Raw genomic sequence first — 57,671 nt, 5'->3', positions numbered from 1 at the left:
GAGGTAGCGCTCATTTGTCAGCAGCTAGTGTCTTGGCTCAGTGATCTTGAGGTAGCGGCACAAGCAGGGCAAGCTGGCGCGCGAATGACGAGACAACAGCAAGCCGTATTGACCCGCCAATTTACCATGATTAAAGAGGTTGTCGAGCAGCATGCTATTCAACGACCAAGCCAAGAGCTGCTATGAATTGTTTATTATTACCCATTGAAAACTTCTCTTCGGATGCGGCATATATTGATGAATTATCACAAATAAATCACGTCAATAAAGTACTAACAGCAAAAGTTGGTGATACGCTGAAAATCGGTCAAATGGGCGGTCATTTGGGCACTGCTGTGATTGAGAGCATCCGCTCTGATGCTATTCAGTTGCGTGATATTCAGCTCACCACTGCGCCGCCACTAAAGCTAGATTTGACCGTTGTGTTGGCACTACCGCGTCCTAAAGTGCTACGCCGCTTAATCATGGATATGACCGCGCTTGGGGTACGCGATATCATCTTAATCAACAGCTATCGCACGCAAAAAAGCTATTGGCAAAGTCCGATGCTTGAGCGCCTTGATGAGTTTGTATTAGAAGGGCTGCAACAAGGGGTTGACACCATAGCGCCTCGTATCACTTTACAAAAACGCTTTAAGCCATTCGTGGAAGATGAGCTGGCAGGTTTGGTAACCAATCGAGCCATCGTGGCGCACCCGTATAGTGAGCTATCCTTTACAAAGTATCTACAACAGCCGCCATCGTTAGGATTGCCAAGTCTGGTTTGTATCGGTAGCGAGGGCGGCTGGATTGATTATGAAATAGCACTGCTCGCCACTCAAGGCTGCGCGGCAGTCACTATAGGCTCGCGTATCCTGCGTACAGAAGCCGCCGTCAATGTGATTTTAGGTCAATGGTTGCTGTCGTGAATCAGTAGATCGTTGAAAGATAATTAAGACATGCCATCACTTAGAAAAGCTATAGATTGATTCATGAAGATCTATAAATTTATCCTTAAAAAGAGACAGTTGAGCCAAATTATCCTTGCATTTCTGAGTTAAACAAATGTATTGATAATTAATCTCATTTCTATTAGTATGTTGTTTCAGAGATTATCGCGTGATTGAACCTTATTATTATAGGTCTTTAGCGCCGTCTTATCTTATTGTCATCTCGTCTATTTATCTCACCTTTTCGTAGCATCATTATGGGGAAAACCATGTCATTGAATGCCATTAGCGCTAACCTAACTTCTACTAAGCTTATCTTGCCTGTTGCCGTATTTGGCATGATGTTGGGACTGGCTGGTTGTAGCAATTCATCTACAACAGAAGCGAGCGTGGAGGCGGAGACATCAGCGGCGGCTACTGAGCAACCAGCTGCTAATGATGGTGCTACGAGTGAAGGTGGTCAAACGATTACCATTTATTCTTCGCGAAATGAGCAGCTGATTAAGCCATTGCTAGACCGTTATACCGAACAGACAGGTGTGAAGATTGAGCTGGTCACAGATAGTACAGGTCCGCTCATGGCGCGTTTGCAAGCTGAAGGTCAGAACCCGCCAGCCGACATGCTGCTCACGGTTGATGCCGGCATCTTATGGCAAGCCGCTCAGCAAGGCTTGTTACAACCAGTATCCTCTACTGTGTTAGAAGAAAATGTCCCTGCCAAATATCGTGATCCAAAAGGTCAGTGGACAGGGCTATCATTGCGTGCTCGTACGATCTTTTATGACCCAAGTAAAGTCAGTGCCGACCAATTGTCTACTTATGCAGATTTAGCCGATCCAAAATGGAAAGGCAAGTTATGCCTACGTACTTCTAAAAAGGTCTATAACCAGTCGCTTGTGGCCAGTATGATGGAGCATTTGGGCGAAGAAAAAACCGAAGAAATCGTCCGTGGTTGGGTCGCTAACTTAGCGACTGACGTGTTCAGCGGTGACACCAGTATGCTAGAAGCCATCGCTGCTGGTCAGCGTGAAGTGGGCATTGCCAATAGTTACTACTACGGTCGTCTGCTCGATGAAAAACCTAACTTCCCTGTGAAGATATTTTGGGCAAACCAAGGCACGACTGGTACACACGTAAATATTTCAGGTGCTGGTGTGGTCGCAGGTTCAGACAATCCAGATGGGACGCTTAAACTGATAGAATGGTTGTCTTCTGATGAGGCGCAAGGTCTTTATGCCAGCTCAGACAAAGAATTTCCAGTAAAAGTAGGGATTGATGAGTCAGAAATGCTCAGATCATGGGGTGAGTTCAAAAAAGACGATATCAATGTGCAAAAGTTTGGTGAGCTACAAACCCAAGCCATTCAGTTGATGGACAAAGCAGGCTATAAATAAGGTATTGACAGTCATACCATTCTCAAAAATGACAATGCCTATCAAGCACGAGTATCAAGCTTGATAGGCTAAATGATAGTGTTTATGTTCAAAGCAGACAGTGTTTTTAACCGTATTTTTGAGTTTGGTATAATGTTATAAGGTCTTTATGCGTATGACACGGTAATAATGATATGATCAAAACGCCAGACGCGTCTGTACGTCAAAACGATACAGTCAATGATAGTGCTAATGTCAACAATATGGATAATCATAATATTGATGGAAAGCAGACTGTCAGCCAAGACCACGCCGTCCGTAAACGTATTATCTCAAAATCAGTCTTAGGACTGATTTCGTCGTTTATGCTTTTGCCAATTTTGATTGTGTTGCTATCTTGGACGCAGCCAATTGCCGATATCTGGACGCACATGGCGGATTATGTGCTGCCGCAAGTGCTTAAAAATACCGCGATTTTATTGCTGATGGTAACGGTCGTGTCTGGCACTATTGGCACCGCGCTTGCTTGGGTAACCAGTATGTACCGCTTCCCTGGACAGCGGTTTTTTTCGTGGGCGCTGATGTTACCACTGGCGATACCTGCTTATGTATTAGCATTTGTCACCATTGGTATTGTTGATTTTAGTGGACCATTACAGACAGGTTTGCGCGACCTAGGCTTTGATGCAGCGATTCCTTCGATCCGTAATGTCTGGGGAGCAGGTTTGGTATTGTCCCTAGCATTTTATCCCTATGTCTATTTGCTGGCACGTCAAGCGTTCTTATCGCAAGGCAGGCGAGCGATTGAAGCGGGACAAATGCTGGGCTTAAGCCGTAGCCGCGTGTTTTTTCGGTTGGCATTACCACAAGCCTTGCCGTGGATTATTGGCGGACTACTGCTTGCCAGTATGGAAACCTTGGCAGACTTTGGTGCCGTATCAGTCTTTAATGTTGATACCTTTACCACGGCTATTTACAAAGCATGGTTTGGTTTCTTTAGTTTGACCACTGCGGCACAATTGGCGGCTTTGCTCATCGGTGTAATCTTTATTGTGGTATTGTTTGAGCAGTATTGGCAAACCAAGCGCGGCAATAACGTGACTCAAGGCAGCAGTCAACGTTTTGATGCCACCACGCCTGCAAAATTGGGTATGACATTACTGTGTACCTTGGTGTTTGCTGGCGCTTTTTTAATCCCATTTTTGCAGCTTATCTACTGGACGGCATTGAATTTTCGCCAAGATTTTGATGCGCGCTATATTGATTTTGTGACCAACAGCCTCATGATTGCTAGCATGACCACGATTTTTATTGCCTTTTTGGCGATTATCATTGCGTGGATTAAGCGGCAGTATCCTGATAAATTGACCAAGCTCATGACTACTTTGGCAAATTTGGGTTATGTGGTGCCGGGTACCGTATTGGCAGTGGGCATATTTATTCCAATTGCTTGGCTAGATAATCAAATGATTGCCTTTGGGATTACCACGCAGCAAGTGCTATCAGGCAGTGTGATTGTGATGCTATTGGCATTATCGACGCGTTTTATGACGGTGAGTTTTCAGCCAGTTGATCGACAGCTACAGCGACTAACGGTTAATCAAGAAGCCGCTGCTAAATTACTGAGTGACAGTCCTTACCAGCGCTGGCGGCAAGTGATGTTGCCTGTTATTAGTCCGGGAATATTGACTGGACTGTTGATGGGGTTTGTTGAAGTCATGAAAGAGATGCCGATTACCTTAATGACGCGTCGCCAAGGCTGGGATACGCTGGCGGTGCGGGTGTTTGAGATGACCAGTGAAGGCATGTGGGGACGAGCTGCGTTGCCCAGTTTATTGATTGTGCTGGTTGGGCTGCTGCCTGTTTGGATATTATTGCGTCAAAGCGATAAGCAAGGTTAAGGTGTTTTTAGAGTGAATCTGCATTATCCGATAGCGCTCCATTTTATGATTGTTTTCACTGTTTTATCTATGGGTTTTATTTACTAATAGCTAACTGGTACCGTCTATGTACACTGATTCAATGAAAGCCTCAGCAGACTCTAAATCAATCAATGCCAAGTCAATAAAGGCCAAGGCAAGACTGGAGCATATAAAAAAATTACCAGTTGCTCAAGTTAAGACGTCGCCCGCCCAGCCTAGTAAGTCTTTAGAAAAAATCAGTGCTTCTAGCCAAGATGTTGAGACAAATACTGAGGCAGCTACGGCTACTAGTCCTTATTTTAGTGTGCAAGATTTAATCGTCGGTTATGACGATACGATTATCGTCAATGGTTTGTCATTGCAATTGAAGCAAGGCGAGATTGGTTGCTTTTTGGGTTATAGCGGCTGCGGCAAGACCACGGCACTAAGAGCGATTGCAGGGCTGGAACAAAGCCGTGATGGTACGGTTCTCTTAAACAATCAATGTCTTACTGATAAAACTGACCGTAACTCATTTGCCGTCGCACCTGCCAAACGCGGTATGGGCATGGTGTTTCAGGACTATGCGTTATTTGGACATTTGAGCGTGGCAAAAAACATCGCTTTTGGTCTGAATAAATGGTCTGCCGCTGACAAAAAATCCCGTGTCGCTGAGATGCTAGAGCTGGTTGAATTGTCTGAGCATGCTGACAAACGTCCAAATGAGCTGTCAGGTGGTCAGCAGCAGCGGGTGGCACTAGCCCGCGCATTAGCGCCAAAGCCAAAACTATTACTACTCGATGAGCCGTTTTCTAATCTAGATGTGGTGCTACGTGAATCATTGGCAATGAATGTTCGTGATATTCTTAAACGCACCAATACCACGGCAATACTGGTCACTCATGATCAAAACGAAGCTTTTGCATTGGCTGATAAAGTGGGGGTGATGCATAAAGGTAAACTGGTACAGTGGGCAACCCCAAGCGAGCTATATCATGAGCCAATCAGTCCTTTTGTCGCTGAGTTTGTCGGCGAAGGCGCGATGATAGATGGCATCATCAAAGAAGGCCATGTTGAGACGGCATTAGGCGATATCTATCGGCGTATGGAAGTGTACGATGAATCAGGGTACCCACAGTATTGCGAGTACGATTATCCTAATGGCACACCGATTAAGGTGTTGGTGCGCCCTGATGATATCATTCATGACGATGAGAGCAACCAAACCGCTTTAGTCGTTGGACGCGTATTTCGCGGTGCCAACTATTTATATCGCTTGCAGCTCGATGACGGGCAAACGGTACTGTCTTTAGTCGCCAGCCACCATAATCACGAGATTGGATCGAAGATTGGTATTTTACCTATCCTAGAGCATGTCGTGGTATTTGATGAAAAAGACATCAATGCGACGACTTGGTCAGAGTATGATAGGTCAGAGAGAGTTGATGAGACAGAATAGTCGCAGTATTTATAAGTGATTAGAGTATTAACCTCGCGACATGCACACGGTATGCTATTGACGCTTGGCTGCCTTGTATCTACTTTAAACTGCGGCGACTATATTAATTTATGTTTACGTCAAACAACAGCGGCTTGCACTTATGCTTATCGCGTCGCCAATATGTGCAAATAACGTCCCAACCGTTTATACGGCTCTAATTGCGAGTAGCGCAGCTCCATGCGTATCACGGCCTCTGGGTCATTGTGACCACCACGCTTAAGCGGGGCATAATCATGAAAGACGCGCAGACCACTGGTGCATATGGTTTGGTATTGATGCGCCGTCAACCAAGATTCAACTTCTTCTTTGGCGACAGGATGGTTGGGCGTGAGGCTTTTTTTGTTGTCCGCCTTATATTCTGTATTATCGAGTAAGTTAAAATTCCCCATGATCAGGTTGCGATAATCAAAGCTTACTGGGTTATAAAAGCATAAAGATAGCGCACCATTATCCGTTAATTGCTGATCAAAAAAGTCCATCACTGCGGCAGGCTCTGCCAACCATTCGAGCAGCGCATGACACATGATTAAATCAAACTTATCATCATCTTCTGTCGCCAACTTTTCTTTTAGCTCTTGATAGGGGCAAACGTACCAAGTGATATCCAGCGCTTCTTCAGTTTGGGCGGCACTCGCTTTGGCTTTCTCTAACATATTGGCTGAGATATCATTGATAACTACGCTATGACCTTGAGTAGCCAGCCCTATCGCAATCTGTGCCAATCCTGCGCCTACATCTAAAATACGCAGCGGTCGTCCAAGACTTTTGCTCATCTGTGCACTATATTCAAAAATATCACGGCGCAATACCGCCAGTCGAATCTCTCCTTTTAAACCACCGTAGACCTTTTTTTCAAAATGATCGGCAATGGGGTCAAAGCTACGATCGGTACGCGCATCCTCTACTGGTTTTTCTGCTGATTTATCTAATAGTTGCTCTGCTTGTTTTTTAATATTGCTTTGCATAAAAAGTCACATTGTCTTAAAAATAATGGAATGGGTAGGGTATTTATTTAAATATAATCAAAATACCTTAAAGAGCGCTACGCTACGGCTGGTGTCAGTTTTTCGTAGCCTTTGTCTGCGTAGGCACAGCAAGTAAGAAAAAATTATACCAGCCGTATGTGATACATCGATCTTGTTTTTCAGTGACTACAACGCTTCATTAACGCTTCATTTGTTTATCTACGCTGTTAAATAAAACCTCTATTAGGTTAGGATAGTCATAAGAGAAATGCTCGTTTTAAAAGGATAGAGGTCAACAGTTGCACGTTTTTCTGTAGCTTTTCATCTTTTTTTACGGTATAAGTAGTAAGGTTTAAGCAACAATCTATATTCAACCCGATACTAAGTTGAATATAGTATCGGGCACGCTTATTTTATGGTTTGTCGTACTGTCACTTGCTTTACTTGTATCCAACTTGTGTTAAACCCGCTCATCTTCAACCAACTGTATATCAAACGAAATACTAAACGAAACTTATCTATTGCCAATAACTTTCAGCACACTTCTATTTTATTACTGCTAAGGATAGCATTTATGCCTCTCTCAAAATCTGATCGCGACACCGCGATGTCAACCATCACCACTCGACACTCAATAACTATAGACAGCAATCATAAACCTTTAATGTCACGCTGCCTATTATCAGTGGCCATCGCCAGTAGTTTACTGCTTGTCGGTTGCGGCGATGACAATGACTTTGATGTCGTTGAGTCGGTCACAGCGCAAGCCACCGCTGAGTTTGTTAAAACCTTTAGTTCAAGCCAAGTCGACAGCAGTTTTGGTCTTGGCGGCACGGCAACGCCTGCTGCTAAGTGCGGCGTAACCATAGAAAAAGTCACTTACGATACCAAAGGTGCCGCAGGCGAAAAGACCAATGCCACGGCAGCGTTGATGCTACCAACTGGCGATGCTGCTGAATGTCAGGGTGATCGCCCAGTGCTATTATATGCGCATGGCACTACGACCGACAAGACTTATGACTTTGCCCAAGTGGGCAATATCAAAAATGCTGCGGTAGCCGAAGCCAATCTCATTGCAGCAAACTTCGCCGCACAAGGCTATATCGTCGTCGCACCTAACTATGCTGGTTACGATGATTCAACACTCGATTACCACCCTTACCTCGTTGCACAGCAGCAGTCGACTGATATGGTTGATGCGTTGGATAGTGCGCGCTCAATCATCGAGCAAAAGAAACGCGCAAATGATACCGTTTACGTCGATATTGATGATTCAGGCAAGTTGTTTATCGCCGGTTACTCGCAAGGCGGCTATGTCACTATGGCCACCGCTAGATTGCTTGAATCACAGAAAAAACCAATTACTGCTATTGCGTCTTCATCAGGGCCTTATGCGCTTGCTGCGTTTGGTGACGAAATATTTAGAGGCAACGTCAATATTGGTGCATCTAGATTTGCGCCGTTACTTGGCATTGGCTTGCAAGAAAAGTATGGCAATATTTATGATAAAAAGTCAGATATATTCTTGGATAAATATGCCGATGCTCAACTACCAAATAACGCGCCATTTGGTGATTTAGTCGCTGCGGGCAAACTGCCTAACAATGCGTTGTTTGAAAAAAATCCTACCGATCCAATCTTTACAGGCTTATCGCAGGGCAAACTGTTCTCCGTGCTAGGCGGTTATGATCAGAACGACTATCTCATTAAGACCGACTTTCGAGCGGCATATGTGGCTGATACCATTAAGCATCCTGATGGGTTAATGGTAGAAAATGGCAACAAAATGCCAGCGGCAGCGCCTGAGAATAATTTACGTAAGGCACTAAAAGACAATGACTTACGCGGCTATGTGCCCACCATGCCGACGCTCATTTGTGGAGGTAATCAAGATCCAACCGTATATTTCGATACCAACACAGGCTCTATGGTCGATATTTTACAAGCCGCCTCAGCCAATAATCCTGCTGCCAAGCTGAATATTACCGTATTGGATGTTGATAAGGACAATGCCGCAGAGCGTCCAAATCAATCGACCTTTACGATGATTGGACAGGCGTCAATGAATAAATGGAATGCCACTGATGTGTTGACCAACGTACAAACGAGATTCACTAACAGTGTCGAAAAAGTTAAGGCGGACGCAACTGCACAAGGTAGCGTGCCGTTACTGGCCTTTTATACCAACTATCACGGCGGCTTGGTGAGTCCAGCTTGTACGCAAGCCACACGTGAGTTCTTTGAGCAAAATTTTAACCAATCTTAAAATGGTCTAAATTGAACGGTAATCATCATTTTAACAATAAAAACTGTATCCACTGGATGCAGTTTTTTTTATTAAAAAGCGATTAAAAACTTAAAATAGAATGCACTGTAATTAAAGTCATTTTTACTCTTATTGTTAAGATAAAAAAAGCGCGCTAATCAGCTGTTTTGCTTGATTTTAATGACAGTCAAACGCCCCTAAATCAGCAAATTTGTGCTAAAATAGCTTACTTTTAGTAAACGTTACTTTTAACAAAAACCGTATCACCATTTTCCTATTGTTTTGCACGCTTAGTAGTGCTTTTTTAGGGTTTATATTTTGATAGTCGCTGCATCTTTACTTTATGCCGCGACAATTTTATATGGCTCATGAGTATTTTAAGCCCGCGTGTTAGCAGTAGAAAAAGACTGTGAGTGAAGGAGTGTATATGAGCGAATCGGTCAGTCCTATTGGCATCGTCGAAGAATTAAAGCAATCCTATCTGGATTATGCGATGAGCGTGATTGTCTCGCGTGCGCTGCCTGATGTGCGTGATGGGTTCAAACCTGTACACCGCCGTGTGATGTACGCCATGCACGTGCTATCTAACGACTATAATAAGCCATATAAGAAGTCTGCACGTGTCGTCGGCGATGTCATTGGTAAATATCACCCACATGGCGATAGTGCGGTCTATGATGCCATTGTGCGGATGGCGCAGGATTTTAGTTTGCGTTATCCGATGGTTGACGGTCAAGGTAACTTTGGTTCGATCGATGATGATCCTCCGGCAGCGATGCGTTATACCGAAGTACGTATGACCAAGCTGACGCATCAGATGCTTGCTGATTTAGACAAAGACACGGTTGATTGGGAAGACAACTACGATGGTTCTGAGCGTATGCCTAGCGTCATGCCAGCGCGTGTTCCAAACTTACTCATTAATGGTGCGACTGGTATTGCTGTTGGTATGGCGACTAATATGGCGCCGCACAACCTGACAGAAGTGATTAATGCTTGTTTGGCTTATGCCGAAAACCCGCAAGTATCAGCTGAAGAGTTGATGTCACACATCTCAGGTCCTGACTTTCCTACAGGCGGTATCATTTATGGTCGCGCTGGTATTTTAGATGCTTATCGCACGGGTAAAGGTCGTTTGCACATCCGTGGTCGCTATCATATTGAAGCCATGAGTGATACGGGTGTCAACCGCGATCGTGAGCGTATTGTCTTTACCGAAGTACCTTATCAATCTAATAAAGCCAAAATGATTGAGCGTATCGCAGAGCTGGTACGTGATAAAAAGATTGAAGGTATTAGCGAGATTCGTGACGAGTCTGACAAAGATGGTATGCGTATCGCCATTGATTTGCGCCGTGGTGAGACAGCTGAAGTTATCGTTAATAACTTGTTCTTGCAAACGCCGCTCGAATCAAGCTTTAGTATCAATATGGTTGCGCTCGATAATGGTCAGCCAAAATTATTAACTTTGCGTCAGCTGATTGCCGCCTTTGTACGTCATCGCCAAGAAGTGGTGACACGCCGTACGATTTATGAGTTAAACAAAGCGCGCGTACGTGGTCATTTACTCGAAGGTTTGACCGTTGCGTTAGCCAATATCGACGAGATTATTGCAACGATTAAAGCCTCTGCTAACCGCGGTTTGGCACGTGAAAGCCTATTAAATAATACGTGGGGTTCAGGTAGCGTGGTGGCGATGCTTACCGCTGCTGGTAGCCAATCTGTGCGTCCTGACTATATCGAAGGCGAAGATCCTAAAGCACCATTTGGCTTGATTGAGGGCGAAGAACGTTATCGCTTATCACTTGAGCAGGTCAACGCAATTTTGGATATGCAGTTGCATCGTCTAACGGGTCTTGAGCAAGACAAATTGACCGAAGAATATCAGGATTTGCTACGTGAAATCGCTCATTTAGAATCTATTCTTGGTGATTTTGATAAGCTAATGACCATTATCTCCAATGAGATGATTGAGATTCGTGATAACTTTGGTGATGAGCGCCGTACCGATATTATTGACTCACGTACTGACTTTAACCGTGAAGATTTGATTCCTGAACAGACGGTTGTCATGACGGTCTCGCGTACTGGTTATGCAAAAACTCAGCCGATTGATGATTATGTCGCACAAAAACGTGGCGGTAAAGGCAAGTCTGCAACCGCAATGAAAGAAGATGATGTGATTGATCATTTGGTTGTGACCTCAACGCATGCTACCGTATTGTGCTTCACGGATAGCGGTCGTGTCTTTAGCTTACGTGGTTTTGAAGTACCGATTGCCAGTCGCGGTGCTCGCGGTCGTCCATTAGTGAATTTAATTGGCTTAAATCCTGATGAAACCGTCACTACGATACTACCGATTCCAAAAATAGTGGAAGAGCTATCGGTAAAAGGTGACGCATTAACAGATGATCTAATAGATGGGGATGATGATTCATTAGACGTTAGCACGCAAGCAGAGCCACCTTTTGTGTTCTTTGCAACCGCCAATGGTACGGTGAAGCGGGTAGAGCTTAAGCAGTTTGCCAATATTCGCTCGAACGGCTTGATTGCGGTTGGACTAGAAGAGGGCGATAAGCTGGTCAGTGCTCGTATCACTAATGGTAGCCAAGAAGTGATGTTGTTTGCATCCAGTGGTAAAGCCATTCGTTTTGATGAAAATGATGCTCGTGTGATGGGTCGTACGGCTAAAGGTGTCCGTGGTATGCGTTTGGCGGCTAATGAGTCGATAAAATCATTGGTTGTGATCGAAGATGATGTACGCGAAATCCTTATTGCTTGTGAAAACGGCTTTGGTAAACGTACCTTTATCGATGAGTTCAATACCCAAAATCGTGGCGGCGGCGGTGTAATTGCTATCAAAACCAGTGAGCGTAACGGTGCGCTAGTAAGAGCCACTAAGGTTGACTCTACAGACGATATTATTTTAATCTCTGACAAAGGTACGTTGGTTCGTACGCCCGTTGAGCATGTCGCTAGCTCTGGTCGTAATACGCAAGGTGTGACGCTGATTCGTCTATCAAAAGACGAGAAGCTGGTCGCTATGGCGCGTGTTGAGCATGAAGAAGGTGACGATGAGCTGGTTGATGCCATGAGAGAAGACGGTACATTTGATGTGGCAGGTCAAGAGCAGATAGATATTGATGCGGCGACTGGCAACACAGCAACGAATGACGTTATGGATATTGCTACTGACAATGAATTAGATGTTGATAGTACAGACGGTGAAAACGCAGACGACGAATAAATGTCTCAGTAGTTAGCTTTTTGATCTAGTCTTATATGATTGTTCTATAAAAAGCCTCTGACGTTATCGTCGGAGGCTTTTATTTTTTTCTGTACGCCATCTATTGTTAGAGTCTGCCTTTAAGTTTCCGCTGCTCTAATTTTTTATAAATAATGCCCATAAAGTTCTATTTTTAAGGCTGTCGTTATGCTCTCGACCAATCAAACTTTTCAAGGAACCCTTGCTTCGATATCATCGAGCTTTTTATTTTCGATGATGTTTGTGTTTGGGCTATTTATGCTGCCTTTGACAGGTACACAGGTAGCCTCATGGCGCGTGCTCATGATGCTGCTAAGTTTGCTATTGTTGGTCAGTTTTACCAAGCAATGGCAACATGTTTTTGATTATTTGAAAACCTTAAAAACTCCGAAAGAGTGGCTGATATTTATTTTGCCCACACCGATTTTGGGTGGTCAAATTTGGCTATTTATGTGGGCACCGGTCAATGGCTTTGGTCTGGATGTCACCTTGGGCTATTTTTTATTACCGCTGGTGATGATTGTACTTGGTCGATTTTTTTATCACGAGCATATGAGTGCGTTGCAGTGGGTGGCCGCGCTATGTGCAGCCTTAGGTATTGGCTATGATATCTTTCAATATGGCTCAGTATCTTGGGTAACGTTGTTTGTGTGCTTGGGCTATCCACCCTATTATCTATTGCGGCGTAAACTGGCTGTGCCGCCTATCACAGGGCTGTTGTCTGACTTGGCTTTGTTAACGCCAGTGGTGCTCATTATGTTGTATTTTAGCGGCGGCTTTAATACGGCGGCACAGGACATCAAGTTTTGGTATTTATTACCACTGCTAGGAGCCTTTAGTGCACTGGCGATGTCCTTAACCATGATTGCCAGTAGCAAATTACCCGTGTCATTATTTGGGGCGTTAAGCTATGTCGAGCCTATGCTGCTGTTTGTTTTATCCATCACTGTTCTAAGTCAAAGCCTCGATGAGGGCGGTTCTTTATTCATGTATGGTATGGTAAATTTGGCATTACTGGTGATGATTGCTGATAGTATAAAAGGTTATCTTAAGCGCCGCCGTGACAATCATTTGCATGGCTATCGAGAGCCACAAGTGGGTGGGTTTCCGCCGCGTCGTCGTTTCATAGATCAGCGTATTGATGGGGTTTTAACCGCGCATCGTTTTCGTAAGATTCGGCGCTATCAAAAAAAGATGGATAGAATACAGCAAAAAATCGAGCAGTTGAGTGCAAAGTAAGATGCTGAATGAATAGGCGCACGCTTTAGTGAAGCAGGTGTATTGCTTATCTATTCTGACTTTGACATAATACTAACCATAAGATAAACACGATATATTCCAAGTATTTATCTCAATCTTATATGATAATGTTGTAGATAACAGAGTTTATAGATCAAAAAGCCTTCGACGTCCGCGTCGGAGGCTTTTGTTTTTTTTTCTAAAATTGCCAAGGACGTGCGCTCATTTTTCAAGGTTGTCGTTATGCTCACCACGAATCAAACGTCGCAGGGTACCATCGCTGCAGTGGCAGCAAATTTTTTATATTCATTGCTATTCTTATTTGGTCTATTGATGCAGCCGTTGTCAGGCACGCAAGTCGCTTCTTGGCGCGTATTGATGATGCTATTGAGTCTGGTGCTGCTGATTAGTGTGCTGAAGCAGTGGCAGCATATTTTTGATTATTTAAAAACCCTAAAGACGCTAAAAGAATGGTTTTTATTTATCATACCCACACCAATATTGGGCGCGCAAATCTGGATATTTATGTGGGCACCTGTCAATGATTTAGGGCTTGAGGTGACATTGGGTTACTTTTTATATCCAATGATTATGATTATGGTTGGTCGGTTTTTTTATAACGAAGACATGAGCTTGTTACAATGGATTGCCACCATTTGCGCAGGCGCAGGTATTGCCTATGATGTCTTTCAGTACGGCAGTATTTCTTGGGCGACTTTATTTGTTTGCTTGGGTTATCCGCCTTATTATCTACTGCGTCGTAAATTGGCAGTGCCGCCGATTACAGGGCTTATCTCTGACCTTGTGTTATTGACGCCAGTGGTGTTGATTGCTTTATATCTCAATGGCGGGTTTGCGCTGGCGATATCTACCGATAAGTTTTGGTATCTGTTGCCACTATTAGGCATTATCAGTACGGCTGCGATGTCATTGACCATGGTTGCCAGTCAAAAGCTGCCTGTCTCATTATTTGGCACCTTATGCTACCTTGAGCCGATATTTTTATTTGTATTTTCCATCACGATTTTGCATCAAAGTATCGATGAGGGCGGCTCTTTATTTATGTACGGCATGATTTTTGTCGCGTTGATGATGATGATTGTGGATAGTGCGCTTGGTTACTTGGCACGTAAGCGTGATGACCGTTTGCATGGTTATAATGAGCCACAAGTGGGTAGCTTCCCGCCACGTCGCCGTCTGAAAAACCGCCGTATTAAAGGTGTGTTAACTGCGCATCGTTTCCGTAAAATTAGAAAGTATCAGCAAAAAATCCATAAGATGACACGCAAAATTGAAGAGCTGCATTCAAAGTAGCACCTGCCAGCAAGTCGATATAGACTTGACTTAGCGGGCAGGATTTTTCGTCATTACTCTACACAGTTTCTGTGTTAAAGAGGCATTAATTACGCTATTATCGATAGCATTGCTGCCACGCTTAACAACGTTTATTAATGGAATGCGTGGCACCAACTATACATATTATGACTTATTCACACGATAACTTATTCACATTATAACTAGGATGGTTTATGTTACACCTTCATCATTTAGCAAATTCGCGCTCATTTCGTATTATTTGGCTGTTAGAAGAGCTTGGCGTCGATTATCAATTGACTTGCTATGAGCGCAATAAAGCATACCGTGCGCCTGACAGTTTAAAAAAAATACATCCGCTCGGTCATGCACCCATGTTAGAAGTAAATGACCGTGTGCTCATCGAATCAGGGTTTATAATCGAATACTTGTTGAAGCATTATGATAGCGAGAAACAGTTCAAGCCTGTGGATGATAATGAAGCGGCGTGGGAGGCTTACACGTTTTGGTTGCATTTCGCTGAAGCATCCGTGATGCCGCCATTGGTCATGCGTTTGGTATTTACCAAAGTGGTTGAGCAGTCGCCCATGCTCATCAAGCCTGTGAGCAAAAGCATCCGCAACCAAGTCGAAAAAAATATGATAAGCAAAAGTCTAGATGCTATATTGGCGATGATGGAGCAGCATTTGCAAGACAATCATTGGTTTGCAGGGGCTGAATTTAGTGCCGCTGATATCCAAATGCATCTTGCGGTTGTAGGTGCCAATGCTGGTACAGGATTAGATAGCAGTAAATACGCCAATATCTTAATTTGGCTAAAACGTTGTGAAGAGCGCGATGCCTTTAAGCGTGCAGAAGAAAAGGGTGGTCGTTTGCAGTTCTAAAAGCGGCGCATTTAATCGTTCATAAATGACTGATTTGATATTAAAATGAAGGGTTTTGTTTATTCATAGACAAAACCTTTTTTAGGATAAGAAATGACAGACTTAAATAAATCGCATAACAAGCATACTGATATCGATACTGGCATTGCTGCTAAGCCCGCGCTTGATACTACCGCTGACAATGTGAACCATCAGCAGGTATCCATTAAAGCATGGTCACAAAAATTGCTCGTAGTGATTCTATGTATTGCCAGCTTTTATGGCGGCTGGAAATCTTATGAGTCCAATATGGTCAGTGAATGTACGGCCAATGGTGGGCAGATGGTTGCAGCGAAAAAAACCATGATGTGCCAATTGTCATAGCAGATAAGTATCATGTGTAAGAGAGGTAATCTATGTTGAAGCTGACTTTTTTGGGTACCTCTGCCGGTGTGCCAACCATGCAGCGTAATGTGACCGCACTGGCGATTGAATGCTTGAATCCTTATTTGTCTGGGTCACAGCAAGGCAGTCGTCAACAGAATACCAATCAAAATAAAAAATCGCGTCCATGGCTACTGATAGATTGCGGTGAAGGCACGCAGCAGCAGCTATTGCATACCAAACTGTCTTTGCATCAGCTCCAAGCGATTTATATTACCCATGTGCATGGCGATCATTGTTATGGTCTGCCAGGACTGTTGGCGAGTGCCGCGATGTCAGGACGCCGCGAGGCGTTGACCCTGATTGCCCCAAAAGCAGTCGCGACATTGCTTGAAGCCATTACCTTAACCACGGAATTTTATTTACCCTCTGCTCTTAATTTTATAGCGATTGAAGAGGTGTTATCTGAGCAAGGTGATACAAACAAGGTGAATATCCGATTAAGCGACCAGCAGCAGCTTGATATTGATATCACGCCGCTAGCCCATCGGGTTGCTTCTCATGCATTTGGTATCACGCAAACCATCCATCATCGCACGCTTGATACGGACAAACTGCTAGCGCAAGGTATTCCTGCAAGCGCGCTATGGGGTAAATTGCAACAAGGTCACGATGTCATCACTGGAGATGGTCAGCAATTATGTGCAGGTGATTATGTCAATGATGAACTATCACGAACGCGAGTAGTGGTGGCTGGTGATAACGATACGCCAGCGTGTCTCACTGCGGCGTTGGTTGATACGGATTTATTGGTGCATGAAGCGACATATACGCATGAGGTATTGACTAAGATTCAAGCCAAAAATCCAGAGTTTGATCCAATGCATAGTAGTGCGCAACTGGTGGCGGGTTTTGTAGAAAATAGTGGCGTAAATAATCTAATTTTGACTCACTTCAGCGCTCGTTATCAAAGCTTTGATAATCCAAGCAGCAGCACGCCCAACATGGCGCATATTCGCTTAGATGCCGAAAGTGTCTATCAAGGTAATCTTTGGTTAGCCGCAGATTTTGACCAATATATGGTCGATGGTGCCGTTGATTTGGCAGGTATTAACGAAAATAACCGCGTACAATATTTGGGTTCTGCACGCGGTCGTTAAGCACTGAGCGTCATCATAAACATAACTTTTAATGAAGCTTTACGATGGATTGTCTTCAGCTGCTAATCGTGTCTGTCCTATCCAGTAGCGGCTAAACTGATACGCCACTCGTCCTGAACGTCCACCGCGCTCTGATGCCCAGCGCAACGCTGCTGCTCTGATGTTATCAGATAGCGTCTTATTTTTTTCTTCGTTATTACTTTCTTCAACGTCATTTGCATTATCTAGATGGCGGTTTGGCGAAAGTGATAAATAATGGCGCACGATGTGTAAATAGGTATTTTGATCCATTGGATGAAAGGACAACCAAAGCCCAAAGCGATCAGACAGCGATACCGTCTCATCAATGGTTTCATAAGGATTGACCTCATCGGTTTGACCATTATAAATATTGACATTGTCTTTCATTAGCTGAGGCAATAGATGACGGCGATTACTGGTCGCATAAACCAATAACTTGTCTTGCTCTGAGTCTAGCGAGCCGTCCAATACGCTTTTTAACGTCCGATAACTTTCATCTTGACCGTTAAACGCCAAGTCATCACAGTACACCACATAGTGACAACCACACTCGGTCGGCAGTGCATTAATGGCGGCGCGTATCTTATCAAGCACGCGCAGGTCATCACGGGCAATTTCAATAATGCGCAGTCCCTCACTATGATAGGCTTGTAGCAATGCCCGAATCAGCGATGATTTGCCAGCACCACGTGTCCCTGTCATCAAGACATGATTGGCAGGATAGCCCTTTAGAAATTGCCGTGTGTTTTGTACCAGTTTTGCCTTTTGGGTATCGATACCGTGCAAGTCGTCTAAACTCAAAAATAAGTTCACTGCCAATGGCTCCAAATGTCCATTATGACCACCGACCCAGCGATAGGCGAGCTGTGCAGGGTCAATCTCGATAGTGGGCGTGACTTGCTCTTGTAGATACTGTCCGAGTAAATCTAATAAATGGTCAGGTAGGGCGTAATTCGTAACAGGCTTAGTGGATTGGGGCATAATACTCAGTCGCTCATAAAAATTAAAATAACGTGTGGCATACTAGACGTATAAAGGCTTCACTTTACCATGAAACATAATGCCAGTAATTCCTCCAATATAAAAGCGTGTGCAAAACAAGCATTACAAACGCAAGCGCAGCAAATGTTGCCAACATTGACTGCGTTATTCTCAAGCTTGAATTATAGCGAGGTATCGCATCAGCGTATCAGCCAGCAAAGTAACCATAATAATAACGAGAATGACTACCAAGGCTTGACGCGTGCCCAGCATACACAGTTTGGTCGAGTGATGATTAAATGGCAGTTAACGGCTGCTAGCAATCAAAATTTGGCTGGCTTAGCCCATGAAATCGGTGTTCTAAAATCTATCAATAATTTATCAGTCAATCAAAAGAGATTTCAAGACAGTCTTTTTGCTATTGCTCCGCCAATGCTCGCTTATGAAACTCTAAGGGTACAGGTACTAGATCAGTTTTCGCAGCTGACGATACTTACCATGCCATATTATCTCAGTGGTAGCTTAGCAACTCAGCTTAATTTTCGAAATCATTCGTCATTAAATTCTCAACGAAAGCATCATTTTATGGTGCAATCTGCGCACCTTATCGCCACTCTACATAGCGCTGGCTGGCTACACAATGATATTAAGCCTAGCAATATTTTGCTAGATGATTTTTTGCTAAATCATGCGGATGATAGCTGTATCAAGGCTGATTTATTGTTAACCGATTTTGCCTTAGCAGAATGTCTTAATGCCCCAACTTTGGCAAGCCCTGCTGGTACACCTGCGTATCTTGCCCCTGAACGCTGGCAAAGTCAGAGTGCGACAGTGCAAAGTGATATCTATGCGTTTGGCATCATGATGGCTGAAATACTAACAGGCAAGCGACCGTTTCAGATAAGTGCTAACAGCGATGATAAATTAAAAGCATGGGCGATTCAGCATTGCCAACAACCTATTCCAACCTTGCCATTAAAATATAGTCACTATCAAAGTATCATTAATAATGCATTGGCAAAGCGGGTGGAGAGAAGGTATCAGAGTATGAAGCAGATACTTTTAGATTTAGAAAATATTGCCAGGTAATGGCTCTACGAAAATAAATCGGAAAATATAAATCCAACACACTCTAAATACAAAAAGAACAGACACAAAAAAACCTGCTAGAAAGCAGGCTTTGATATTTGGTCTAAGATTTACTATCCGAAAATGGTGGGGCTGGAGAGACTCGAACTCTCACACCTTGCGGCGCCAGAACCTAAATCTGGTGCGTCTACCAATTCCGCCACAGCCCCATTTTCCGTTACTCTATCATTATTAGCGTTTAAACTCAAACACAATATAGACAGTTAACTGTCTATATTGTGTTTGAGTTTAGCTAATATTGATAGAGTTTGAAACGTTTGGCAACCCCTATTTGCAATTATTTTTAAATATTTATCATTTATTTTCACTTATATTTATAAGTTATTGATATTAATGATGTTTATTCTTATGGATTTGCGCCTTTAATAACGATTGTTTTGTCCTTCTGCTGAAGAAATATCTAATTGCTGTAATTTACGTGTCAGGGTATTGCGCCCCCAACCGAGTAAATTGGCAGCAGCGATCTTTTTGCCACCACTATGGTTGAGCGCCGCCGTCAATAAAACACGTTCAAACTCAGGGGTTGCCGTCTGCAAAATATCGATTTCTCCTGTTTGTAGCGATTGCTCAGCCCAAGCAGCCAATGCTTGTTGCCAACTTGAACTGTGGGAATGAGGGCGTATTTTTTCATTGTGAGTCATGGCTTGTGAAGGCTGATTTTGCTCTTGATATTCTTCTAAATCAGACGAGATATTTTCAAGTAGCTCTGGTGGCAAATCATCCACCATCACGGTGTCGCCTGTGGCCATCACGGTCAACCAAAGGCAGACGTTCTCAAGTTGGCGGACATTGCCGCGCCATTCAAAAGCCTGCATGATATGTAGTGCTGTCGGATGTAACTGTTTCTCTGCACTGTTCATCTGTTCAGCAGCCCGCTGCATAAAGTAATGGGCTAATGCTGGAATGTCTTCAGGTCGTGTCCGTAATGGTGGCAGGGGCAAGCGAATAACGTTAAGGCGATAAAATAGATCTTCACGGAATTTGCCTTGTTTGACCAGTTCTTCTAAGTTTTGATGAGTAGCGGCAATGATGCGTACATTCACTTTGACCGGCTGCTGTCCACCGACGCGAAAAAACTCACCATTGGCCAGTACTCGTAGTAGTCGAGTTTGGGTGCTATAAGGCATATCGCCAATTTCATCTAGAAACAATGTTCCACCATCCGCTTGCTCAAAACGCCCTTGTCGCGTCGTCGTCGCACCAGTAAACGCCCCTTTTTCGTGACCGAATAATTCAGATTCAATCAAATCATGTGGAATGGCGGCCATATTTAGGGCAATAAAAGGCTGCTGGTGACGCGGTGAATGCTGGTGCAACGCACTGGCGACCAATTCTTTACCCGTGCCTGATTCACCAGTAATCAAGACAGTAATGGGTGAGTGTGCCAGTCTGCCAATGGCACGAAACACCGTCTGCATCGCTTGTGATTGCCCAATGATGCCGCTCGGATTGTCATTAGCGCTGATGGCAGGTTTAACTTTGATTTTAGGGCTGGATGTTTTATTGGTTTTGCTGCCCAGAATAGCCTTGCTAGCAAGCTTGGGCTTGGTATCAGGTTTTACTTGCATATTGGGTAAAGTATTTGATGAATTTTTGGTAATTGTCTTCGGAGTAGGTGTAGCTGTTGAGTTTGCTACCGCCGCTGCCAGCATATTGGGTTGATAATTAATGGCTTTATAAATCGTGACGACTGCATCATCTAAGTCAAAAGGTTTTGGCAGATATTCAAAAGCACCTGTTTGATAGCTATTAATAGCAGAGGTGAGGTCGGAATGCGCCGTCATAATGACAATAGGCAGCTTAGGGAAATGCTCATGTACCCAATCACTAAAAGACAACCCGTCCATCATGGGCATACGAATATCAGTCAATATCACATCGGGCAACTGAGCGGCTGATTCCTGCTGTTGCAAAATATCGTTGAGGCGTGTCCACGCCGCTTGTGCTTGAGTAAAGCTGATAACCGTCAATCCTGCGTCTTCAAAAGTATCTGCCAATACCAAACGCAGGGCTGCATCGTCATCGATGAGCCATAACATTGCAGGGTTAGCATCAGGCGCATTATTGACCGTTACTTTTGTAGCTTGATTATCAGTTTCTTGATTATCAGTTTCTTGATTATCAGACTCTCGGTTACTAGATTCTTGATTGTCTGATGTTTGGGCAGAGCCTTGATTGTCGCTGTTAGATGTGGCGTGGTCATTATATGCAGTCATTTATCAGGCCTAATAAGCAAGTGATTCAGGGTGATTGTTTCATAGGTTAGGTCATGGTTTCTAAGCCTTGGGTGCTGGCTGTTTTAAGCATGGTGCGCTGGCTGATTGAAAGGCAAGTACAGCGTAAAACTGGTGTGTTGATGGTTATGATTATTTTTGACACTGTCGTTAAGGCTTTTTGATTGTTGGGAGCTCACGTCAATCATACCATGGTGATGACTGATGATATCTTGCACGATAGACAATTCTAGCCCTGTCCCTGCGGCACGGCTGGTCACCATTGGGAAAAATATCTGTCCGATCAATGCAGAATCAATGCCTGAACCGTTATCGGCAATGTTGATTTGTAGCACTTGCTTATGCTGTTGCCCAGCAATGGTATGTTGAAAGGCAATGCGGGTTTGAATGTGTAGCGTTGGCTTGTAACTGGCGCTGTCGTGATTGCTCATTTGTGAAGTGACAGGTTGTTGCAGCTTAGGCTCTGACAACTCTCTTTGCTGCAGCGTTTGCTCAAACTCAGTCATCGATTCACAGGCATTATTAATCAGATTTAAAAACACCTGTATCAGCTGATCTTTATCAGCGCATAACTCAGGCAATGACAAATCATAATCGCGCTGTAGCGTCACTTGCGGATATTGATTGACGACCAAAGATAAAACATGCTCCAGTGGCTCATGGATATTTAGCGTTTGCCAATTTGGTAATTGATTGGAGCCAAGGAATTTCCCAATAAGGTGGGTTAGACGGTCCGTTTCTGAGATGATGATATCAGTATAATTACGCAGTTTTTCAGCCGTTTTTTGCAGATGGCTATTCGGGTTTACCATAGGGTTTGTGCCAAGAATAGCAGGAGAGGCACTATTAAGAGGCGAGGTGTCACTGAATTTGATGAATTGCCGCTGTAATAATTGCGCCGCCCCGCGAATACCGGCAAGCGGATTTTTGATTTCATGAGCGACCGAGCGCAGCATATGACGGGCAACATTATATTGTTGCTGCTGGCGTTGTTCCTCTGATATACGACTTTGGCGATCCTTACCCCACATCTCAATAATAAAATAAGGTTGCTGCTCATAAATGACAGGGGTCACGCTATAATCAACTGAGAATGACAAATTACCATTTAGCGGTGTACTGATAAGGTGATCATGATCGATAAAGGGTTGTTGATACTGCTTTGCTTGCTGAAATCTTTCTTTCAAAGAGCACAGTTGTTCATGGGTATCTTCACCACTACTTTTATCGACAGTTATATTGTTGTCATGGTTATCACTGTCATGGTTGCTATCGGCTGATTTCAATGCTTCTGATGCAAGCAGGGTCAATATAGACTGACCCAGTAAGCGTCCACTACTAATAGCGAGTAGTTGTTCGGCTTGGGCATTTAGCCAAGTGATCGATAAATCATCATTGATCCATAAAATAGCGGTGAACAAATGCTGTGACATGAATGCTAAGTCAGGTGTCGGTTTTACAGTTGTCAAATGGGTTGTCATGGCTATTGCCTAGAATAAAAGAAGACGCGATATAATATTTAACCATAAATCAACACTATAGAGCGGCAAAACTGGCGATTTTTGCAAAAAAAACGTACAATGCGCACAGCCAATTTATCTCTAGCAAGGTCAGCCATGCCCAACACTTCTACCGAGTCGGTTAATACGACTGTTACTACCTCACCGTCAACTTCTACGCCAACAGATTCTATGTTAAAAGACACTGCCACCGTTTTTAATCCTGCCAAACCAAATATAGCACAAGACAATCAGGCAGATGTTAGTCAAGCAAACACTAACCAACCTTACCATCATAAAGCCAATCACAATCAAAACCGTAGCATTGAGCAAAGCAGCGATGTGACTTCAGGTGCTTTATCGACTGAAAATGCGCCAGTGAATGCAGCACCAAAGATTGGGTTTGTGTCACTAGGTTGCCCAAAAGCCTTGGTTGATAGTGAGCGCATTATCACTGAGCTTAGCCGTGATGGTTATCAAGTGGCGAGTGATTACGAAGGTGCAGATTTAGTGGTGGTCAATACCTGCGGCTTTATTGAGTCCGCGGTACAAGAGTCGCTTGATGCCATCGGCGAAGCGATTAGCAAAAACGGTAAAGTCATCGTCACAGGTTGCTTGGGTAAAGAAGCAGATAAAATCCGTGAAATGCACCCAGCCGTGCTGGCTGTAACTGGCGCTCATGCTTATGATGAAGTCATTAGAGCCGTTTCGCTGCATGTGCCCAAGCCTGACCGCAGTCAGGACGCTAGTTATGATCCAAAGATAGATTTGATTAATGAGGCGGGTATCAAATTGACGCCAAGCCATTATGCTTATCTAAAAATATCAGAAGGTTGCAACCATCGTTGTACTTTCTGCATCATTCCAAGCTTACGTGGAGACTTGGTTTCACGTCCGATTGACAGTGTGATGAATGAAGCGTTGGCGCTGAAAAATGCTGGCGTGAAAGAATTGCTTATTATTTCGCAAGATACCTCTGCTTATGGACTGGATTTGAAATATAAGACCAGTTTTTGGAATGGCATGCCGCTGAAGTCGAAGTTTTATGACTTGTGCCAAGCCTTAAATGACTTAGGCATTTGGGTGCGCTTGCATTATGTCTATCCGTATCCGCATGTCGATAAAGTGGTTGAGCTAATGGGCGAGAAAAAGCTACTGCCTTATCTCGACATTCCGTTTCAACATGCCAGCCATCGCATCCTAAAAGCGATGAAACGCCCAGCGCATAGCGAAAATACCTTGGCGCGTATCCATGCATGGCGTGAGATTTGCCCTGATATCGTCATTCGCTCAACCTTCGTGGTGGGCTTCCCTGGCGAGACAGAAGAAGATTTCCAATGCTTGCTTGATTGGTTAGTAGAAGCTCGCCTTGATCGTGTTGGCGCGTTTACCTATTCAGAAGTCGAAGGCGCAGTGGCTAATGACCTGCCAAATCATGTGCCAGAAGAGATTAAGCAAGAGCGCTATGAGCGTCTGATGACGCTGCAACAAGACATCTCAGCGCAAAAGCTACAAGAGAAAGTCGGTAAAACCTTGATGGTATTGGTCGACGAAATTGATAGTGAAGAGGGCGTTGCGATTTGTCGTAGCTATGCTGACGCACCAGAGATTGACGGTCATGTCTATGTCGATGAGATTACCGCTCAAGTTAAAGTCGGACAATTCCTAACGGTTACGATTGACGACGCTAGCGAATATGATTTGTTTGCCAGTTACAAAGGCTAAGCAGTCACAGTAGCTGATTAGTCACTGTAATAGACGCATGAAAATTGCCCAATTGCGGGCAGTTTTTGCTACAATTAGCGCAATTTAGCCTTTTTACACGTTTGTCATTAGTTGCGGTGCTTCCTATATAGTACCTCGGTAATGACACTTCGAGTAAATTCGAAGGCAAACTCTATTTGTGTTTTACCGCTCATTTTAATTATAATTTAATGCTAACAAGGTGACCTCATGTCTGACAAAAACCCGCGTTACTCTCGTATCTTGCTGAAACTCTCTGGTGAAGCCTTAGCTGGTGGCAAAGAGATGGGAATTGATAGCGAAGTGCTCGATAAGATGAGCTTGTCTATCGCCCATTTGCGTGGTCTTGGTGTCCAAGTCGGTATCGTGGTCGGCGGCGGTAACTTATATCGCGGCGCGCAGTTGCAACAAGAAGGCTTAGTCGGCCGTGTGACTGGTGATCAAATGGGTATGTTAGCAACCGTTATGAATGGTCTGGCGATGCGTGATGCGCTTGAGCGCCGTAATATTAAAACCCGCTTGATGTCAGCCTTGCCAATCGGTGAAGTGACCGAAAGCTATAGCAGCCGTAATGCCATTCGCTATCTCAAAAATGGCGAAGTATGTATCTTTGTTGCTGGTACAGGCAATCCTTTCTTTACCACTGATACCGCTGCTTGCTTACGTGGTATTGAAATTGAAGCTGGCTTAATTCTAAAAGCCACCAAAGTAGATGGCGTTTATGACAAAGACCCAAGCTTACATGACGATGCAGTTAAATATGATGGTTTAACTTTTGATGAAGTATTAGAGCAAAAGCTTGGCGTGATGGATTTAACTGCCATTGCCTTATGCCGTGAGCACAACGTGCCGCTACAAGTGTTTGATATGACCAAGCCTAATGCGTTATTAAACGTCATTATGGGCGAAAATGAAGGCACACGCGTTTATCACTGATTTGCCTGAATACTTTAAACGCTCTGAACGCTCTAAATATTAATACGAGAATACCAGTCATTAAAATTAGATTGGTCGCTAATAACTACCAGTCGCTAATAATTAGTAGTGGACAACCGTATATTTACTAACAAATGAATGATTTATCGACAGCGATAAATAAGGATATCTAATGATCAAAGAGATTAAGCAAGACGGCGAAGCGCGTATGCAAAAAACACTGGAAGCGCTTGAGAGCACTTTTAGCAAAGTCCGTACAGGGCGCGCACATCCAGGTATGTTGTCAGGAGTGATGGTTAGCTATTACGGGTCGCCTACACCTTTGAATCAAGTGGCGAGTGTCAACGTTGAAGACTCACGTACGCTCATGGTTCAGCCGTTTGACCGTACCATGGTACAAGCAATCGACAAGGCCATTCGCGAAGCAGATTTGGGTCTCAATCCAGTGACCGCCGATGTGATTCGTGTACCGATGCCAGCATTGACAGAAGAGACACGCCGCGACATGCAAAAGCTTGCGCGTGGAGAAGCAGAAAGTAGCCGTGTTTCTATCCGTAATATTCGCCGTGACATGATGAATGACATCAAAGAATTGGCCAAAGAAAAAGAGATCTCAGAAGACGACGAGCGCCGTGCCAGTGATGATATTCAAAAAATCACTGACAAGTATATCGAAACCATCGATAAACGTTTGAGCAAAAAAGAAACTGACTTGATGGACGTATAAAGCACTGGTTTTTCGATCATTTTAGAAAAAATCCGTTATGTCATATCTTTATAATAAGCAGCCAATCTGTCAGTACTATTGGCTGCTTATTATTGTGTAGATGGTACCGATAATAGCGTCAATGTTATATCAATCGGATACGGCAATAGGCTTGCTCAGATTTGTAAACTGTATTTTATAAGCGCTATTTTGCAAACTAAATCACGCCCATAGATGGGTTTATGATAAGTTTGTGAATTGTGGTTATGACGCTTTCTAATCGTTATCGCAGCCGTTATTATTATTTTACCTTAACAATAAGCACTTTCGCCTATGTCCACTTCAGCCGTTTTGGCTCCTGATCTTCTTCCACGCCATATCGCTATCATCATGGATGGCAATAATCGTTATGGTAAAGCCAATGATTTGGGCAAAGGCCAAGGGCATGTGGCTGGCAAAGATGCACTCGATCCTATCGTCGAGTATTGCGTTAATACGGGTATCGAAGTATTAACGGTATTTGCATTTTCTAGTGAGAATTGGCAACGCCCGCCCAGTGAGGTGGCACTACTCATGCAACTGTTAGCCTCGACCATTCATGAGCAAATACCACGCATGAATGAGTATCGTATTCGTCTGCGTTTCATTGGTGACCGCAGTCAGCTGAGTGATGATTTGCAAGCATTAATGGCGGACGCTGAAGCGAAAACAGCAGACTTTGAAGCCATGACTCTAGTCATTGCTATCAGTTATGGTGGGCAATGGGATATTGCCCATGCGGCAAAACAGCTGGCGCAGCAAGTAGAGGCTGGTCAGTTACGTGCTGATGATATTAATAAAGAATTGCTCGGTAACTATGTACAATTAGCAGATGCACCAGCAGTAGATATGCTGATACGCACAGGCGGTGAATACCGAATTTCTAACTTTTTATTGTGGCAGTCAGCCTATGCTGAGCTATTCTTTACCCAGACATTATGGCCGAATTTTGCAGCCGATGAGCTGTCAGCAATGGTAAAAGAGTTCGCTCAGCGGCAGCGCCGTTTTGGCAAAACCAGTGAGCAGATAGTGATAGAGCAAGCAAGTCGTTAATGGTGTTAAGCATTTGCCTGTTATTTTGTAAAGGAAAAAGCTCTTACAAAGCCGCTATCGTATAAGTAGTTAATATTGCTTGTTTGTGAAATAATAAACCGCGTCAATAAGCGTCAACTGCTATTAGTGGGCTATTGTAGATTAGCTGCTATAATGCACGTTTTGACCATGCGTTTTTCATTATTATAAGGCTCAATAAGTATGTGGCAACGAATTAAGACGGCAGTTGTTCTCGTTATTATCGTTGGTATTGCAATGTTTGCGAGCCAAACCCCTATTTTATTTGCACCGCTGTTAGCGATTGGCGTCATTATTGCCGCTCACGAATGGACTAAGCTGATGCCTAAGTGGCGTCATCCTGCGCTGTTTGTGCTATTGGTTTTGGTGTTGACCCTAGTATCACTCATGTTTAAAGTGACATGGTTATTTTGGTGGGTGGCTTCACTGGCTATATGGCTAATGGCGCTGTCTTGGGTGCGAGTGTTCCCGACTCATACCAATTGGTATGGCAAGAAACTGGCATTGATGGGTGCGGTGATATTGACCGCATCGATTACGGCGATGTTTTATTTGTGGCAACTGTCAGCATGGTGGTTGCTCTATGTGTTCCTTTTGGTCTGGTGCGCAGATAGTGGCGCTTACTTTGTGGGGCGTAAGCTTGGTCGCCGCAAGATGGCACCGAACGTCTCACCCAATAAAAGTATGGAAGGGCTGGCTGGTGGTTTGGTTACCGGTCTGCTCGTGGTCATTGCCATCAGTGTATTTAAGTTGCAATTGACTGGTGTGCCGTTAGTCGCATTTGTAGCATTATCAGCCTTGACCATTTTAGCCTCGGTACTTGGTGATTTATTTGAGTCGATGCTTAAGCGCCGCGCTGATGTCAAAGATTCAGGAACGATTTTACCGGGGCATGGCGGCGTGCTTGACCGTATCGACTCACTGCTATCTGCCACACCGATATTTGCGCTTGGTTTTTGGGCGATACAGCAGTTAGGTTTGATAGTGGTTTAGGACTGAAAAAATAATTCATAGACGATGATACGCCCTAATTATAGTGGTTAAGATGAGTGACTAGTCAATACATTGGATATTGTCTATCTCTTATTTATCAAACGTTTTATCGATTTCTTATTTAATTTTTTACCGTATCATTTACAGGCACCGATGGTTATGACGCAACGCATCGCCGTACTAGGCGCGACAGGTTCGATTGGCGATAGCACGTTAGCAATATTAGCGGCGCAACCACAGCTTTACACGGTCTACGCTCTGTCAGGCTATCACCGTTTAGACAAACTGTTTGCACTTTGCCAGCAGTTTTTGCCAAAGCGCGTTAGCGTACCGACCGCCGCAGTCGATGATTTTGCCCAGCGACTCCGTGCGGCAGGTCTTGACATCGATGTGGTAGGCGGCGAAGCAGGGCTGGTTGATATTGCCACTGATTCGCAGACGGATACCGTTGTCGCTGCGATCGTAGGCGCAGCTGGTCTGCCTTCTACTTTAGCCGCTGCTCGTGCAGGTAAGCGTATTTTACTGGCGAATAAAGAAGCGCTGGTGATGGCAGGGCAAGTGATGATTACTGCTGTCAAAACGCATAACGCTACTTTGCTACCGCTTGACTCTGAGCACAACGCTATTTTTCAGTGTTTACCACTGGCTATTCAGCAGGATAATACCCAAATTCATCAGCCAAATCACGGCGTGCGCAAGCTATGGTTAACGGCCTCTGGTGGACCATTTTTGCAAAAAGCGTTTGCGCAGATGCAGCAAGCGAGCGTCGCTGAAGCGGTCAAACATCCAAATTGGTCAATGGGTCAAAAGATATCTGTCGACTCAGCTACGATGATGAATAAGGGTTTAGAGTTAATCGAAGCCTGCCATTTGTTTGATTTGCCTGAAAATAAGATAAATGTGGTGATTCATCCACAAAGTATCATTCACTCAATGGTAGAATATAGCGATGGTAGCTTTTTGGCGCAGCTCGGCAGTCCCGATATGAAAACGCCCATTGCCCATGCGCTCAGTTACCCTGATCGTATCGATAGTGGCTCGCAGCCGTTAGACTTATTTGCACTTAGTGGTTTGGAGTTTATTGAGCCTGACTTGCAAAAATTCGCCTGTTTGCGTTTGGCAAGACAGGCGATGCAAGCGGGCACACAAGCGACGATTGTCTTAAATGCGGCGAATGAAATTGCCGTGGCGGCATTTTTGGCTGGAAAAATTCGCCTGACCGACATTGCTGATATCAATGAGCAAGCATTAAATGACATACAGCTGCCACCGTTAAACGAAACGGCTGACATAGAAGATATACTCGCAATTGATAAAATAGCACGTCACCTTACAGAAAAACTTGTGGCAAAGTTGGTGTAAGTGTATCAACAACTGCGTCGTTAAAAAATGATGTTAATAAAAGATGCTAAGAAAGAATGCTGAGAAACCATACTGAGAAACCATACTGAGAAACCATACTGAGAAACCATACTGAGAAACCATACTGAGAAAAGATCATGACGTTTTTATTAACGCTCCTTGCGGCAATATTTGTCTTAGGTCCGCTTATTGCCTTACATGAGTGGGGACACTATATCGTCGCTCGTCTTTGCGGCGTTAAAGTCTTGACCTATTCTATCGGGTTTGGCCCCAAACTCTTTGGCTGGACGAGCAAAAAAAGTGGTATTGATTATCGTATTTCTGCTTTGCCACTTGGTGGTTATGTCAAAATGCTCGATGAGCGCGAAGGTGAGGTAGCAAAAGCTGAGCAACATTTGGCGTTTAATCGTCAGCATCCGCTAAAAAAGATTGCGATTGTTGCAGCTGGTCCTATCATGAACTTTATCATTGCTATTGCGCTGTTTTGGGTGTTGTTTATGACACCATCAGAGCAGCTGGCGACGAAGATTGGGCAGGTATTACCTGATACGCCTGCTGCTATGGCACAGTTACCAGTTGGTGATAAAATCGTTGCGATTGATGGGCATGAGGTACAAACGTGGGAAGGCATCAACTATCGGCTTGCTGGACGGATGGGCGAGACAGATAATGTCAGTATTACTCTGCAATCAGAGACACAAGCTGATAATGCGATCAAAACTTATCAAGCGCCCGTAACTCAGTTTATGCAAGGCAGCGCGCAAGGTAAAGATGCGTTGACCAGCTTTGGCATGCTGCCATGGCAACCAGATATTGCACCGATAGTAGGTGATTTGACCGCTGATGGTGCCGCCAGTCGCCAAGGACTAAAAGTAGGCGATCGTATTGTTGCTATCAATGATCAACCAATTAAAGATTGGCTCAGTGCCACTCGTATCATCCGCGACAGTCCTGAAACTTTGCTTAATTTCACAGTATTGCGTGATGGTAAAACCGTACAGCTTCAGATTATGCCGCAAGGCAAAAAAGACAATTTGGGTAACGATTATGGGCAAATTGGTGCTATGGTGGCACAGTCCGAAATTGTTATTCCTGACGCTTACAAGACCACTGTAGTCTATGGTCCCGGTGAGTCACTGGTGAAATCATTTGAGAAAACTGAACAGCTTGCAGTGATGACCGTCAGCTCAATGGGTAAGATGCTATCAGGCATGATTGGTTTGGATAATTTGTCAGGTCCGATTACCATCGCCAAAGTGGCCAAACAGAGTTTTGATATCAGTTGGCAGATGGTGTTATCGACGGCGGCTTTGATTAGTTTGAGCCTTGCTGTACTCAATCTTTTACCCATTCCTGTATTGGATGGCGGTCATATTGTGTATTATCTTATTGAATTGATTCGCGGTAAGCCACTCTCGGAAGGGGTGCAAATGATTGGACTAAATATCGGCTTACTCTTGCTGGCAGGTTTCATGGTGTTAGCAATTGGTAATGATATTAGTCGGCTGTTTTGACCAGCGAATCGCTAATATGATCGATAAGGCACGAGATACTAATGGTTTTACGCCTATTATGGGATGATTATGACCATGATAGGTAGCATGCTTTGTATCATGGCCTCTGTACTAATCGTAATTTTTAGTTTATTTTGTGATGCATTTTATATAAAGTGTTCTGAGTCTGCTGCGTATGCGCTTAAATTTCATGCGAAATGCGCTAGACAATATGGGCTTATTAACTTAACTTAAGCAAGTTTTTTATTGACGGATAGTGTTTATGCGTACGCCTTTATTTATGAGCGCGGCAGGGTTGCCGTTAGTTGTAGCGATGATGAGTATGCCAGTACAGGCTGCAGAATTTGTAGTCACTGACATCGGTTTCAATGGTTTGCAACGTTTAACCCCCGATAGCCTCTATCCGGTTCTACCTATTTCGGTAGGGGATACGGTAAATGACAGTAGTTTAGCAGCCAGTATTAAGGCGCTTTATGCGACCGAAAATTTTGCTGATATTCAAAGCCGTATCGAAGGTGGGCAGCTACGGTTTGATGTCGTTGAGCGCCCAACGATTGCTGAAGTCAATTTTGAGGGCAATAAGCTCATTCCAAAAGAAGGGCTAGAGCAAGGGTTGGACAATGCTGGTCTGTCTGCCGGTAATGTGCTGAAACAAGCCACGCTACAAGGCGTCGCCAATGAGCTACAGCAGCAATATATCAGCCAAGGCTATTACAACAGCAATATCGAGGTTGATCAAACATTACTTGATGGCAATCGCGTCAAGCTCGACGTGCGTTTTGTCGAAGGCAAACCTGCCAAAGTGGTCGATATCAATATCATTGGCAATAAACACTTTAGTGATGAAGAAATCAAAGACGTTTTTGCGGTAAAAGAGTCCTCGTGGACACGTCTGCTGTCAAAGTCTGATCGTTATGCCAAAGAAAAACTGGCTGCCAGTTTAGAGAATTTAAAAGCGCTTTACCAAAACGATGGTTATGTGCGTTTTGCAGTAGATAATGCGGTGCTCAACATCAGTGAAGATAAGAGCAGTGTGTTTATCGAAGTGAGTCTAAGCGAAGGCGAACAATATCAGTTTGGTGAAGTGAATTTCTTAGGTAAGCCGACTTTTGAGAACAATGAACTAACAGAGTTGGTGACTTTTGCACCCAATGAAAAATACTCCCAAGCCAAGCTCGATGAAACCACCGCGGCACTTAAGAGTCGTTACGGTAATGAAGGCTATTATTTGGCGCAGGTGAGACCAGTACCACGTATCAATGACGAGACCAAAGTAGTGGATATCGATTATTTCATCGACCCTGCACGTCCCATTTACGTTCGTCGTATTAACTTTACTGGTAACATCAAAACTCAAGACGAAGTACTGCGCCGTGAAATGCGTCAACTAGAAGGCGCGTTGGCAACTAGTGACAAAATCCAGTTGTCACGGACACGTCTGATGCGTACAGGCTTCTTTAAAGCCGTCAACGTTGATGTAAAACCAGTACCGAACCAACCAGACCAAGTAGACATCAATTATACGGTTGAAGAGCAGCCTTCTGGTAGCTCAACGATTGCCGCGGGTTACTCGCAAAGCGGCGGTGTGACTTTCCAGTTAGATCTAACACAAAACAACTTTATGGGTACAGGTAACCGTGTGAAAGCGGCACTATCACGCTCAGAAACCCGTGATTCTTATAGCTTGGGTTATACCGATCCGTACTTTACCGAAAACGGCGTCTCACAAGGTCTTAGTGCCTATTATCGTGAAACGAAATACGATGATAGAAACGTTAGTAACTATGTCACCGATTCTTATGGTGCTACGCTGAACTATAGTTATCCTGTTGACGAAACCAAACGTGTTAGTGCCGGTTTGAATGTTGATAACACTTCAGTACGTGGTGGTCGCTTCTTGGGTGTATCAAACGTTCAGCAAATTATTGATGATGGCGGTACGTTTGAGAACTTTGTCAATGATGAAAATTAGGCTTCTGGACGCACAGGCTTTAAAAATGACTACAATACTTATAACCTACTATTTGGCTGGGACTATAGTACCTTAGATCGTCCAGTGTTCCCGACCAAAGGTATGAGCCATACGGTCGATGCCACCATTGGCTTGGGTGATACCAACTATCAAAAACTTGTTTATAGCGGCAACATCTATTATCCCTTCTACAAAGACTGGGTAGCACGCGGTTATACTAAGCTTGGCTATGGTAATGATTTGCCGTTTTATGAAAACTTTTATGCTGGGGGCTATGGCTCTGTACGTGGTTATGAGGCCTCAACCCTTGGGCCAAAATCACAAACGTATTATGATGCCATAAATGATGATGTGCGTTACAAAGATGAAGATATCGGTGGTAATGCACTAGTCAGCTTCGGTAGCGAGCTAATTTTGCCAATGCCGTTTAAGGGCGATTGGGCAGATCAGGTGCGTCCAGTATTGTTTGCTGAAGGTGGTCAAGTATTTGATACGACTGATAAGGAAGATCGCACTTTTATCAATCCTAATGACGGTACTGATACGGGCGTACCACTGTTGACGCAAGACAATAGTATGCGCTTTAGTGCGGGTGCAGGTATAACCTGGTATACGCCAATTGGTCCAATTTCATTAAGTTATGCTGTACCTATTGGTGATAAAGAAGGCGATGAAACTGAAAAAGTTCAGTTCCAGATTGGTAATACGTTTTAACGTAGCATGATTGTTTGCGTTCATGTCGTTAACCATAGCAGTTACTTGAATGAATGCAGCATCTGTTAGATATTAGTAGATCGCCAACGTGATTGTTCAGCTTGGCGATTGTCTTATTCATAATAATATTTATATTAATAGTCACTATGATAACGGTTGAGCAACTTATCACTCGGATTGAGCAGCGTCAGCCCATCACCAATAAGGCTGAAATCAGCGCTGAACAGTTACGTCAAAAATTCAGTAGTATTGGTAGTTTGACCACGGCGGGTCATAATCAGTTAAGCTTTCTGCCGATCCTCATTATATTTCTAGTCTGGCTATTAGCGAGGCAGGGGCTGTACTGGTTACTGCAGAATATCGCGACCAAGTGCCCGCCACAGCGATAGCGTTAGTCGTCGCAAGCCCATACTTAGCTTATGCTGGTGCTAGCCAGTTGTTTGCTCGTGAGTCACTGTCTGGTGGTATTCATCCTAGCGCCGTGACTGCTGATAGTGCTGTCATTGGTGAGCAGGTGAATATTGGGCCTTTTTGTGTGATAGCCGATTATGTGCAAATTGGTGCGCGTAGCTCACTTGCGGCGCATGTGGTGATCGAAGAAAATACGACTATTGGTACTGATGGCGTTATTAAATCACAAGTGGTGATTGGGCATGATTGTGTCATTGGTGATCATGTGAGGTTACACGCGGGTGTCAGTGTGGGCGCAGAAGGTTTTGGTTTTGCACCAACCAAAGATCCTAGTACCACTGGCTGGGAGCGTATCGCTCAGTTAGGACGGGTCGTAATTGGCAACCATGTACGAATTGGTAGTCAAACTTGCATTGACCGAGGTGCCATTGATGATACGGTCATTGGCAATCACGTTATTATTGATAATTTGGTACAAGTTGCTCATAACGTGCGTATCGGTGATGGCACAGCCATCGCGGCTCAAACGGGTATCGCAGGCAGCACTACTATCGGTAAGCGCTGTATTATTGGCGGTGCGGTCGGTATCACAGGTCATATCGAGATTACAGATGATGTCACTTTATCTGGGATGACCATGGTAACCAAATCTATCAAAACCGCTGGTTCATACTCCTCTGGAACGGCTGCTATGCCGACCGCTAACTGGCGACGGGCAGCTGTACGCTTCCGTCAGCTTGGGCGTGATTAGCACAAATATCAATGCATATATACAAACACAGTAAAATCATAGCGATTTGAAACATAGCAAGGAAGCACCATTATGAGCAGCACCGATATCGATATTTTGAATGATAAAGAAATGAAAAGCTTAGCTGAGCAAGGTCTTACGCTGCCATTAACTTATCATACGTTAAAGCATTATTTGCCACACCGTTATCCTTTTCTTTTAGTAGATAAGATTATTGATTGCACACCTGGTGAGTGCATTACGGGTATTAAGAATGTGACTATCAATGAAGAGTTTTTCAATGGTCATTTTCCTGATGAGCCGATTATGCCAGGGGTACTCATGGTTGAGTGCATGGCTCAGGTCTCAGGCGTGCTCGGATTTATCAGTGCTGGTCTGACCGCAGAAGATGGTTATTTATATCTGTTTGCAGGTGTTGATAAAGTCCGTTTTAAGCGTCGAGTGATTCCTGGTGATCAGCTGACTATTCATGCTAAAACAGTAATGCAGAAGCGCGGTATTTATAAATTTGACTGTACTGTACATGTTGACGATGAGTTAGCCGCCAGTGCGCAAATAATGATTGCTCGCCAAGAACAATAACGTTTACCAATAGCCATTGTGCCTCGTAGCCGACCTAATTCTTTAAACAAAGCATCTAAAGAGTTAGGTCAAAGCGGGTCATAAGCATTATAATTGACACTCGCATTTAACAGCAGAGCCATGCTTAGGTTTTTTCATAAAACTAAATTGGCTGTATTTGTTTTACCATTTACTCGCATCAGATCATACAAAGGCCCACATTATGAGTCAGATCCATCCAACAGCACTCATCTCACCGTCCGCCCAAATTGATGAGACTGCTATCATTGGTCCGTATTGTATCATCGGTGATGAGGTCACTATTGGCGCTCACACGGTTCTGCATCGCCATGTAGTTGTTACCAAATTGACTCGTATTGGTCAACACAATGAGTTTTATCAATTTGCGAGCATTGGCGAAGATCCTCAGGATTTGAAGTATGCTGGTGAGCGTACTTGGCTTGAGATTGGCGATCATAATACCATTCGAGAAGCCTGTAGTTTACACCGCGGCACCGCACAAGATAGTGAGCTAACTAAGATAGGCAGCCATAATCTACTGATGGTGAACACTCATGTAGCTCATGATTGTGTGATTGGCGATCATAATGTATTGGCCAACAATGTTGGCGTTGCAGGCCATGTGACTATTGGTAATCACACGATCATTGGCGGTAATTCAGGTATTCATCAGTTTTGTACGGTTGATGACTATAGCTTGATTGGGGGCGCAAGTCTGATTCTAAAAGATGTAGCCGCCTTTACCATGGTATCTGGTAATCCAGCAACGACTCATGGTCTCAATGTGGAAGGCATGCGTCGTAAAGGATGGTCAAAAGAGACAATTGAGGTATTGCGTCAAGCTTACCGTATGATTTTTAGATCGGGTCTTACGACCGTGCAAGCGCTTGAGGTTTTGAATAATGAGCTGCTACCAAAAGAGCCGAAAATCCAGTTGCTCATTGATTCACTACAAAAAAGCCGTCGTGGTGTGGTGCGCTAGAACGGCGATTGGCTTTTGCTGAAAATCATATATAGTATGCCTTTTTTAATTAGCCAAACTCTTGTCAGTTATAGATAAAATTACCAGAAGCCATAACCAATTGTTATGGCTTTTTATGTTTATGAGCGCTTGACTTTTTTGGTGGCTTAGCAGAAACTGAGCCTTTACGATATTGTAAACAATTCTTTCTTAATGTTGCTGGACGCCTCACATTGAGGTGTTTATTGAATAGCCTGATATTTTTCATGGCTATTTATGATAATCAAGGAAGATTATCAGTGATGTTAATTGAAGCACGAGGACGGAAAAAATGGCTATTAATAAACAAGAACATGCACAGTGGAGCTCAAGTTTTGGCTTCGTATTGGCAGCGGTTGGTTCAGCAGTTGGTTTGGGAAACATATGGAAGTTTCCCTATATGGTCGGTGAAAGCGGTGGTTCAGCTTTCGTTATCGCTTATTTATTCTGTATCGCGCTGGTAGGTTTTCCGATTCTAGTCGCTGAATGGCTGATTGGTCGCCGTGGGCAAAAGAACCCAGTCAACACTTTTGCGGATGTTGCAGCAAGTGAAGGTAAGTCGCGCAGTTGGGGCATCATTGGCGCGTCAGGTATTTTAGGTGGTTTCTTAATTCTATCGTTTTATAGTGTGATTGGCGGTTGGGCACTCAACTATATTACTAAAGCAGGTACAGGCAGTTTTATTGGTCAAGACAGTGATTCTATTGCTGCGACCTTTGATGCTATGTTGGCTTCAGCAGGTACGTTGACGATTTGGCATACCGTGTTTATGGCTATTACTGCTTTGATTGTCGGTATTGGTGTGACCAAAGGTATCGAAACTACGGCTAAAGTCTTAATGCCACTACTCGGCGTGATTTTGTTCGTCATCGTTGGTTATAACGTTATTAACGGTGGTTTTGGTGAAGCAGTGGCTTATCTATTCACACCAGATCTTAGCAAGTTGACTGGCGATGTGATGCTTGCAGCATTGGGTCATGCCTTCTTTACTCTATCTATTGGTATGGGTATTATGATTGCTTATGGCTCATATTTGGGTCGTGAAGTGAACTTACTAAAAACCGCCCGTACCGTTGTGATTTTAGATACGGTTATTGCGTTGGCTGCTGGTCTAGCAATCTTCCCAATCATCTTTAGCAATGGTCTAGACCCTGCTTCAGGCCCTGGTCTTATCTTTGTCAGCCTACCGATTGCTTTTGGTAGCATGGGTGCAGGGACGATCATTGGTACATTATTCTTCTTACTTATTACTTTTGCTGCTATTACCTCATCAATCTCATTGCTTGAGCCAACCGTTGAGTTTTTAGAAGAACGTACACCGATGAGTCGTACGGTATCAACCATCGTTGCCAGTACGGTGATTTGGCTATTAGGTGTTGCTGCATTATTATCATTTAACCTATGGTCTGACTTTACTATCATGGGTAACGGTATCTTTGATGCATTGGATAAAATTACCAGTAAATTCCTTCTCCCGCTAACTGGTCTTGCTGCAATTATTTTCGTTGGTTGGCAAATGGATCAACGCAGTATTCAGCAAGAGCTTGGTCTGTCTAATGGTGCATGGCAATTATGGCAAATCGTTGCTAAGTTTGTAGCACCAATTGCCGTGCTCGTGGTATTTGTAACCTCGTTAATGGGCTAGTACTGATTAACTAGAAATAATAAAAGCAACACACTAAAAAGGGCTTAAGATAATTCTTAAGCCCTTTTTATAGCTATGACAATTGCAAAAATATGATTAGCGTAGATTTAACTCAGGTACTGTTTGTCCACGTTTGTTATAAAATTCGCTGACAAACTCATCAAATTTGTCTTGTTCAATGGCATCACGGATACCTTGCATCAAACGCTGATAATAGCGCAAGTTATGGATAGTCGCTAATTGAGCGCCCAGCATCTCTTTACACTTATTAAGATGGTAGAGATAAGCACGGCTAAAATTTTGGCAAGTATAGCAGTCGCATTCAGGATCTAATGGACCTTCGTCATTGCGATACTGGCTGTTACGGATACGTACCACACCAGCATTGTCTGCATCGCCTGTGACGAAGTAGTGACCATTACGCGCGTTACGCGTCGGCATCACACAGTCGAACATATCGACACCGCGACGTACGCCTTCAACTAAATCCTCAGGCTTACCAACGCCCATCAGATAGCGTGGCTTATCTGCTGGCATATCATCAGGGAGGTAGTCTAGGACATCTATCATTTCATCTTTTGGTTCACCAACTGACAGACCACCAATGGCATAACCATCAAAGCCGATATCGAGCAGGCCTTCAAGTGATTGCTGACGTAAATCAGGATACATACTGCCTTGCACAATACCAAACAATGCGTTGGTGCTGCCCAGTCTGTTGTGCTCATCGATACAGCGCTGTCCCCAACGTAATGATAACTCTAACGACTTTTTCGCTTCGTCATGAGTGGCTGGATAAGGCGTACACTCATCGAACTGCATGACGATGTCTGAGTTCAAGCTGTACTGAATTTGCATGGATTTTTCTGGCGACAGAAAAACTTTCGCACCATCGATAGGAGATTTAAAGTCGACCCCTTCTTCGGTGATTTTACGCATGGCGCCCAGACTGAATACTTGGAAACCACCTGAATCGGTCAGGATAGGCTTATCCCAATGCATGAACTTATGCAAGCCGCCAAACTTATCGATCACCTCGGTACCTGGACGTAACCATAAATGAAATGTATTGCCCAAAATGATATCAGCACCAATGGCTTCAATATCACGTGGCAGCATACCCTTGACCGTACCATAAGTACCGACAGGCATAAACGCTGGCGTTTGTACGTCGCCATGATTGAGATGAACCGTACCACGGCGCGCACGCGTGTCACCGCTGGCCGTTTTATGTAAGACAAATTGCATATGATAACCGCTATGTAAGCTATGAAAATGGTGCTAATTATAGCATTGTTAGCAGTTTTTTTGGACATGGATGTTTATGAGGTATTGATATATCTGACAAATGTGTCTTTTGGTTAATAGTATTTTGTCATAACCAAAAGACACAGACAGTACTTATGAGTAGTTGGTAAAGTAGAAATCATAATGGCGAGACAGCAACCATTGCTAAGCGATGTTTTAACTGCTGGAGATATCCTATGAAAAAGGCAACCTACTTATTATTAAGTGGTTCATTATTAACCTCAGGAGCAGCTATGGCGACCGAAGAGCCGAATTATACAGTGTTGTCGCAAATGGATGACTTTGAGCTGCGTCGTTACGATAAGCAGCTAGTAGCGCAAACGTTGGTAAGTGGTGACCAAGACTCAGCGAGTCGCGAAGGGTTTAAAGTGTTAGCCGACTATATATTTGGCAATAATACAGCGCCAGCTGGCGGCAGTAGTAAAATTAGCATGACTGCGCCCGTTACAATGCAGCCTAATAACAAAAAGAGTGATAGCGAATCACAGAAAATTGCGATGACAGCACCAGTAAGCATGCAGCAAGATGATGGTAAGTGGCGTGTACAATTTACTATGCCCAGTCAATATACGATGCAAACACTGCCAAAGCCTAATAATCCAAACATCACGATTACTGAGGTGCCAGCACAGACGTACGGTGTGATTAAGTTTTCAGGGTTGGCAGGCAGTAAAAAAGTAGCGACTAAAACGGAAGAGCTACAATCTTGGATGCAAATCCAAAATTTGACTATAACGGGCGAGCCTGAACTGGCACGTTATAATCCGCCTTGGACGCTGCCTTTTTTGCGCCGTAATGAAGTGATGATTGCTTACAAGTCAAAGTAATACTAGGCTCAAAGTATAAGATGAGTATTGTCACATTTGTTAAGCTTATTATAAGTAGGACTTGCATTTGTTTGCCGTGCTATTCAAATTTTTGGAAATGATATGCCCATAAAAAAAGACAGCAAATGCTGTCTTTTTTGTACTGAATTTTTAAGAAAATAAACTTAGTCTTTTTGCTCACGGATGATATTAAGCATACGACGTAGCGGCTCGGCTGCGCCCCATAATAGTTGATCACCAACGGTAAATGCGCCTAGATACTCAGGGCCCATATTGAGCTTACGCAAGCGACCTAGTGCAACTGTCAATGTACCAGTCACGGCTACTGGCGTTAAGCGGTTCATAGTCGCTTCTTTGTCGTCTTCGACCAAGTCCAACCATTCATTGCCGCTGTTTTTAAGTGCGGCTTCGATTTCTTCTAGCGGAATGTCTTTTTTGAGCTTGATGGTAAGGCCTTGCGCATGACAGCGCATCGCGCCCACACGGACACACATACCGTCGATAGCAATCTTATCGGCTTCTGCGTTACCAAGGATTTTATTGGTTTCGACGCCACCTTTCCATTCTTCCTTGGATTGCTTGTTTTCTAGCTGAACATCGATATAAGGAATCAAGCTACCTGCTAGTGGCACACCAAAGTACTGTTTAGGAAAATCATCTGAGCGCTGAGTCTGAGCGATTTTTTTATCAATCTCAATGATGGCGCTGGCAGGATCAGCCAATTCGTCTTTGACCGCATCGTGTAGCACGCCCATGCCAGCGATTAATTCGCGCATGTTGTTAGCACCAGAACCACTAGCAGCCTGATAAGTCATGGCGCTGACCCATTCTACCCAGCCTTTATTAAACAGCTCGCCAATCGCCATGAGCATTAGTGACACGGTACAGTTACCACCGATAAAGTCTTTTTTGCCATTGGCTAGGGCGCTGTCAATAACGGCGCGATTGACTGGATCGAGAATGATGATGCTGTCATCTTCCATTCGCAAGGTGCTTGCCGCATCAATCCAGTAGCCATTCCAGCCACTATCACGTAGCGGTTGATGGACTTGCGAGGTATAGTCGCCGCCTTGGCAGGTAATGATGACATCACAAGCTGTTAGCGCGTCAATATCATGAGCATCTTTTAATTGGCCGGTATGAATACCATCAAGGCTTGGGGCATCACCACCTGCGTTGCTGGTTGAGAAAAACACGGGTGTAATACCGTCAAAATCTTTTTCCTCAGTCATACGTTGTATTAATACTGAACCGACCATGCCGCGCCAGCCTACCAAGCCTACTGTTAAATTACTCATGAAACTCAATCCTTTTTACCATAAATTGTTGCATTGCCAGCCGATAACAATGCCGTGAATAGCCATAAAAAGCAAGGCGTTTTGGCCGTTTTTAGTGGTTTTTCATACACTATTAATGATGTTCAGTATAACTTTAAGTTATTAACCTAATGGCGATAGTAGCGATGTCTCACTCGCCACAAGTAGATGGCCCTAAAAATAAAGTTTGTCCGTAGTACTCGTTATGGTGGGCGAATTAAAAGTGTAATGTTTTATAGCGGTTAACGAATAATCCATGCTCATCAGTAGGCGATAACCTTCTGAAATGCTAAAGTAAACAGCTAACGTCAGTTCAGTTAAAACCATGGCGATATTCATCATTTAATAGACGGCTAATACATACTATGGATCTCTCACTATTATATTACAGCATACAGTGGCTAGCAGGGTTCATCGCATTTGTGACGATTTGGGGCTGGATACCACTGGATAATTGGTGGGTGCGCGGTGTTGAATTTCCGCGTATTCAGATCATGGTGTTGGGTGTCATCGCTTGGATTGGTATGCTGATTTTTTGGTCAGAGTGGCAGCTGGGACAGTGGCTGTTATTTACCGTTTTAAGCATTACATTAGCCTTTCAGCTCAGGATGGTATTGCCTTATACCAAGCTATGGAAAAAAGAAGTTCAAAAGGCAAAAGACAAGCCAGAAGGGCAGGTGCATCAACTAAAAATAATGGTATCAAACGTACTAACGCCCAATGATGACACCCAAAAATTGGTGGATTTGGTGAAGCAAAGACAGCCTGATATTTTAATTACGCTAGAGAGTGATGAAAAATGGGAAAAAGCGCTGCATCAAATCGAAGCTGATTATCCTTACACTGTAAAAGTGCCACTAGACAATCTATATGGGATGCATCTTTATTCTAAGCTTGAGTTGATTGATCCTGAAGTTAAGTACTTGATGATTGATGACATACCTTCTATTCATGCCCAACTGCGCCTGCAAAGTGGTCGCGTGATTTGGTTGTATTGCTTGCATCCCATGCCGCCAAGCCCGACGGAAGCGGATAAGTCTACTACCCGCGATGCTGAGCTATTGATGGTTGGCAAACACATCAAAGAAAACAAGCAAACGGCGATATTGGCAGGCGACCTCAATGATGTAGCATGGTCAAAGACGACTCGACGCTTTCAACGTATCTCAGGATTGTTGGATCCGCGTATTGGTCGACATTTTATCAATACGTTTCATGTCAGCTACCCATTTTTACGTTGGGCGCTGGATCATATTTTCCATAGTGCTTGTTTTACGGTAGTGGATATTCGGCGTATGCCGTCGATAGGCTCGGATCACTTTCCTGTTATGACGACTTTACAATACGAACCAGAAGAGGAGAGCAATCAAGCGCAAAATGCCCCTACTGCAGAAGCGGAAGATATTAAAGAGACCGATCATAAAATAGTAGAAGGTAAAAAAGAAGGTGAAAAAGTCTCAAAGGAACATGCAGAAGAGCAGAGAAGTTAGGGTTGATAGCCTGCCATTACTATAGCCATCGTATGATGCAATGTTAAAAGAGGCTGTAAGCATATGCTTACGTTAAATAAGGTCTTTAGCCTCTAGTCGCATTAAACTGATTACCCTACAATACCTGCATCAACACAAGGATACGCATGGATGCAGTGTTGAGACAGTATCAATAAAAGCACAGGTCAGCCCGCTGTCTTATAGGATACTGTTTATGACTTAGGATGAGTCAGCATGGAAGAAATAATAACAACAATATGAAGCGCCATAGCTCCGAACCAATCGCCCTAGGTTCGGGGCTTTTCTTTATGTGTAAGTTATTGATTTATAAGGGTTTCGTGATGATAGGTAAATATTTGGTACATAATTTGGTACATGATAGTTTTTATCTAACTCTTATTTAAAGATAAAATTAGATGCATTAATTTACTTGTTTTCATAACGTACCAGTTTATTAGCTGTCAGCTTTGCGAGCGTTCTTAACATTAACTATGATTTGTACTGGCTGTGGTTCGTTATTAAGTTCGCTATCAGCCTTATCAAGTCCTAGTAATTTAGCCTTAGCTAGTATTGATGCCACCATAGCAGACGCTTGGCCGTTTTCTTTGGCTGTCTGTCTTGCATCGTCCAATTCTTTTATTAAGTCATTGATCGTTATCTTACTCATAAGTTATAGCCCTTGTATGCTCATCGTTTGACAGCTCATTCATTAAATCACTGATTGACTGCACAGCATCGGCATTAACATCTCTAATCTGTGGCTTATCTAATCCTAGTAGTTTAGCTTGGCTAATGGTGGCCATGATTAAAGCGTTTGGGTTTCTATCCTCAATCGCTATCTGCTTTGCAAGCTGTAAGTCTTGGATCAAGTCGGTAATGTCAGGTAGTCGCATTTTTTAGCCTCAGTGGGTGCAATTTAGTTTATCAAGCGTTGACTGCCATACCTTAGCTGTTAGCTGCTCATGCTCACTTACTAGCCTGTCATACGTGCTGTGGTGCATGCCTTTAGGTCGTTCACCAATGCCATTAACAATGCCTGCTTGCCAGCCTAAACGCTGTCTAATCGCATGCAAGCGACTGAATAAGCGGTCTATTGGTTGCTGTAGCTGTGATTGATAATTAGCACCTATGCAATGACGGCATACATAAGTAGCAGCAAAATATAAGACGCTTGTACGCTTCGAGCATGACGGGCACATAAACCAATGACGATAGCCGCCATAGTTGCATGCTGTCTTTGATACTTTGATAGAGTAGTTATAAGCCTTGCCGCGGTATTGATAATTAATATCTAAAAAAGGTTCGGCTGCTTGTTTCATCTGTTGGCGATATGTTGAAATATTAATCTTTGAATAGTCGCTAAGACTGCGAGTAGTGGCAATGGCTGGCATGATGATCTCTAATTGTTATCTAAATAATTAGTAAGATTCATCTTTATAATAACATAGTGAATATATTTAACCTCGATATTTGCAAGCATCAGGCATAAAAAAGGCAGACGTTAATGCCTGCCTATATCTCTTTATACTCTATGAAAATCCGCTAAAGTTGCTAAAGTTCGTTCTATCCCTTTGTTTATAAGGTGTTTGGCTTAGCTCGCTACCTGCTAAGGGTCGCTAAAGTTGCTATAGTTCCGCTAAAGTTCGTCTGTATTGGCTAAGTTTAGCTAAAGATTAGCAAGTCTAGCAATGCTTAGCAGCCGCTCAGCTAAAGTAAAGCTCTTAACTGGTAAGGGCTGTAGGCAAGTCTAGCAAGTTTAGCGGCTTTTACTGGTCGCTAAGCAGTAATAAGCTTGGGGTTCACATACACTAAGCGGCGGCGGCCCTCACTTTCTAATCTAATATGGCCCATGCTTTCTAGGTCATCAAGTAAGAAGTTTAGCTTTTTACCTCTTAGCGCATTGGGTGCATGCTGTGTCACATAAGACTTATTTAATACCGCTGGATTTTTGCCTTTGGCTTTGTCTATTAACCAGTTACTTAACTTCTCAATGTCGGTTTGTTCACCGGTTGGCGTTGCATCTTGATAGCGCAAGCGTTCGGCCGTTGAGTAGCTAACCAACATAAACGCCCGTTTAATATCATCTGTGGTAATGGACTTACGCTTATCAAAGAATGCTATCAGTGTGGCTATGCGGCTGGCATTTTCTGCCATACGTGAGGCGTATGCTTTTAAATATTCTAACGGCATGCTTTTAGCTTGCTGGTTCTCTATTGCCTGCATATGCTCATAGAATACTTGTTCGGTCTGTTTGTTGTGCCAGCGCATCTTAAAGCGTTTGGGTGCTCCTTTCTCATCGGTGGGCGCGTTACTGTCCACGGGATCTAATAGGTCGCTGCATCTACTCCAATAAGCCAATAGATCACTATCAAGGTGTGGGCTTTGCTGTCTGCGCTCTATATCGTCCCATGTTCTATAACCTTGTAAGCTATTAGGACAAGCAATTAAGGCCCTTGCTAAAAAGCCTTGCTGATTCATCATGTCATCAGTTAAGGCCGGTTCTAAGATAATACGTTGAGCCATTAGCATTAACGTCATACGCACGTTATAGGCTTTGGTGCGTGGGTTGGCATAAGCGTTCTTTTGTGATCGTGTCCGGTTCACTTCGCCGCCGCTGTAGAGGTCTGTAATGGCTGCTAGTGCGTTGCCGGCTGTGTCACCTTTCATGGTATGACCATTAAAGAATTGGGCCGCGTCATCAGTGGACCATGATGCATCTGTGATTTCACCATTAACAAACTTATCGAGTACCGGCTCAATCGTAGCATCTTTGAATAGCCGTTCGGGGTTATGGGGTGCTGCCTCGTTTGCCAAGTAGTCTTTGAGGTCTGCACCCTTTAGGCTGGCAAGCTGTGCTTTGTGCTCCTCATGCCTTGTTATATATTCCTCATACTGTTTCTGCTCATACTCTTTTATTTTATGGTGGCTTAAGTCCATTGCTTGCGTTTTACCGCTGCCACTTTCACCCTCAGTGATTAAAATCAGGCTTGCCGGCATGTGCTTATAGCCAATGGGTGCATCAACGTGGGCCTGTCCCATGTGGGCTAGTGCGCCTAAGATACATTGACCGGCCATAGCATCAGGTACTTGCTGATAGTAAGCTATTTTCTTAATAACCCTTTGTAGTAGTCCGTCCCATGCTTCTATTGGGTAGCGTGTCGGTTTGCTGGGATCGCTTGCAAGCGGTTCAGGGTTTGGCCATGCCACGGCTTTAAGGTCGATTATCTTTGTATCATCAAGGGCTAGTATATCGGCATAACTTAAGCCGCCATATTCTAAATGCTCTAATACAGTGCGTTCACTGGTAATAATAGCCCTCACGTTTGAGCCTATTAGTGGCTTGATAAACTTGTCTTTAACGTCCGCTGTGGTCATCACGGTAACGGGTGCATCTTGTGAAAAATGCTTAACCATGTCATTAAATGACCACTCATCACGGCTGGCTAGTATCGTCACCGGTTCACCTAACAAAAGATAAGACAGCTCTACTGCCTCAGCTATATTATTAACGGCTATCAGTTCGTCTGTGCTGTCCATCGTGCCAATGATAAAAGCGGCGGTTTCAAAAGGATCAGTCACTATATAATCTTTGGGCTGTCCGTTTGGCGGCATACATAACAAGTTTACCGGCTCATAGTCTTTGTTATGCAATACTAGGCCCACCATGCCAGCGGTTTGTAGTTCGTCATCTTGATTTACTGGCAAATTAACCTTAATATCTAATAGTCTGTTAGGTTCTAAAATATCGTGTAATCTCTTTAGTAGTTCGTCATCTTGTAGCGTTTGCGCCGTTGCTGGTTGATGTTCGCCTAAAATGCTAACTAAGCCCGCCTTGCCGCGGGTTTTTTCTTGGCTGTCGGTTGGTGTGGTCATCGTTTGCCCTCCTTATCGTCTGCATCTTGAGCCTGTGCTCGTTTAGCTGCTTGCATGATTTGATAGTAGCGGCCGCCTTGTGTGTCTTTTCTTTTCTGCTCCTTGCCCTGCTTTGACTTTGCATAGGCAAGTTGTGCGTCCATGAATGTTTTGGGGTTGTCCTTATCAATAGGCACAAGCGTCCTCCTTGCCATAAGCGGTTTGGGCTAATGGTTCGTTGATAATGTCCAGTTGACTGTAAAGTAGATTAACCCAGGTATCGGCGGCATCTTGCGATAGACGGGCCAATGCTATGGCGGCATGGGGTTCAATTTGACGGGTAGCGATAAGGTGTAGCAGTTGACCTATGTCATGCAAGGCAGTAGCAGCGGCGTTAATATCACATGCAATATCGGACAACATGATAGACGGCATTAAGATCACTTCGTCATCATCTTTATTAGTAAGGTCTATAACCTTGCGCTGGCTCGTTTGAGTGGTTGTAATTGAGTTATGCATGATTGATAGCTCCTATAGTGATAGCTGCCTTTGCTTGCTGGCATGACGGTATAAGTAATAATGAAAATAAGGCGGTCATTAGTAGCATGCAAACAATAAAGGCGCGGTTACTATGCTTACGTTTCTGTGGCTTGCTGTGCTGCCCGTGGTCGGCTTTTAGATTGGTTTTGTTATCGTTGGTCATTTCTTACGTCCTCCACGTTGAAAGCGATTTCGGCTATATTTTTCGATAGCTCTTTTAATGACTCCACTTGTCGGCTGCCTGTCGGTAACAAGCTGCCTAACATTTTTACTTCTATCTCTGCTAATTGGGTCATGGTGTTAATGATGGTCACATTGGCGTGCAAGGTAATAATTAGCTGGTCAATAAAGCCATCAGGCATCATCAGCACGCCCTCATCTTTTAGCCCGTCCATTACTTGATTTATAAAGGTGTCATCACTCATCATCATTCACCTTGATTTCAGGTAGTAATATAAGTCCACTCATCTGCTCGCTAACAATGCTTGCCAGCTCACTATTAGAAAATAGGGCGGCTCTTATGGCAGTTATAACGCCCTTACTTGTGTCATCATCTGTTTTGATAGCACTAAGCGCCATTGCTAGGCTCTCAGCATCGTTCGATAGGTCTTGTATGCGTTCATCAATGACAGATAAGTAATAACTATCCACTGCCACTAGGCGCGGTTCTAAGATTTCATTATTATTTTTCACTGTCAGTACCTCCTACAAAATTAAGGCTGGGTTGCATCTGCTTAAGGGTGCTATCAATATCTTGTTGTAGCTGTGGCTTGATCTGCTTGCCACCAATGCAAAGGAAACGCCCTGCTATAGTGAGTCCAGCATCAACCATGCTTAAGTCACGGCATAAGCCATTAAGTCGTTGGCTAAGTTGCTGTTGCTGATTGGCGATTGAGTCAAAGGCACGTATGACCATTAGTTGAAAGCGTGGGCTAATCCACATCGCATAACTATAGACAAGCTCACGGCATACAAAAGTACCTTGCTGCTCTGATTGGCCACCTTGAATGACCTTGTAAGCCATTGATTTTGTTCCGTTGCTCATATCTGAGCATCGCTCTATTTCAGTAATTAAGTTTTTAGTGTTTTCTATTCGCATAAAGTTTGCTGGCTTATGCTTCTTATCACTGCCACTGGCTTTGTGTAGGTCATTGAGTGAGTAAAGTCCGTCTTTCATGCCTATATTACTGTTTGAAATAGTAAGCATACTTACACCTCACCAATAGATTGCTGGTCATCAAGGAAACGTAAAATATCGCTATTCCTAAACATTGGAATACCGTTTACGTCTATTGGTTTGGGGAATTTGTTGGCTTTCCACCAGCGTCTTAGCGTTTGATGGTGTAGTCCGATAAGTTCGGCTGTGGGCTTGATACGTGAATAGCCTTGAGGGTTTAACGGGGCTGGCTGTTCGATGGTGGTTTGATTACTGCTAGATAGGTTAGACATTTTCACTTACTCCTAGTTAACGTCTGTTAAGGTGTAAGTGAATGGTATGTCTTGAGACTATGCTAAAAAATTACCCTACGCTGTGCTGGTAGTTATTTATTATATTTTCGGTTATTTTATCTCTTAATTTGGCTTTATCCTCTGCTTTACCTTTGGGTCTGCCTTTTTTCTTTCTATCGTCAAAGCGTTTGTCAGTAAGCCAGTTTTCTCTTATCTGCTTAAACTCAGGCACTTTTTTGTTTTGTATAGACTTTAAGCATTCTTCTACTATTTTTGCTATATCAGTGCTTGTTAAGTTCTTTTCTTTATCATCATTAAGCACGCTTAAAGCAATACTTACTCCTTTATCCATCAGTTCATATTGTGCTATATTTTTACCTCTTTCTTTTCTATGCCAGCCTTGATCTTGCACTTCTTCAGGGCTGAACCCGTTAAACCCGTTAATATGAAAAGTGTATGAGTTATAGCGCTCATAAAATCGAATGCCTATATAATAATCTTGATTTTTAAAAGCGGTATAAGCAAACTGTATGCTAACCAGTGCCTTAATGAGCGTCTCAACTTTATATAACGATGATGGTACAGTCTCTATTTTGTTCAAGTCTTTCAATAATTTTTCATAACATTTCATGTATGCCAGTCTGGTTAATTCGTAATTCTCCTTATGAAAATCTGTATTTTCAATAATATTCTTAGCTTCTTTTTTTTTGCGATAAAGAAATTCCATAATCTCCTCGCTATGAGGATTTTTTTCGTTTGAATAATGCCTAAAAAAGCCGATCCAATCTAAGTAATAAGAAATCTTTATTCTTCTAGATAGGCCTAAATACAGATCTTTATTTAATTCTGAGTCAGGGATAAAGTTGGGGTTCGAGTTTTCCATAAGTCATGCCTTACTTTTCATTCATACCTTAATAAAAAAAGGTGCAAGGCATGCCAGCCTAAGGCATGAAATGGCTGGCGTTCGGGTAATTAGTCCTAGCCTTGCATGGTCATTGTAGCAGTGTCTTAGCCCTGCTTTTGTTCTGCATGTTTAAAGTTTGCGTAAATTATATTATCTATCTTATCTGCTCGCATACTGTCTATATAATCCGCCCATTCATTCATCATCTTGGTTCTTACTTCGATAAACTTAAAGCAGCTATATGCTTTGCCGTACTTGTTAATCATCTTGTGGCCTAACTGCATCTCAGTTATTAATTCATCATAGCCTAGGCGTTCCATCTGCATGGTTTTTGCGCTAGCTCGAAAGCCGTGGGGTGTATGTACGTTTAGATAAGTTTTGCCGCCATTGCCGTAATGGTTCAGTGCGTAATTGATCCTACCAGTTGGTAATATGCCTTTCTTATTCTTTGGGCTATGAAATACAAATTCATGACTGCCTGTTTTTTCATGCTGCTCTTTTAAGATAGTAATAGCTTGCGGTGCTAGTGGTATGGCCAACTCGTCCACCATGTCCTTGCGTCCCTTACCTTTGAGTGGCTCAAAATTCCATAGCTTACCTTGAAAGTCTATATCAGCCCATTTCATACTGCATACATCGCCTACACGCGCATAGGTAAGTGCCAATAGTTTTAACGCTATTATGGTATCAGGCTGTCTAGGTGTCATTTGGTCAATATCCCTAAGCAACTGGCCAAACTCGCTTGGCGTGCTAATTGCCGGTTTAGGTTTATTGGTTGATGGTTCTAAGCTTCTACTGGGGAATGCTCTTACAGGGTTCATTTCTACCAGTCCACGATTGACAGCATGGTCAAAGACATAGTTCAGCACTGTTTTAGCGTCTTGTCCTACTTCTATACCGCGTTCATCTTGTAAGTCTTGGCAGAAAGTTAATAGGGTAGTCATTTTTAACTGGTCAATAGGTACATTAGCCAACTTAGCATTGATATATTTCAACATACGGTTGTAAGTTTTTATTGTAGATAGGCTGGGATTTTTGCCTACTGATAATCTACGCTCTAACCATTGTTCAGCTACTTTTTGAAAGGTATTGTTATAGCCCGTTTCAAGTGCTCTTTGCTGTTGTTCGCGGTGCTCTTTTGGGTCGATACCATCGGCTAATAAAGATGAATTATCGTAATACAATTCCCTTGCACGTTTTAGACTGACAGCCGGGTATTCGCCTAGGGTTAAGCGTATTTGTTTGTTCTTGATAAATGGGTGGGGGTAGAAGTGTCTAAACTCGCGTGTGCCATTAGGTCTAATTCTAAGATATAAGCCCTCACAGCCTGCAACTCTAACGCCATAATCTTCTTGCTGTAGTGGCTTAGCTTTTATTTGTTTGTCGTATTCTATTTGCTGCAGTCGCTCTGTGCGCTCAGCTTTGGTTTCATCTTTGATTGATGGTAAATGATTGTACTTACTTGCCATATCGTTCCCCTATCTTAGAATGTACCAATTAAAATATGGTACATGATTTGGTACATAGTGGCTTATCGTTTAGACAAGTTACTACGCGTTACCATAGGTTATATGATACTGGCTAAAGCCTTTATTTACAATAGGTTTGGGGATTGCTGCGAGGAATTAGAAGTTACTTGTTGTTATCAATAATATACCCTAGGTTCGGGGCTTTTCTTTGTGTGTAATGCTTACATTTATTTTATTCGATATCCTTGTGTTTGGATATGCTGCAATATATTTGAGATTACCTTCTGATTATTTTTAGCGCATAAATGAACGTCAATAAAAAAAGGGTACATGCATTAGCATATACCCTTTTTGACAAAGCATTATTAGATTTGACTTATCAATGCCTGTATTAGCCAAGTACTTGGATGTAAGCACCTGCGCGTAGCTCTTGTAGCCAGTCTTCTTTGGCTTGCGGTGCTAAGCGCTGATAAAGCGCTTGACGTGCCATATTGCGACGATATTGATCGCTAACATCTTGTTGGCGTTTGCCTTCTATTTTCAATATATGCCAGCCAAACTGGGTTTTGAAAGGAGCAGAGTAGTCACCAACCGCCGTGTTTTTCATCATGGCTTCGAATGGACCAATCATATCTTCTTCACTCACCCAATCAAGATCGCCACCGCGGCCAGCGGAACCGGGATCATCTGAATAGGTCGATGCTAAACCAGCAAAATCAGCGCCGCTTCGTAGCTGTTCATACAAATCATTAATCTTTTGCTCAGCAAGCGCGTCTGTCTGTAGCTCATCAACTTTCACCAATATGTGACGAGTACGCCACTGCGGTATCAGCATAGTGTCGCTGGCTTTTTTGTCAGCAAGTTTGATGATATCGATACCTTCAGGCGTTATTAATGGTGCGCTGACCGCGCCAACCTCAAGTTTGGTAATCTCACTTGATAGCTCTGTAGGTAGAGACGCGGCTTTATGAAAGCCCATATCGCCACCTTGTAGCGGAATAGGATAGTTGCCTTGGCTAGCAGCGACCGCTTCAGCGACATCAACGTTTGGTGCAAGCAGGCGAGTACGCAGAGCTTCTGCTACCTTTAACGCCTCATTGCGTTGGGCTTCTGAGAGTCGGCTGTAGTCATCCATGTAGGGCACTCGTACATGAATCGTTTGATACTCACTCTGGTTTAAGCGCTTGGCTTCAGGCGAGGCCAAAAATGCATCAATATCCTGTTCGCTAATGCGCACGCGGTTACCGATTTGGCGCTGTTGCAAGGCTTGAATGGCTGCGTCTTCGATTAATTGCGCACGTAGCGCCGCATAGCTACCAGGTTTTGCTGCGTCCAAACGCTGTTGCAAAGCTGAGATGCTCGTCAGCCCTTCTGCTTGAGCAATTTGACTAAGGCGTTGATTAATAGCCGCTTCATCAGGGTTTAAACCGACGCGCTTGACCATAGATAGTTGTAACTCACGCAATATGAGCGCATTTAACACCTCAGACTGTAGCTGTGCTGAGTTTGCTATTGGTTCACCAGCCGCTTGTGCACGTGCTTGTGCTTGGGTGATAGCATCGATCAAATCGCTCTTTAGGATAGCATTTTCATTGACTAAAGCAATAATACCGTCGGTGCTATTGGCTGGCGTCAAACGATTGACGTTATTCTGCGCGGTCACGGCATTTGCTTGAGGCGCTTGTGCTTTTGCAGGTTTAACGGTGGCAGCTTGGGCGCTCAATGTAAGCGCAAGGCTGGCACTCATAGATAGCAATACAGCACGGCTGGTTTGACGTAAAGAAAAAAATCTCATGATGCTCCTCATCAATGTCATCGCATCGGATGGTAGTTGGTCAACGCTGTTTAATACTTTTAACAGTCAAATATTAGACAGGGTTGACCATAATAGGGTTACAAACTGGGTTATGAAATATATAGTAAAAATATTTATACAAGCACGGTCTTAATCTTTCCAAGCAGTCTGGACAGGTTCAAAGCCCAAGATTTTATCAGAGAGTAAGCGAGTCAGGCGGCTGCTACCACTACCCAAACCATTCAATCTAATCTCTGCCATAATGGCTTGCGTTGGTTTGTCTTTGACATTTAAGTCATTATAGTAACGACGACCATAAACTGCAAAACCAAAGCAGCAATCTTCGTAATCAACGCCGACCAACGAATCAAGAACTTTATCACGATTGTAATCGTATTGACCTTGAGCCAAGATTCGCCAGCTGTTATTGATTGGAAAGACAGCCGATGCGGTAAAAGCAGAGAGCGGCAGCTGATCGGTGTTTTCATCACGTTGACGTTTGACAAATCCAACATTAAATAAGCTGTTGTCAGACGGCTGATAACGCAGCTCAGTCGTAATATAATTTAAATCATAATCATTGGTCAGTGCGCCACTAACATCAACCCAAAAGTTGTTGTAAGGCTGCGTGCTGGTATCCCAAACCATCCCTGAAGATGAAGAGGTGAAGACAGGTTGCTGATCATCAAGCGTAACACGTCCATTATCGATATAAAACTGCTCTGCAATGCTACCATCAAAACGTGTCACACCCGTTGCGTCGATGTAACGATAATTGATACCAGGAGTAAGCGAATGCAAATCTTGCAAGCGATCATGCCCTAAGAACCAACTGTCAGAGAACAGCTGTTCATAGTTAATAGAGGCAATACGCGTATTAAAGTTCGGAATATCGTTTTGGTCTTCATATGGCGAGTAGGTGTATTTCAATCGCGGGCTAAGCAAGCGGTAACCACCCATGGTGTCGTCGAATGCGCCAAAAGGCGAGCCTGCTTGATAGAAATTCAGACCTGCATCGATACTGGCTTGCGGTACAAATACCGACTGGCTACCGTCTTTATCACTCAACTGGTTGTCGGCTAAGCTATCCTCATCATAAGAGGTATAGAGATGTTGTAAGCTCAGTTTGGGCTTGATATAACCCCAAGATTTTTCCATTGGATAAACGGCGCTGAGTTTATTATAAATTCGCCCGCCACTTTTTTCATTCTCAGAGCCATCGTCGATGGATTTTTTGAAATAAGCGGAATCATGTACACCAGTGATATCGAAGCTCTTCGCCCAAGGCAGTCGATAATCGAGCTTGAGCTGCGGCAATCTTGAATAAGGCTTATCTTTATCTTCTAAGGGTTTGCCATTACTGGTAAAAGCGTCTAGAGTTTGAAAGGTTTCTACCTTCAATTCACCATCAACATAGTCATTATAATAATTGACACGTGCACGGCGTGGTAAGTTTATGGTGCTGTCTGATAGACCCAGCGTGTCAAAATCATTGAGGTAGTCTGAATCTGACACATAGCTGTATTTTGCATCACCGCTTAAGCGTGGAATGCTCTTAGATGACCAATAATGATCATAAAAGAAGCTAGAGCGGTCTTCGTCATTGTACTCTTTGTCATTAGGCAAATATGAACCATTAAAAATACCTTCGCCATAACTTTCGGTCAGATAGCGAAACTCGCCTGACACCATAGGATTACGATCGGTATAAATATGGGTATTGAGCGTGGCATCATAATTGGGTGCCAAATTGAAATAGTAGGGTATATCAACCTCAAGACCGCTTTCACTACTAATGCTGGCATTCGGCAATAAAAAACCACTGGTGCGACGATTATCAATCGGAAAGTAGAAGTAAGGCAAATAAAACACAGGCACGTCAGCGATACGGAAAGTAGTGTTATAGGCTTCGCCGCGACCTGTATCAGTATCTAAATCAATGCTTTTGGCATCAAACTGCCATTTACGATTGGTTGGTGGACAGGTACTAAACATGACGTCATCTAGCTCATATTGACTGTCATTCGGTCTGTTCAAGCGCTTGGCATAACCATGAGCTTGCAGTTCTACACTAGCAAAAGCCACATCATTGGCTGTCGACTGCCCAGTTTCAGTATTATAATTTAAACTATCGGCGACCCCAATAAGTCCGCCTTTTGATGCTTTTTCAGTGAAATTGGCTTGGGGGTTATTCGATGAGCGGTTTGGCGCATTGCTATCTAGTGCGTTGTTGCGTGATACTTGCTGACCTGTCGCTTGGTCAGTAAACATGACTTTACCTTGAGCGGCGGCTACGCCATTGCTCAAATCTAACAAGACTTTTTCTGCTTCTATCTGCTGGGTACCCTGATTGATGATGACATTGCCCGACAGCTCTGCATAGTCGACATTGTCGTAATAACCATAATCTGATTCTGAAAACAGCGGCGCTTGATTATTCGGAAGACCATTTAAGTTTGGTGCAGGCTGTCCATTGGTTGCTCCCGCCTCATTGACCGCGCGTTGATAATTAGGGTTGCTCTTTGGGTAAACCCATTGACCTTCGCAGCGTTGGGCGCTATCTACGGCATTCGGTAATAACTGTAAGTTTTTACCCACTTTTGGAATGGTTTGCGGGGTAGGTGTTAGCTCGTTTTGAATGACATCTTGGTTAGCATTATCACTATTGTTTAACGTTGAGGCGTCTGTATCGGGTGTCAGCTCATAAAATTCTGCTAAACGCAGCAGACTATCTTGAATACTTTCATCACTCACATCAACTTTACCAGTCTTCTGTGCGGCTTTAGGTGCAGTGGTTTCAGCAAGCTGGGCAGTGCTATTGTTCTGAGTGGTCGCAATCGTATCTGATGCTGGTACAAAACCTTTATCATCACTCTCGTTGATGGCGGTAATTTCTAGAGGGCGGTTGTCTAAAGGACTTTCATTAGTAGCATTCTCATTAGAGATGCTGTCGTTAAAGGCGCTTTCACTAAAGGTGCTTTCATTAAAAGTATTGTCAAAACTACGGTCTGAAGTATTGTTATCAGTATCAGCCTTTTGAGACGTATTACGCTGAAAGTCAGTCTTTTGATTATTGCTATTTTGATAGCGGATATCATTATAGTCGCTGTCTTTTTGGACGCTACTGCGATTGGCATCAGGTGTAACATCAGAGATATAGCGGGTGCTACTGTCAGTGATTAGCGACTCAGTTTGCTGTGTGTCAGCATTGCTGGGCGCAGCACTAACGGTTAGGCTGGACAAGCCTAAGGCACCAAATAAGATCAAACGGATGCTTTGGTAAAGCGGAGAATATAACAAGGGCACACCTATGATTGCAGAGCCTATTGAATTGCGATACTGAATTTAGTAACCATATTATTAATCATGTATGGCGGTTAATAAACGACTAAAAAATCACTGATTGATAATGCTATCTTAAGAATTTGGCTGTTTTACATATAATGACGACTAATCATAGTCAAAAAAAACCAAATCAGCTACACTATTTACCAAAATTTATAATATAGCCAAGCTGTTTTTTGAATGGTTGCTGAGGTTATGCTCAGCGCTAGATGTCGAATGATATCCCAATACGCCTGCTACCGCAGTTTTTTTGGCTCAAGACGTTGCTATTTTAACAAGGTTTTGCCTGACTTATCACTACTTTAATTGTTTATGACTTATATTTAACCTGCGATGCCCATTATGACTGATAAAATACTTTTAGAGCCTAATATGATCGATACCAAACTCAATAGCCGTCTACAACAATTAGAGAGCTGGTTACAGCAAGTATTTGCTGGTCAAACGTTCCAACTCGATAGTCTACCCGGTGACGCAAGTGCTCGCCAATACCATAGAATCCAACTGTCAGACAGTAATGACACGACAGTCGCACATTATATTGTCATGGATTCAGCGGACGAACAAGACGCCATGCGCCAGTTTATCAATGTGACTAAGCTGATGGTACCGGCGATCAATGTACCGACGCTCATTGCGCAAGACGTGACGAAAGGGTTTTTGGTGTTACAGGATTTTGGTGCGATAGAGTTCGCCCATCTGCTCGTTGATGCGACGCCTGCGCAGATAGATGAGCATTATCAGTTGGCAATGCAGACGTTGGTCGCGCTACAGACCGTGCCAGTTGAAACAGCCAAGTCGCAATATCAATTGCCAGATTATGATACCGAGTTATTAGATCGTGAGATGGATTTATTCAGCGATTGGTTTATACCTTATATCGGTGTCGAGCT

47 protein-coding genes, 1 tRNA gene and 2 pseudogenes (1 of these 50 running past the window's edge) are annotated in these 57,671 nt (G+C 43.6%); 28 read left to right on the top strand and 22 right to left on the bottom strand.

Translation table 11 applies throughout. The features are described 5' to 3' along the window. From JMV76_RS14040 to JMV76_RS14020, 5 genes are all read left to right on the top strand, one after another. A protein-coding gene (locus tag JMV76_RS14040) for a 3-deoxy-D-manno-octulosonic acid transferase (RefSeq protein WP_201503115.1) crosses the window boundary here: on the top strand, window positions 1–186 show its 3' end. Its footprint begins 1,413 nt before the window's first position; the window shows 186 of its 1,599 coding nt (coding positions 1,414–1,599); its start codon lies off the left edge, out of view; the stop codon is at window positions 184–186. After that, window positions 183–908 carry a 16S rRNA (uracil(1498)-N(3))-methyltransferase gene (locus JMV76_RS14035; RefSeq protein WP_201503114.1) on the top strand — a complete coding sequence of 242 codons (726 nt, stop codon included), beginning with the start codon at window positions 183–185 and terminating at the stop codon, window positions 906–908. Before JMV76_RS14040 ends, JMV76_RS14035 begins: the two co-directional genes overlap by 4 nt. A gap of 290 nt (window positions 909–1,198) precedes the next feature. Then, entirely contained in the window at window positions 1,199–2,323 is a 1,125-nt protein-coding gene (locus JMV76_RS14030) for an extracellular solute-binding protein (RefSeq protein ID WP_201503113.1), read from the top strand. Window positions 2,324–2,496: 173 nt separating this feature from the next. After that, window positions 2,497–4,203: an ABC transporter permease gene (locus tag JMV76_RS14025; RefSeq protein WP_201503112.1), complete on the top strand. Its 1,707-nt coding sequence runs from the start codon at window positions 2,497–2,499 to the stop codon at window positions 4,201–4,203. Window positions 4,204–4,309: 106 nt separating this feature from the next. Then, the gene (locus JMV76_RS14020; RefSeq protein ID WP_201503111.1) at window positions 4,310–5,662 is read left to right on the top strand and encodes an ABC transporter ATP-binding protein; all 1,353 of its coding nucleotides are present in this window, start codon (window positions 4,310–4,312) and stop codon (window positions 5,660–5,662) included. Window positions 5,663–5,808: 146 nt separating this feature from the next. On the opposite strand, the gene JMV76_RS14015 is transcribed toward JMV76_RS14020, so the two are convergent. Continuing rightward, window positions 5,809–6,669, bottom strand: a complete 861-nt coding sequence (locus JMV76_RS14015; protein WP_201503110.1) for a methyltransferase domain-containing protein — start codon at window positions 6,667–6,669, stop codon at window positions 5,809–5,811. Between the two features lie 574 nt (window positions 6,670–7,243). Between JMV76_RS14015 and JMV76_RS14010 the strand changes: the two genes are divergently transcribed. The 7 genes from JMV76_RS14010 to JMV76_RS13980 all read left to right on the top strand — a co-directional run bounded on the left by JMV76_RS14010 (window position 7,244) and on the right by JMV76_RS13980 (window position 17,160). After that, a complete protein-coding gene (locus tag JMV76_RS14010) occupies window positions 7,244–8,935 on the top strand; it encodes an alpha/beta hydrolase family protein (protein WP_201503109.1) in 1,692 nt (563 codons plus the stop codon). 427 nt (window positions 8,936–9,362) lie between these two features. Then, entirely contained in the window at window positions 9,363–12,182 is a 2,820-nt protein-coding gene (gyrA, locus tag JMV76_RS14005) for a DNA gyrase subunit A (RefSeq protein WP_201503108.1), read from the top strand. Window positions 12,183–12,368: 186 nt separating this feature from the next. Further along, complete coding sequence (gene rarD / locus JMV76_RS14000) at window positions 12,369–13,439, top strand: EamA family transporter RarD (protein ID WP_201503107.1); 1,071 nt, start codon at window positions 12,369–12,371, stop codon at window positions 13,437–13,439. A 243-nt stretch (window positions 13,440–13,682) separates the two neighbouring features. Next, window positions 13,683–14,753 (top strand): EamA family transporter RarD, encoded by a 1,071-nt coding sequence (rarD, locus tag JMV76_RS13995; protein ID WP_201503106.1) that lies wholly within the window; start codon window positions 13,683–13,685, stop codon window positions 14,751–14,753. 215 nt (window positions 14,754–14,968) lie between these two features. After that, window positions 14,969–15,637, top strand: a complete 669-nt coding sequence (locus tag JMV76_RS13990) for a glutathione S-transferase (RefSeq protein ID WP_055124457.1) — start codon at window positions 14,969–14,971, stop codon at window positions 15,635–15,637. Between the two features lie 93 nt (window positions 15,638–15,730). Next, window positions 15,731–16,000, top strand: a complete 270-nt coding sequence (locus tag JMV76_RS13985) for a hypothetical protein (protein WP_055124456.1) — start codon at window positions 15,731–15,733, stop codon at window positions 15,998–16,000. Between the two features lie 32 nt (window positions 16,001–16,032). Beyond that, window positions 16,033–17,160 (top strand): ribonuclease Z, encoded by a 1,128-nt coding sequence (locus JMV76_RS13980; protein ID WP_201503105.1) that lies wholly within the window; start codon window positions 16,033–16,035, stop codon window positions 17,158–17,160. A gap of 39 nt (window positions 17,161–17,199) precedes the next feature. On the opposite strand, the gene JMV76_RS13975 is transcribed toward JMV76_RS13980, so the two are convergent. Next, window positions 17,200–18,162, bottom strand: a complete 963-nt coding sequence (locus JMV76_RS13975) for an ATP-binding protein (protein ID WP_201503104.1) — start codon at window positions 18,160–18,162, stop codon at window positions 17,200–17,202. A gap of 69 nt (window positions 18,163–18,231) precedes the next feature. Between JMV76_RS13975 and JMV76_RS13970 the strand changes: the two genes are divergently transcribed. Further along, the gene (locus JMV76_RS13970; protein WP_201503103.1) at window positions 18,232–19,251 is read left to right on the top strand and encodes a protein kinase domain-containing protein; all 1,020 of its coding nucleotides are present in this window, start codon (window positions 18,232–18,234) and stop codon (window positions 19,249–19,251) included. Window positions 19,252–19,375: 124 nt separating this feature from the next. Here the strand turns inward: JMV76_RS13970 and JMV76_RS13965 are convergent. The 3 genes from JMV76_RS13965 to JMV76_RS13955 all read right to left on the bottom strand — a co-directional run bounded on the left by JMV76_RS13965 (window position 19,376) and on the right by JMV76_RS13955 (window position 23,026). Then, window positions 19,376–19,460: transfer RNA gene (locus tag JMV76_RS13965), tRNA-Leu, on the bottom strand. Between the two features lie 213 nt (window positions 19,461–19,673). Beyond that, on the bottom strand, window positions 19,674–21,350 hold the full coding sequence (locus JMV76_RS13960; protein ID WP_227690436.1) for a sigma 54-interacting transcriptional regulator: 1,677 nt from the start codon (window positions 21,348–21,350) through the stop codon (window positions 19,674–19,676). A gap of 260 nt (window positions 21,351–21,610) precedes the next feature. After that, window positions 21,611–23,026, bottom strand: a complete 1,416-nt coding sequence (locus JMV76_RS13955) for a two-component system sensor histidine kinase NtrB (protein WP_201503101.1) — start codon at window positions 23,024–23,026, stop codon at window positions 21,611–21,613. Window positions 23,027–23,161: 135 nt separating this feature from the next. Here JMV76_RS13955 and rimO point away from each other — a divergent pair, with 135 nt between their 5' ends. The 12 genes and pseudogenes from rimO to JMV76_RS13895 all read left to right on the top strand — a co-directional run bounded on the left by rimO (window position 23,162) and on the right by JMV76_RS13895 (window position 38,483). Continuing rightward, on the top strand, window positions 23,162–24,769 hold the full coding sequence (rimO, locus tag JMV76_RS13950) for a 30S ribosomal protein S12 methylthiotransferase RimO (RefSeq protein WP_201503100.1): 1,608 nt from the start codon (window positions 23,162–23,164) through the stop codon (window positions 24,767–24,769). Between the two features lie 228 nt (window positions 24,770–24,997). Further along, entirely contained in the window at window positions 24,998–25,723 is a 726-nt protein-coding gene (gene pyrH, locus JMV76_RS13945; RefSeq protein ID WP_045444979.1) for a UMP kinase, read from the top strand. Window positions 25,724–25,895: 172 nt separating this feature from the next. Beyond that, on the top strand, window positions 25,896–26,450 hold the full coding sequence (frr, locus tag JMV76_RS13940) for a ribosome recycling factor (RefSeq protein ID WP_045451790.1): 555 nt from the start codon (window positions 25,896–25,898) through the stop codon (window positions 26,448–26,450). Window positions 26,451–26,762: 312 nt separating this feature from the next. Next, a complete protein-coding gene (gene uppS, locus JMV76_RS13935; RefSeq protein WP_201503099.1) occupies window positions 26,763–27,521 on the top strand; it encodes a polyprenyl diphosphate synthase in 759 nt (252 codons plus the stop codon). Window positions 27,522–27,722: 201 nt separating this feature from the next. Continuing rightward, the gene (locus tag JMV76_RS13930; RefSeq protein WP_045451791.1) at window positions 27,723–28,532 is read left to right on the top strand and encodes a phosphatidate cytidylyltransferase; all 810 of its coding nucleotides are present in this window, start codon (window positions 27,723–27,725) and stop codon (window positions 28,530–28,532) included. A gap of 153 nt (window positions 28,533–28,685) precedes the next feature. Continuing rightward, complete coding sequence (ispC, locus tag JMV76_RS13925; RefSeq protein WP_201503098.1) at window positions 28,686–29,894, top strand: 1-deoxy-D-xylulose-5-phosphate reductoisomerase; 1,209 nt, start codon at window positions 28,686–28,688, stop codon at window positions 29,892–29,894. A gap of 137 nt (window positions 29,895–30,031) precedes the next feature. Further along, a complete protein-coding gene (gene rseP / locus JMV76_RS13920; protein ID WP_201503097.1) occupies window positions 30,032–31,408 on the top strand; it encodes an RIP metalloprotease RseP in 1,377 nt (458 codons plus the stop codon). Between the two features lie 262 nt (window positions 31,409–31,670). Beyond that, a pseudogene (bamA, locus tag JMV76_RS13915) lies at window positions 31,671–34,094 on the top strand (outer membrane protein assembly factor BamA). Window positions 34,095–34,240: 146 nt separating this feature from the next. Continuing rightward, window positions 34,241–35,256, top strand: a pseudogene (gene lpxD / locus JMV76_RS13910) (UDP-3-O-(3-hydroxymyristoyl)glucosamine N-acyltransferase). Between the two features lie 111 nt (window positions 35,257–35,367). Further along, window positions 35,368–35,838, top strand: a complete 471-nt coding sequence (fabZ, locus tag JMV76_RS13905) for a 3-hydroxyacyl-ACP dehydratase FabZ (RefSeq protein ID WP_265090318.1) — start codon at window positions 35,368–35,370, stop codon at window positions 35,836–35,838. Window positions 35,839–36,040: 202 nt separating this feature from the next. Beyond that, on the top strand, window positions 36,041–36,820 hold the full coding sequence (lpxA, locus tag JMV76_RS13900) for an acyl-ACP--UDP-N-acetylglucosamine O-acyltransferase (RefSeq protein ID WP_201503095.1): 780 nt from the start codon (window positions 36,041–36,043) through the stop codon (window positions 36,818–36,820). Between the two features lie 310 nt (window positions 36,821–37,130). Beyond that, the gene (locus JMV76_RS13895) at window positions 37,131–38,483 is read left to right on the top strand and encodes a sodium-dependent transporter (RefSeq protein ID WP_087814621.1); all 1,353 of its coding nucleotides are present in this window, start codon (window positions 37,131–37,133) and stop codon (window positions 38,481–38,483) included. Window positions 38,484–38,579: 96 nt separating this feature from the next. On the opposite strand, the gene tgt is transcribed toward JMV76_RS13895, so the two are convergent. Continuing rightward, window positions 38,580–39,731, bottom strand: a complete 1,152-nt coding sequence (gene tgt, locus JMV76_RS13890; protein ID WP_201503094.1) for a tRNA guanosine(34) transglycosylase Tgt — start codon at window positions 39,729–39,731, stop codon at window positions 38,580–38,582. Between the two features lie 236 nt (window positions 39,732–39,967). On the opposite strand from tgt, the gene JMV76_RS13885 reads away from it, so the two are divergent. Continuing rightward, on the top strand, window positions 39,968–40,618 hold the full coding sequence (locus tag JMV76_RS13885) for an SOUL family heme-binding protein (RefSeq protein WP_201503093.1): 651 nt from the start codon (window positions 39,968–39,970) through the stop codon (window positions 40,616–40,618). 164 nt (window positions 40,619–40,782) lie between these two features. On the opposite strand, the gene asd is transcribed toward JMV76_RS13885, so the two are convergent. Next, window positions 40,783–41,916: an aspartate-semialdehyde dehydrogenase gene (asd, locus tag JMV76_RS13880; RefSeq protein ID WP_201503092.1), complete on the bottom strand. Its 1,134-nt coding sequence runs from the start codon at window positions 41,914–41,916 to the stop codon at window positions 40,783–40,785. Window positions 41,917–42,299: 383 nt separating this feature from the next. Here asd and JMV76_RS13875 point away from each other — a divergent pair, with 383 nt between their 5' ends. Further along, window positions 42,300–43,424, top strand: a complete 1,125-nt coding sequence (locus JMV76_RS13875) for an endonuclease/exonuclease/phosphatase family protein (RefSeq protein ID WP_201503091.1) — start codon at window positions 42,300–42,302, stop codon at window positions 43,422–43,424. 454 nt (window positions 43,425–43,878) lie between these two features. Here JMV76_RS13875 and JMV76_RS13870 read toward each other — a convergent pair whose 3' ends face one another. The 15 genes from JMV76_RS13870 to JMV76_RS13800 form a co-directional block, all read right to left on the bottom strand. Further along, a complete protein-coding gene (locus JMV76_RS13870) occupies window positions 43,879–44,091 on the bottom strand; it encodes a hypothetical protein (protein ID WP_201503090.1) in 213 nt (70 codons plus the stop codon). Continuing rightward, the gene (locus tag JMV76_RS13865) at window positions 44,084–44,317 is read right to left on the bottom strand and encodes a hypothetical protein (protein ID WP_201503089.1); all 234 of its coding nucleotides are present in this window, start codon (window positions 44,315–44,317) and stop codon (window positions 44,084–44,086) included. Before JMV76_RS13865 ends, JMV76_RS13870 begins: the two co-directional genes overlap by 8 nt. A 9-nt stretch (window positions 44,318–44,326) precedes the next feature. Then, on the bottom strand, window positions 44,327–44,815 hold the full coding sequence (locus JMV76_RS13860; protein WP_201503088.1) for a hypothetical protein: 489 nt from the start codon (window positions 44,813–44,815) through the stop codon (window positions 44,327–44,329). A gap of 385 nt (window positions 44,816–45,200) precedes the next feature. Further along, the gene (locus JMV76_RS13855; RefSeq protein ID WP_201503087.1) at window positions 45,201–47,297 is read right to left on the bottom strand and encodes a DUF3987 domain-containing protein; all 2,097 of its coding nucleotides are present in this window, start codon (window positions 47,295–47,297) and stop codon (window positions 45,201–45,203) included. Beyond that, a complete protein-coding gene (locus JMV76_RS13850) occupies window positions 47,294–47,473 on the bottom strand; it encodes a hypothetical protein (RefSeq protein ID WP_201503086.1) in 180 nt (59 codons plus the stop codon). Before JMV76_RS13850 ends, JMV76_RS13855 begins: the two co-directional genes overlap by 4 nt. Next, a complete protein-coding gene (locus tag JMV76_RS13845) occupies window positions 47,463–47,795 on the bottom strand; it encodes a hypothetical protein (RefSeq protein WP_201503085.1) in 333 nt (110 codons plus the stop codon). The genes JMV76_RS13850 and JMV76_RS13845 overlap by 11 nt, the downstream gene beginning before the upstream one ends. Beyond that, window positions 47,788–47,979, bottom strand: coding sequence for a hypothetical protein (locus tag JMV76_RS13840; RefSeq protein WP_201503084.1), 192 nt, complete (start codon window positions 47,977–47,979; stop codon window positions 47,788–47,790). The genes JMV76_RS13845 and JMV76_RS13840 overlap by 8 nt, the downstream gene beginning before the upstream one ends. After that, complete coding sequence (locus JMV76_RS13835; protein WP_201503083.1) at window positions 47,966–48,241, bottom strand: hypothetical protein; 276 nt, start codon at window positions 48,239–48,241, stop codon at window positions 47,966–47,968. Before JMV76_RS13835 ends, JMV76_RS13840 begins: the two co-directional genes overlap by 14 nt. Beyond that, complete coding sequence (locus JMV76_RS13830) at window positions 48,234–48,509, bottom strand: hypothetical protein (RefSeq protein WP_201503082.1); 276 nt, start codon at window positions 48,507–48,509, stop codon at window positions 48,234–48,236. Before JMV76_RS13830 ends, JMV76_RS13835 begins: the two co-directional genes overlap by 8 nt. Beyond that, window positions 48,499–49,023, bottom strand: coding sequence for a KilA-N domain-containing protein (locus tag JMV76_RS13825; protein WP_201503081.1), 525 nt, complete (start codon window positions 49,021–49,023; stop codon window positions 48,499–48,501). Before JMV76_RS13825 ends, JMV76_RS13830 begins: the two co-directional genes overlap by 11 nt. A gap of 2 nt (window positions 49,024–49,025) precedes the next feature. Further along, complete coding sequence (locus JMV76_RS13820; RefSeq protein ID WP_201503080.1) at window positions 49,026–49,265, bottom strand: helix-turn-helix transcriptional regulator; 240 nt, start codon at window positions 49,263–49,265, stop codon at window positions 49,026–49,028. Window positions 49,266–49,335: 70 nt separating this feature from the next. Then, complete coding sequence (locus JMV76_RS13815; RefSeq protein WP_201503079.1) at window positions 49,336–50,148, bottom strand: hypothetical protein; 813 nt, start codon at window positions 50,146–50,148, stop codon at window positions 49,336–49,338. A 125-nt stretch (window positions 50,149–50,273) separates the two neighbouring features. After that, entirely contained in the window at window positions 50,274–51,638 is a 1,365-nt protein-coding gene (locus JMV76_RS13810; protein ID WP_201503078.1) for a tyrosine-type recombinase/integrase, read from the bottom strand. 391 nt (window positions 51,639–52,029) lie between these two features. After that, window positions 52,030–53,433, bottom strand: a complete 1,404-nt coding sequence (locus JMV76_RS13805; protein ID WP_201503077.1) for a peptidylprolyl isomerase — start codon at window positions 53,431–53,433, stop codon at window positions 52,030–52,032. Window positions 53,434–53,583: 150 nt separating this feature from the next. Further along, complete coding sequence (locus tag JMV76_RS13800; protein ID WP_201503076.1) at window positions 53,584–56,733, bottom strand: LPS-assembly protein LptD; 3,150 nt, start codon at window positions 56,731–56,733, stop codon at window positions 53,584–53,586. Window positions 56,734–57,120: 387 nt separating this feature from the next. Here JMV76_RS13800 and JMV76_RS13795 point away from each other — a divergent pair. Beyond that, a partial coding sequence (locus JMV76_RS13795) for a phosphotransferase (protein WP_201503075.1) occupies window positions 57,121–57,671 on the top strand: 551 nt, incomplete at its 3' end.

This window comes from Psychrobacter cibarius (genome assembly GCF_904845955.1).
In the GTDB taxonomy this organism is placed as follows: domain Bacteria; phylum Pseudomonadota; class Gammaproteobacteria; order Pseudomonadales; family Moraxellaceae; genus Psychrobacter; species Psychrobacter cibarius_B.
The sequence above is the reverse complement of the archived record's forward strand: the minus strand, read 5'-3'. Positions and strand labels throughout refer to the sequence as shown.

Excerpts from the sequence above, each read along its gene's own strand:
- JMV76_RS14025 (WP_201503112.1), top strand. The coding sequence starts at position 2,497 with ATGATCAAAACGCCAGACGCGTCTGTACGTCAAAACGATACAGTCAAT.
- JMV76_RS14035 (WP_201503114.1), top strand. The coding sequence starts at position 183 with ATGAATTGTTTATTATTACCCATTGAAAACTTCTCTTCGGATGCGGCA.
- fabZ (WP_265090318.1), top strand. The coding sequence starts at position 35,368 with ATGAAAAGCTTAGCTGAGCAAGGTCTTACGCTGCCATTAACTTATCAT.
- asd (WP_201503092.1), bottom strand. The coding sequence starts at position 41,916 with ATGAGTAATTTAACAGTAGGCTTGGTAGGCTGGCGCGGCATGGTCGGT.
- lpxA (WP_201503095.1), top strand. The coding sequence starts at position 36,041 with ATGAGTCAGATCCATCCAACAGCACTCATCTCACCGTCCGCCCAAATT.
- JMV76_RS13825 (WP_201503081.1), bottom strand. The coding sequence starts at position 49,023 with ATGCTTACTATTTCAAACAGTAATATAGGCATGAAAGACGGACTTTAC.
- rarD (WP_201503107.1), top strand. The coding sequence starts at position 12,369 with ATGCTCTCGACCAATCAAACTTTTCAAGGAACCCTTGCTTCGATATCA.
- JMV76_RS13845 (WP_201503085.1), bottom strand. The coding sequence starts at position 47,795 with ATGCATAACTCAATTACAACCACTCAAACGAGCCAGCGCAAGGTTATA.
- JMV76_RS13960 (WP_227690436.1), bottom strand. The coding sequence starts at position 21,350 with ATGTTATGGCTCATCGATGACGATGCAGCCCTGCGTTTGGTATTGGCA.
- ispC (WP_201503098.1), top strand. The coding sequence starts at position 28,686 with ATGGTTATGACGCAACGCATCGCCGTACTAGGCGCGACAGGTTCGATT.
- JMV76_RS13930 (WP_045451791.1), top strand. The coding sequence starts at position 27,723 with ATGTGGCAACGAATTAAGACGGCAGTTGTTCTCGTTATTATCGTTGGT.
- JMV76_RS14015 (WP_201503110.1), bottom strand. The coding sequence starts at position 6,669 with ATGCAAAGCAATATTAAAAAACAAGCAGAGCAACTATTAGATAAATCA.
- JMV76_RS13975 (WP_201503104.1), bottom strand. The coding sequence starts at position 18,162 with ATGCCCCAATCCACTAAGCCTGTTACGAATTACGCCCTACCTGACCAT.
- gyrA (WP_201503108.1), top strand. The coding sequence starts at position 9,363 with ATGAGCGAATCGGTCAGTCCTATTGGCATCGTCGAAGAATTAAAGCAA.
- JMV76_RS13835 (WP_201503083.1), bottom strand. The coding sequence starts at position 48,241 with ATGAGTGATGACACCTTTATAAATCAAGTAATGGACGGGCTAAAAGAT.
- JMV76_RS14030 (WP_201503113.1), top strand. The coding sequence starts at position 1,199 with ATGTCATTGAATGCCATTAGCGCTAACCTAACTTCTACTAAGCTTATC.
- JMV76_RS13840 (WP_201503084.1), bottom strand. The coding sequence starts at position 47,979 with ATGACCAACGATAACAAAACCAATCTAAAAGCCGACCACGGGCAGCAC.
- JMV76_RS13805 (WP_201503077.1), bottom strand. The coding sequence starts at position 53,433 with ATGAGATTTTTTTCTTTACGTCAAACCAGCCGTGCTGTATTGCTATCT.
- pyrH (WP_045444979.1), top strand. The coding sequence starts at position 24,998 with ATGTCTGACAAAAACCCGCGTTACTCTCGTATCTTGCTGAAACTCTCT.
- rimO (WP_201503100.1), top strand. The coding sequence starts at position 23,162 with ATGCCCAACACTTCTACCGAGTCGGTTAATACGACTGTTACTACCTCA.
- rarD (WP_201503106.1), top strand. The coding sequence starts at position 13,683 with ATGCTCACCACGAATCAAACGTCGCAGGGTACCATCGCTGCAGTGGCA.
- JMV76_RS13985 (WP_055124456.1), top strand. The coding sequence starts at position 15,731 with ATGACAGACTTAAATAAATCGCATAACAAGCATACTGATATCGATACT.
- JMV76_RS13970 (WP_201503103.1), top strand. The coding sequence starts at position 18,232 with ATGAAACATAATGCCAGTAATTCCTCCAATATAAAAGCGTGTGCAAAA.
- frr (WP_045451790.1), top strand. The coding sequence starts at position 25,896 with ATGATCAAAGAGATTAAGCAAGACGGCGAAGCGCGTATGCAAAAAACA.
- JMV76_RS13870 (WP_201503090.1), bottom strand. The coding sequence starts at position 44,091 with ATGAGTAAGATAACGATCAATGACTTAATAAAAGAATTGGACGATGCA.
- tgt (WP_201503094.1), bottom strand. The coding sequence starts at position 39,731 with ATGCAATTTGTCTTACATAAAACGGCCAGCGGTGACACGCGTGCGCGC.
- JMV76_RS13980 (WP_201503105.1), top strand. The coding sequence starts at position 16,033 with ATGTTGAAGCTGACTTTTTTGGGTACCTCTGCCGGTGTGCCAACCATG.
- JMV76_RS13860 (WP_201503088.1), bottom strand. The coding sequence starts at position 44,815 with ATGCCAGCCATTGCCACTACTCGCAGTCTTAGCGACTATTCAAAGATT.
- JMV76_RS13820 (WP_201503080.1), bottom strand. The coding sequence starts at position 49,265 with ATGTCTAACCTATCTAGCAGTAATCAAACCACCATCGAACAGCCAGCC.
- JMV76_RS13855 (WP_201503087.1), bottom strand. The coding sequence starts at position 47,297 with ATGACCACACCAACCGACAGCCAAGAAAAAACCCGCGGCAAGGCGGGC.
- JMV76_RS13875 (WP_201503091.1), top strand. The coding sequence starts at position 42,300 with ATGGATCTCTCACTATTATATTACAGCATACAGTGGCTAGCAGGGTTC.
- JMV76_RS13955 (WP_201503101.1), bottom strand. The coding sequence starts at position 23,026 with ATGACAACCCATTTGACAACTGTAAAACCGACACCTGACTTAGCATTC.
- rseP (WP_201503097.1), top strand. The coding sequence starts at position 30,032 with ATGACGTTTTTATTAACGCTCCTTGCGGCAATATTTGTCTTAGGTCCG.
- JMV76_RS14020 (WP_201503111.1), top strand. The coding sequence starts at position 4,310 with ATGTACACTGATTCAATGAAAGCCTCAGCAGACTCTAAATCAATCAAT.
- JMV76_RS13895 (WP_087814621.1), top strand. The coding sequence starts at position 37,131 with ATGGCTATTAATAAACAAGAACATGCACAGTGGAGCTCAAGTTTTGGC.
- JMV76_RS13810 (WP_201503078.1), bottom strand. The coding sequence starts at position 51,638 with ATGGCAAGTAAGTACAATCATTTACCATCAATCAAAGATGAAACCAAA.
- JMV76_RS13990 (WP_055124457.1), top strand. The coding sequence starts at position 14,969 with ATGTTACACCTTCATCATTTAGCAAATTCGCGCTCATTTCGTATTATT.
- JMV76_RS13885 (WP_201503093.1), top strand. The coding sequence starts at position 39,968 with ATGAAAAAGGCAACCTACTTATTATTAAGTGGTTCATTATTAACCTCA.
- JMV76_RS14010 (WP_201503109.1), top strand. The coding sequence starts at position 7,244 with ATGCCTCTCTCAAAATCTGATCGCGACACCGCGATGTCAACCATCACC.
- JMV76_RS13815 (WP_201503079.1), bottom strand. The coding sequence starts at position 50,148 with ATGGAAAACTCGAACCCCAACTTTATCCCTGACTCAGAATTAAATAAA.
- JMV76_RS13865 (WP_201503089.1), bottom strand. The coding sequence starts at position 44,317 with ATGCGACTACCTGACATTACCGACTTGATCCAAGACTTACAGCTTGCA.
- uppS (WP_201503099.1), top strand. The coding sequence starts at position 26,763 with ATGTCCACTTCAGCCGTTTTGGCTCCTGATCTTCTTCCACGCCATATC.